The 48,811-nt window shown below is 65.4% G+C and carries 48 protein-coding genes (1 of these 48 only partly in view); 38 read left to right on the forward strand and 10 right to left on the reverse strand.

What is annotated here, in order from left to right; translation table 11 throughout:
- Both PI87_RS25950 and PI87_RS25955 read left to right on the forward strand, forming a co-directional pair.
- On the forward strand, nt 1–352 hold the 3' portion of the coding sequence (locus PI87_RS25950; RefSeq protein WP_039600620.1) for a DoxX family protein. The gene continues 53 nt to the left of window position 1, outside the view; only the last 352 of its 405 coding nucleotides appear in the window; its start codon lies off the left edge, out of view; the stop codon is at nt 350–352.
- Nucleotides 353–357: 5 nt separating this feature from the next.
- The gene (locus tag PI87_RS25955) at nt 358–1,182 is read left to right on the forward strand and encodes an aldo/keto reductase (protein ID WP_039600621.1); all 825 of its coding nucleotides are present in this window, start codon (nt 358–360) and stop codon (nt 1,180–1,182) included.
- Between the two features lie 58 nt (nt 1,183–1,240).
- Here the strand turns inward: PI87_RS25955 and PI87_RS25960 are convergent, their stop codons facing one another.
- The gene (locus PI87_RS25960) at nt 1,241–1,873 is read right to left on the reverse strand and encodes a malonic semialdehyde reductase (protein ID WP_039600622.1); all 633 of its coding nucleotides are present in this window, start codon (nt 1,871–1,873) and stop codon (nt 1,241–1,243) included.
- A 317-nt stretch (nt 1,874–2,190) separates the two neighbouring features.
- On the opposite strand from PI87_RS25960, the gene PI87_RS25965 reads away from it, so the two are divergent.
- The 4 genes from PI87_RS25965 to PI87_RS25980 are packed head-to-tail and all read left to right on the forward strand — an operon-like array spanning nt 2,191 to nt 5,023.
- Nucleotides 2,191–2,796, forward strand: a complete 606-nt coding sequence (locus tag PI87_RS25965; protein ID WP_039600623.1) for an FMN-dependent NADH-azoreductase — start codon at nt 2,191–2,193, stop codon at nt 2,794–2,796.
- 41 nt (nt 2,797–2,837) lie between these two features.
- Nucleotides 2,838–3,743 (forward strand): NmrA/HSCARG family protein, encoded by a 906-nt coding sequence (locus PI87_RS25970; protein WP_039600624.1) that lies wholly within the window; start codon nt 2,838–2,840, stop codon nt 3,741–3,743.
- A 42-nt stretch (nt 3,744–3,785) separates the two neighbouring features.
- The gene (locus tag PI87_RS25975) at nt 3,786–4,148 is read left to right on the forward strand and encodes a nuclear transport factor 2 family protein (protein WP_039600625.1); all 363 of its coding nucleotides are present in this window, start codon (nt 3,786–3,788) and stop codon (nt 4,146–4,148) included.
- 20 nt (nt 4,149–4,168) lie between these two features.
- The gene (locus tag PI87_RS25980) at nt 4,169–5,023 is read left to right on the forward strand and encodes a pirin family protein (RefSeq protein ID WP_039600626.1); all 855 of its coding nucleotides are present in this window, start codon (nt 4,169–4,171) and stop codon (nt 5,021–5,023) included.
- Between the two features lie 65 nt (nt 5,024–5,088).
- Here the strand turns inward: PI87_RS25980 and PI87_RS25985 are convergent, their stop codons facing one another.
- From PI87_RS25985 to PI87_RS26005, 5 genes are all read right to left on the reverse strand, one after another.
- Nucleotides 5,089–6,297 (reverse strand): acyl-CoA dehydrogenase family protein, encoded by a 1,209-nt coding sequence (locus PI87_RS25985; protein ID WP_039600627.1) that lies wholly within the window; start codon nt 6,295–6,297, stop codon nt 5,089–5,091.
- Nucleotides 6,298–6,305: 8 nt separating this feature from the next.
- Nucleotides 6,306–7,496, reverse strand: a complete 1,191-nt coding sequence (locus tag PI87_RS25990; RefSeq protein WP_039600628.1) for an acyl-CoA dehydrogenase family protein — start codon at nt 7,494–7,496, stop codon at nt 6,306–6,308.
- Between the two features lie 52 nt (nt 7,497–7,548).
- On the reverse strand, nt 7,549–8,706 hold the full coding sequence (locus PI87_RS25995) for a 3,4-dihydroxy-2-butanone-4-phosphate synthase (protein ID WP_039600629.1): 1,158 nt from the start codon (nt 8,704–8,706) through the stop codon (nt 7,549–7,551).
- On the reverse strand, nt 8,703–9,650 hold the full coding sequence (locus PI87_RS26000) for an alpha/beta hydrolase (RefSeq protein ID WP_039600630.1): 948 nt from the start codon (nt 9,648–9,650) through the stop codon (nt 8,703–8,705). Before PI87_RS26000 ends, PI87_RS25995 begins: the two co-directional genes overlap by 4 nt.
- 72 nt (nt 9,651–9,722) lie before the next feature.
- Nucleotides 9,723–10,541, reverse strand: a complete 819-nt coding sequence (locus PI87_RS26005; protein WP_052321779.1) for an SDR family NAD(P)-dependent oxidoreductase — start codon at nt 10,539–10,541, stop codon at nt 9,723–9,725.
- 363 nt (nt 10,542–10,904) lie between these two features.
- Between PI87_RS26005 and PI87_RS26010 the strand changes: the two genes are divergently transcribed.
- The gene (locus tag PI87_RS26010; protein ID WP_039600631.1) at nt 10,905–12,092 is read left to right on the forward strand and encodes a helix-turn-helix transcriptional regulator; all 1,188 of its coding nucleotides are present in this window, start codon (nt 10,905–10,907) and stop codon (nt 12,090–12,092) included.
- Nucleotides 12,093–12,161: 69 nt separating this feature from the next.
- Here the strand turns inward: PI87_RS26010 and PI87_RS26015 are convergent, their stop codons facing one another.
- A complete protein-coding gene (locus tag PI87_RS26015; RefSeq protein ID WP_039600632.1) occupies nt 12,162–12,521 on the reverse strand; it encodes a VOC family protein in 360 nt (119 codons plus the stop codon).
- Nucleotides 12,522–12,823: 302 nt separating this feature from the next.
- On the opposite strand from PI87_RS26015, the gene PI87_RS26020 reads away from it, so the two are divergent.
- The 28 genes from PI87_RS26020 to PI87_RS26155 all read left to right on the forward strand — a co-directional run bounded on the left by PI87_RS26020 (nt 12,824) and on the right by PI87_RS26155 (nt 43,746).
- Entirely contained in the window at nt 12,824–13,972 is a 1,149-nt protein-coding gene (locus PI87_RS26020; protein ID WP_039600633.1) for an LLM class flavin-dependent oxidoreductase, read from the forward strand.
- 119 nt (nt 13,973–14,091) lie between these two features.
- Complete coding sequence (locus PI87_RS26025) at nt 14,092–15,285, forward strand: flavin-dependent monooxygenase (RefSeq protein ID WP_039600634.1); 1,194 nt, start codon at nt 14,092–14,094, stop codon at nt 15,283–15,285.
- A gap of 18 nt (nt 15,286–15,303) precedes the next feature.
- Nucleotides 15,304–17,064, forward strand: a complete 1,761-nt coding sequence (locus PI87_RS26030) for an FAD-dependent oxidoreductase (protein WP_052321780.1) — start codon at nt 15,304–15,306, stop codon at nt 17,062–17,064.
- 67 nt (nt 17,065–17,131) lie between these two features.
- Complete coding sequence (locus PI87_RS26035) at nt 17,132–17,650, forward strand: flavin reductase family protein (protein ID WP_039600635.1); 519 nt, start codon at nt 17,132–17,134, stop codon at nt 17,648–17,650.
- Nucleotides 17,651–17,687: 37 nt separating this feature from the next.
- Nucleotides 17,688–18,455 (forward strand): SDR family oxidoreductase, encoded by a 768-nt coding sequence (locus tag PI87_RS26040; RefSeq protein WP_039600636.1) that lies wholly within the window; start codon nt 17,688–17,690, stop codon nt 18,453–18,455.
- A gap of 11 nt (nt 18,456–18,466) precedes the next feature.
- Nucleotides 18,467–19,519, forward strand: a complete 1,053-nt coding sequence (locus PI87_RS26045; RefSeq protein WP_039600637.1) for a ferredoxin--NADP reductase — start codon at nt 18,467–18,469, stop codon at nt 19,517–19,519.
- Nucleotide 19,520: 1 nt separating this feature from the next.
- Nucleotides 19,521–21,149, forward strand: a complete 1,629-nt coding sequence (locus PI87_RS26050) for a FadD3 family acyl-CoA ligase (RefSeq protein ID WP_039600638.1) — start codon at nt 19,521–19,523, stop codon at nt 21,147–21,149.
- A gap of 28 nt (nt 21,150–21,177) precedes the next feature.
- On the forward strand, nt 21,178–21,765 hold the full coding sequence (locus PI87_RS26055) for a transferase hexapeptide repeat family protein (RefSeq protein ID WP_039600639.1): 588 nt from the start codon (nt 21,178–21,180) through the stop codon (nt 21,763–21,765).
- A 140-nt stretch (nt 21,766–21,905) separates the two neighbouring features.
- On the forward strand, nt 21,906–22,799 hold the full coding sequence (locus tag PI87_RS26060; RefSeq protein ID WP_039600640.1) for a VOC family protein: 894 nt from the start codon (nt 21,906–21,908) through the stop codon (nt 22,797–22,799).
- A 15-nt stretch (nt 22,800–22,814) separates the two neighbouring features.
- A complete protein-coding gene (locus tag PI87_RS26065; RefSeq protein ID WP_039600641.1) occupies nt 22,815–23,705 on the forward strand; it encodes a CoA transferase subunit A in 891 nt (296 codons plus the stop codon).
- Between the two features lie 34 nt (nt 23,706–23,739).
- Complete coding sequence (locus PI87_RS26070; protein ID WP_039600642.1) at nt 23,740–24,570, forward strand: CoA-transferase subunit beta; 831 nt, start codon at nt 23,740–23,742, stop codon at nt 24,568–24,570.
- 55 nt (nt 24,571–24,625) lie between these two features.
- Nucleotides 24,626–25,534: an enoyl-CoA hydratase gene (locus PI87_RS26075; RefSeq protein WP_039600643.1), complete on the forward strand. Its 909-nt coding sequence runs from the start codon at nt 24,626–24,628 to the stop codon at nt 25,532–25,534.
- A complete protein-coding gene (locus tag PI87_RS26080; RefSeq protein WP_039600644.1) occupies nt 25,531–26,652 on the forward strand; it encodes an NAD(P)H-dependent flavin oxidoreductase in 1,122 nt (373 codons plus the stop codon). The genes PI87_RS26075 and PI87_RS26080 overlap by 4 nt, the downstream gene beginning before the upstream one ends.
- A 13-nt stretch (nt 26,653–26,665) precedes the next feature.
- Entirely contained in the window at nt 26,666–27,490 is an 825-nt protein-coding gene (locus PI87_RS26085; protein ID WP_039600645.1) for an enoyl-CoA hydratase family protein, read from the forward strand.
- A 22-nt stretch (nt 27,491–27,512) separates the two neighbouring features.
- Entirely contained in the window at nt 27,513–28,664 is a 1,152-nt protein-coding gene (locus PI87_RS26090) for an acetyl-CoA C-acetyltransferase (RefSeq protein ID WP_039600646.1), read from the forward strand.
- A gap of 28 nt (nt 28,665–28,692) precedes the next feature.
- Nucleotides 28,693–29,568, forward strand: coding sequence for an SDR family oxidoreductase (locus PI87_RS26095; protein ID WP_039600647.1), 876 nt, complete (start codon nt 28,693–28,695; stop codon nt 29,566–29,568).
- A 13-nt stretch (nt 29,569–29,581) separates the two neighbouring features.
- Nucleotides 29,582–30,796, forward strand: coding sequence for an acyl-CoA dehydrogenase family protein (locus PI87_RS26100; protein WP_039600648.1), 1,215 nt, complete (start codon nt 29,582–29,584; stop codon nt 30,794–30,796).
- Between the two features lie 27 nt (nt 30,797–30,823).
- On the forward strand, nt 30,824–32,038 hold the full coding sequence (locus tag PI87_RS26105) for an acyl-CoA dehydrogenase family protein (protein WP_039600649.1): 1,215 nt from the start codon (nt 30,824–30,826) through the stop codon (nt 32,036–32,038).
- Between the two features lie 47 nt (nt 32,039–32,085).
- The gene (locus PI87_RS26110; protein WP_039600677.1) at nt 32,086–32,871 is read left to right on the forward strand and encodes an SDR family oxidoreductase; all 786 of its coding nucleotides are present in this window, start codon (nt 32,086–32,088) and stop codon (nt 32,869–32,871) included.
- 25 nt (nt 32,872–32,896) lie between these two features.
- Nucleotides 32,897–33,352 (forward strand): MaoC family dehydratase, encoded by a 456-nt coding sequence (locus PI87_RS26115; RefSeq protein ID WP_039600650.1) that lies wholly within the window; start codon nt 32,897–32,899, stop codon nt 33,350–33,352.
- A gap of 22 nt (nt 33,353–33,374) precedes the next feature.
- On the forward strand, nt 33,375–34,580 hold the full coding sequence (locus PI87_RS26120; RefSeq protein WP_039600651.1) for an acetyl-CoA C-acyltransferase: 1,206 nt from the start codon (nt 33,375–33,377) through the stop codon (nt 34,578–34,580).
- A gap of 88 nt (nt 34,581–34,668) precedes the next feature.
- On the forward strand, nt 34,669–35,646 hold the full coding sequence (locus PI87_RS26125; RefSeq protein WP_039600652.1) for a WD40/YVTN/BNR-like repeat-containing protein: 978 nt from the start codon (nt 34,669–34,671) through the stop codon (nt 35,644–35,646).
- Nucleotides 35,647–35,677: 31 nt separating this feature from the next.
- Nucleotides 35,678–38,143, forward strand: a complete 2,466-nt coding sequence (locus tag PI87_RS26130; protein ID WP_039600653.1) for an efflux RND transporter permease subunit — start codon at nt 35,678–35,680, stop codon at nt 38,141–38,143.
- On the forward strand, nt 38,140–39,324 hold the full coding sequence (locus PI87_RS26135) for an NADH:flavin oxidoreductase (RefSeq protein ID WP_039600654.1): 1,185 nt from the start codon (nt 38,140–38,142) through the stop codon (nt 39,322–39,324). Before PI87_RS26130 ends, PI87_RS26135 begins: the two co-directional genes overlap by 4 nt.
- A gap of 131 nt (nt 39,325–39,455) precedes the next feature.
- Nucleotides 39,456–40,532 carry a Rieske 2Fe-2S domain-containing protein gene (locus PI87_RS26140; RefSeq protein ID WP_039600655.1) on the forward strand — a complete coding sequence of 359 codons (1,077 nt, stop codon included), beginning with the start codon at nt 39,456–39,458 and terminating at the stop codon, nt 40,530–40,532.
- 30 nt (nt 40,533–40,562) lie between these two features.
- A complete protein-coding gene (locus tag PI87_RS26145; protein ID WP_039600656.1) occupies nt 40,563–41,429 on the forward strand; it encodes an SDR family NAD(P)-dependent oxidoreductase in 867 nt (288 codons plus the stop codon).
- Nucleotides 41,430–41,460: 31 nt separating this feature from the next.
- Complete coding sequence (locus PI87_RS26150) at nt 41,461–42,942, forward strand: FAD-dependent oxidoreductase (RefSeq protein ID WP_039600657.1); 1,482 nt, start codon at nt 41,461–41,463, stop codon at nt 42,940–42,942.
- Nucleotides 42,943–42,984: 42 nt separating this feature from the next.
- Complete coding sequence (locus PI87_RS26155) at nt 42,985–43,746, forward strand: SDR family NAD(P)-dependent oxidoreductase (protein WP_039600658.1); 762 nt, start codon at nt 42,985–42,987, stop codon at nt 43,744–43,746.
- 25 nt (nt 43,747–43,771) lie between these two features.
- Here the strand turns inward: PI87_RS26155 and PI87_RS29505 are convergent, their stop codons facing one another.
- The 3 genes from PI87_RS29505 to PI87_RS26170 form a co-directional block, all read right to left on the reverse strand.
- On the reverse strand, nt 43,772–44,026 hold the full coding sequence (locus PI87_RS29505) for a hypothetical protein (protein WP_198139631.1): 255 nt from the start codon (nt 44,024–44,026) through the stop codon (nt 43,772–43,774).
- Nucleotides 44,027–44,104: 78 nt separating this feature from the next.
- A complete protein-coding gene (locus PI87_RS26165) occupies nt 44,105–44,737 on the reverse strand; it encodes a class I SAM-dependent methyltransferase (RefSeq protein ID WP_039600660.1) in 633 nt (210 codons plus the stop codon).
- Nucleotides 44,734–45,216 carry a YaiI/YqxD family protein gene (locus PI87_RS26170; RefSeq protein ID WP_039600661.1) on the reverse strand — a complete coding sequence of 161 codons (483 nt, stop codon included), beginning with the start codon at nt 45,214–45,216 and terminating at the stop codon, nt 44,734–44,736. Before PI87_RS26170 ends, PI87_RS26165 begins: the two co-directional genes overlap by 4 nt.
- Nucleotides 45,217–45,545: 329 nt before the next feature.
- Between PI87_RS26170 and PI87_RS26175 the strand changes: the two genes are divergently transcribed.
- The 3 genes from PI87_RS26175 to PI87_RS26185 all read left to right on the forward strand — a co-directional run bounded on the left by PI87_RS26175 (nt 45,546) and on the right by PI87_RS26185 (nt 48,590).
- Nucleotides 45,546–46,301: an SDR family NAD(P)-dependent oxidoreductase gene (locus tag PI87_RS26175; RefSeq protein WP_039600662.1), complete on the forward strand. Its 756-nt coding sequence runs from the start codon at nt 45,546–45,548 to the stop codon at nt 46,299–46,301.
- 50 nt (nt 46,302–46,351) lie between these two features.
- Entirely contained in the window at nt 46,352–47,128 is a 777-nt protein-coding gene (locus PI87_RS26180) for a glucose 1-dehydrogenase (protein ID WP_039600663.1), read from the forward strand.
- 73 nt (nt 47,129–47,201) lie between these two features.
- Nucleotides 47,202–48,590: a DUF1254 domain-containing protein gene (locus PI87_RS26185; RefSeq protein WP_039600664.1), complete on the forward strand. Its 1,389-nt coding sequence runs from the start codon at nt 47,202–47,204 to the stop codon at nt 48,588–48,590.
- Nucleotides 48,591–48,811 lie beyond the last annotated feature (221 nt).

Here is a 48,811-nt window from a genome sequence, read left to right on the forward strand (position 1 = left end):
CATTTTCATCATGAGCGGTCTGGGCAAGCTTGGCGCGCCGGACGCCACCAAGGGCTACATCGAAGCCGTCGGGTTGCCGCTGCCCACGCTTGGTTACTTGATCGCGGTGGCCACTGAAGTTGGCGGCGGCCTGCTGCTGCTGATCGGTTATCGCACGCAGCTTGTTGCCGCCGGGCTGGCAGCCTTCTCGGTGGCCACTGCGCTCTTCTTCCACCACAACCTGGCGGATCAGAACCAGATGATCCACTTCCTGAAGAACTTCATGCTGGCGGGCGGCCTGCTGCAGATCGTGGCGTTTGGCGCGACCAAGCTCAGCCTGGATGCACGCCGCGTGATGGCTCAGGCGGTCTGAGCATCATGCGCATCGTCTCCGTGAATGGCGCGCGCATTCCGTCGCTGGGGCTCGGCACATACGGCATGCGCGGCACTGAGCTTTCCACCATCGTGGCGGGTGCCCTGCGCGCCGGCTTCCGCCACATCGATACCGCACAGATCTACGGCAACGAAGCGGATGTCGGGGTGGGCATGGCTGAATCCGGTGTGCCGCGCGCGGACCTCTTCATTACCACCAAGCTGTGGGTCGACAACTACGCGCCAGAACGATTGGCGCCGTCGGTTGACGACAGCTTGCGCAGGCTTGGCACCGACACCATCGATCTGCTGTTGCTCCATTGGCCCAGCAAAGCCGTTCCGCTGGCCGAGCAGATCGGTGGGCTCAATGACCTGGTGCGCGCAGGCAAGGTGCGGCACATCGGCGTGAGCAATTTCAATCGGGCGCTGATGGCGCAGGCGATTGCGCTGTCCGAACAACCCCTGGTCACCAACCAGTTTGAGTACCACCCGTATCTCGATCAACGTCAGCTGGTTGCAGCAACACGAGAGGCTGGTCTTGCCGTCACCGCCTATTGCGGCATGGCGGTCGGGCGCGTGTTCTCTGACCCGATGCTCAAGGCGATTGCCCGCCGTCAGCATCGTGAAGTGGCGCAGGTGGTGCTGCGCTGGCTGGTACAGCAAGAGGGCGTGATTGCGCTGTCACGCACGACCAAGCTCGAACGCCTGCGCGACAACGCCGCGATCTTCGATTTCGAGTTGACGGAAGACGAGATGGCCGCCATCGCAACGCTGGTAAGGCCCGGCAGCCGCATCGTCAATCCGCCGGGCCTGGCGCCAGCCTGGGACTAAAAAGCAAAGCGGGCGCATGAAAGCCGCACTCATCCTCAGGAGCGATCTCGCGTTCTACTCAGAGCAGCTTGCACGCCTCATCAAAATCCAGGCGCGGGCTGCGTGGGAACAGGCCCGCCGGATCGCCATAGCCGAGATTGCAGAGGAAGTTCGTCTTGATATGGCTGTCGGGAAAGTACTCCTGCTCGAAGCCCTGCGCCTGCGCGGTTGACGGAAAGAACTCGTGATCGACCTTGGCCTGATCGAACCCGGACATCGGCCCGCAATCCAGCCCGAGTGAGCGGGCCGCCAGCATGAAGTACGCGCCCTGCAGCGAGCTGTTGCGCCGCGCCGTGACCTCAGCCAGCTCTGGCGTATTGGCAAACCACGACCGCGCATCTGCATGCGGAAAGAGCTTGGGCAGCTTGTCGTAGAACTTCCCGTCGTACGCGATGATGGCCGTGACCGGTGCATTCATCGTCTTCTCAAGATTGCCCGGCGCCAGCGCTGGGCGCAGGCGTTCCTTCGCTTCCTTGGTACGCAGGAAAAGAATGCGCGCCGGGCTGCAGTTGGCGCTGGTCGGGCACCACTTCATCAGTTCGTAGAGCTCCCGCAACGTGTCGTCACTGACGGGCCTGGCCTGCCAGGCGTTGTGCGTACGCGCCTCGCGAAACAGCAGATCCATGCCTTCGTTGTTCAATCGCTTGTCCATCGTGGTCTCCTGGGGGAAGCGGAGATTGCGCGTGCGAAGTTTGCACAACTCGTCACGCCACTCGCCGGTGGAGCGTCGAGCGCAACCTGTCCAGACGTTATAGGTTCGTTGGCTGCATCCGGGGGAAAAGTTTGATGTGCGAGCGTCGCGTGCGGCGCCCGCAAAACGTGATCACTGCCTAGCCAATGGCAATGGGCATCCATCAGTCATCAAGATGGGTTCCATCAAAAAATAGCGTCTATTCAGATAGCAGAGCCGAGCCTATCTTCCAGTCATCGGGCAGATACACCGTCTGCCGCTTGATGGAGATCACTCTCATGAAACTGCTACACGTCGATTCCAGCATCCTCGGCCAAGGCTCTGTCAGCCGCGATCTTTCCGCTGATGTCGTCACGACCTTGCGGGCCGTCCACTCCAACCTTGACGTGATTCGCCTCGACCTTGCCGAGACACCGATCGGGCATCTGACCGCAGCGCACCTTGCTGCTGCACAAGGGGCTCCCGTCGGCGCCGCATTGCAGGCCGACGTTGCCATCGGTCAGGTCGCGCTCGAAGACTTTCTGGCGGCCGACATCGTGGTCGTCGGTGCGCCGATGTACAACCTCGGCATCCCCTCGCAACTGAAGGCCTGGATCGACCGCATCTCGGTTGCCGGCAAGACGTTCCGCTACACCGAGAACGGCCCGCTTGGCTTGTGCGCCGGCAAGAAACTGGTCATCGCCTCGTCGCGTGGTGGCGTCTACAGCGCAGGCTCGCCCGCGGCGGCGTACGACCATCAGGAAACCTATCTGAAGGCAGCGTTCGGCTTCCTGGGCATCACCGACATCACGTTCATCCGCGCGGAAGGTGTGGCGATGGGGCCGGACGCCCGCAATGACGCGATCGCCTCGGCCAAGGAAGAAACGGCCGCGCTGGCTGCGTAAGACACGCATTGCCCCAATCAGAACTTCGCTGGAGAGCGATCATGTCGAACCCAAAGAAAGTCATCGCCGTTGTTGGCGCAACCGGTCACCAAGGTGGCGCCGTCGTGCGCGCGCTGCAGGCGAGCGGTCAATTCAAGGTGCGCGCGTTGACGCGCCATCCGGACCGCCATCCGACACTAGGCGATGAAGTCGTGCTGGCGGATTTCAACCGCCCGGAAACGCTCAAGGCCGCATTTGCCGGCGCACACGGCGCATTTCTCGTGACCAACGCGTGGGAAGCCGGTGCAGATGAAACCAGGCAGGCGCTGGCCGCCATCAACGCGGCGAAAGACGCTGGCGTGCAGCACGTTGTCTGGTCGACGCTACCGAACGTGGCGGCGATCAGCGGCGGCGCCATCAACGTGCCGCATTTCACAGCCAAGGCGAACATCGAGCGCATCGTGCGGGAAGCCAAATTCGCGCACCACACGTTCGTGATCGCGCCGTTCTATTACCAGAACCTGATCGGCGTGATGGCCGCGCAGAAGCAACCGGATGGCACTGCAGGTTGGGCACTACCGCTGGACCCGGATCGACGCGTCATCCACATGGGTGACATCAACGAGCTGGGCCGTGTGGTGGCCGGTGCATTCGCGCATCCGGAGCTTGCCGGGCATGGCGAACATCTGCCGCTCGTGGGCGATTTCCTGAGCTTCAACGAGATCATCACGACCCTGAACCAGCAGGGCCACCAGGTTGCGTTCCAACGTGTGCCGCGTGAGGTGTTCGCCAGCTGGTTCCCAGGCGCGGATGACGTTGCAGCCATGCTCGCGTACTTCGAAGCCCACACGTATCTCGGTGCGGACAAGCGCGACGCGATTGCGCTGGCCAACAAGGTGGCCGGCCAGCAGCCGACCAACTTTGCAGCGTGGGCCAAGGCCAACTTCAAGATTCCGGTGGCTGCCTGAAAGCGCCAGGCGGAGACCACGACTTGCCTTAAGGATGCAGCCATGTCCACCAGCATTCTGACCCTGCTTCAACGCAATCTCGACGTTTTTGGTGAAAACGACCCGGCGCGCCGACGCGCGCTCATCGACACGTTCTACACCGAGGACTGCGTGTTCTATGACCCCAACAACGGCGTTCATCGCGGCCGTGAAGAGATCGATCGGGTCGCCGGGGTGATCAAGGCCACGCACCCTGACTTTCAGTACCAGCCCATCGCCGAGCCCGAGGTGGCCGGCGATGGCGGCCGGATCCGGTGGGTCTCGGGCAAGCCCGGTGAGGCGCCCGCTTATGCGGGCACTGATTTCATCGTCGCCAGGGACGGCCGTATCGCGGCCATCTATCTCTTCTTCGACACGCTGCCTTGAACGCGACTGGAGCGTTCCCCATGAATGACATTCTCGAAACGTCGCCCACCTCAGTTGTTGAGGATGGGCGCCACATCATCTTCCGCACGCGCGGCCGTGCCCACGGGCCAGTCGTCCGCATGGTCAGCCCGTCGGACGTCGGCCAGATGATCAAGCCCTTTGTGTTTCTCGATCTCATCGATACGCAAGAAGCGCTGGGTCAGAAGGGTTTCGGCTGGCATCCGCATTCAGGCATCGCCACGTTGACGCTGGCGATCGAAGGTGAGGGCCGCTATGCCGAATCCACCGGCCACGAAGGCACGATGGTGGCCGGTGATATCGAATGGATGAGCGCCGGCCGTGGTGTCTGGCACTCAGGCTTCGTCAAGCCGCCGGTCAAGGCGTTCCAACTGTGGGTTGCCTTGCCGCCGGAGCGCGAGCTGGCGCCGCCCGTCAGCCATCACCTGCCGGTCAATGACATTCCGTCGGACGGCCGGGCGCGCGTGCTGCTTGGCCGTAGCGGCAAGGCCGTCAGCCCGATTGATGCGCCGGCGGGCCTCAACTACTTCGTCGTGCAACTCAAGGCGGGGCAGCGTTGGACTTACCAGCCGCCGCAGGGCCATCTGGTCGGCTGGATTGCGGTGATGGATGGCAGCCTGCGCACGCCCGAGGCGGTCGACAGAGGCGAACTCGCGGTCTTTGACGCATCCGATGCCGCCATCGCATTCGAAGCGGTGACCGATACGCGCTTCGTGCTCGGCACGGCTATCCCGCATCCGCATGACCTGCATCTGGGCTACTACTCGGTGCACACCAGCCGCGTTGCCTTGATCGAAGGCGAGCGCGAGATTGAGCGCATCGGTCAGGAACTGCGTGCCAAGGGTGTGCTGAGTTGACGCCCTCGGCCTGGCCAATCCCGACGCCGCAGCCGGAAACGCCGCAGCGACGGAGCAGTACTGACTCAGAGCCCGAGCGCGGTCTTGGCGATGATGCCCAGTTGCACTTCGGCCGCGCCGCCAAAGATCGTATAGGCACGGCTGTTCAGGTACTCCGGTAGCAGGGTGCCAACCAACGCGCCGTCCGCATGGCCGGCATACGGCGTCACGCTGGCCTCGTCGCGCCAACGTAGGCCTTCCAGGCCGAGCAGTTCCACACCGAGCTCTGCAACGGCCTGCTTGAGCCGGCTGGCACGCAGCTTGAGGATGGAAGAAACGGGGCCAGGGCTCTGGCCGGGCGTCAGCCTGCCGAAGGTCTTCAACTCGAGCATCTCGAAGGCATCCAGGTCCGCGCAGACCTCGCCGAACCGTGCTTCCAGATGCGGATCAAGGGGCGCTTGCGCATCGCACGTGTTACCGGCACGGACCGCGGCCATGGCATCACCCACGCGCTTCAACTGGCTGCGCAGGCGGGGGCTGAAGATGCCGGCGCCGCGCTCGAATTCCAGCAGATATTTGGCGCAGTTCCAGCCCGCGTTTTCTGCGCCGATGCGATTGGCTTGCGGCACGCGCACGTTGTCGAAGAAGACCTCGTTGACGTCGTGATCGCCGCCAATGGTGTCGATGGGCCGTACCGTGATGCCGGGGCTGTCCATGTCGATCAGCAGGAAGCTGATGCCGTCCTGTCGCTTGCCCTCGGTGCTGGTGCGCACCAGGGCGAACATGCGGTTGGCATGGTGCGCGTGCGTGGTCCAGAGTTTGGAGCCGTTGAGCACGTAGTCATCGCCGTCGGCCACCGCGCGCATCTTGAGCGAAGCCAGATCGGAACCGGCGCCGGGTTCAGAGAAGCCCTGGCACCAATAGTCCTCACCCGAAAGAATGCGGGGCAGGTGCTGCTGCTTCTGCGCCTCGGTGCCGAACTTGAGGATGACGGGCCCGACCAGGCGCACGCCCATCGGGTGTACGAGCGGCGCGCCGGCCAGTGCGCATTCCGTTTCGAAGATGAAGCGCTGCACGGGGCTCCAGCCAGTGCCGCCCCATTCCTTCGGCCAGAGCGGGACGAGCCAGCCGTGCCGTTGCAATGCCTGCTGCCAAGGGCCGGAGATTTCCGGCTCGGGGTACATGGAGCTGGTCAGGCGCTGGCCGAGCCGAAAATCGGGCGTCAGTTGCGCGTTCAGGAAGGCGCGGACTTCGTCACGGAAGGCGGCCAGATCGGGCGTGAGTTCTAGATTCATGGCAAGCCTTACGCGGTAACAGGGGCGGCAGAAGAGACGGGTACGGAGCGGGCAGACAAGAGCGTCTGGCTGTCGCGCCACGCGTCGCTTTCCAGCAGACGTCGGCCGAGCTGCGCGCTGTGCCACGCCGTGGCGCCGCCTTGCTGCTGGAATGCGGTCAGCTTGCGGAACAGGCCGGCCACCGGCATTTCCTCAGACACGCCCATGGCGCCATGCAACTGCACGGCTTCCTGGGCGACGTAGCGGGCGGCACGGCCGACCTTGGACTTCGCCATGGAGGCCGCGGCCAGCACGTCAGCGGCACCACCGTCTGCCCGCAGCGCGGCCAGTTCGCTGGCGGCCAGCGCCTCTTCACAGCACACCGCCATTTCCGCCAGACGGTGCTGCACGACTTGGAAACGCGAGATGGATTGCCCGAACTGTTCGCGCTGGCTGGTATAGGTCACGGTTTGCTCCAGCGCTGCCTGCATGGCGCCGCAGGCTTCCCAGCACAGGGCGATCAGGCCCTCGGCCAGAATCCGGTGCAGCACGGGCGTGGCATCGTCTGCCGTGCCAAGCCGCGCGTCGTCGCTCACGTGCACACCCTCGAGGTAGAGGTCGGCCGCCGATCCACCGTCGGCGGTGCGGCAGGCGTGCGAGCTGACGCCGAGACTTGTCGGGGAGACCAGAAACACGGCATGCGTCGGCTGCGATGCATCGGTGTCCGGCAATCGGGCAGAGACCAGCAGCGCGTCGGCGCCATCTGCGCCCGCGGCCAGCACCTTGACGCCAGTCAGGCGCCAGCCATCGCCCTCGCGCACGGCGCATGTTTGTCGGGGTGCCCAGGGGGCGTGGCGATGCGGCTCGTCATGCGCGAGCGCGATGCGCTTCTCGCCCGCCATCAGTGCAGGCAGCCATGCCTCACGTTGGTCAGCGGTGCCAAGCTCGGCCAACAAACGTGCCGCCAGCAGGATGCAGCCGTAGTAGGGCGCGATGACTTGATGGCGGCCGAATGCACGCATCAGCACGCCGGTCTCCACTGCGCCACCGTCAAAGCCGCCATCGGCTTCCGGCAGCGGGAGCGCGAGCCAGCCCATGTCGGCAAAGTGTTGCCAGAGTTCGGGGGCAGCCACAGGGGCTTGCGGGTCATATTCCTTCGCCAGGAAGGCGAGGGCGCTACTTTCCAGGAGCTGTTGCTCCTCGGTCAGGGAAAAATGCATGGTCTCTTCCTCATCTGCCTGCGTGCCGGCGCGTAACCAGCGGCAAGCGTGATCATTCCGTTGGTGTCGCGGGCTGCCTGGTTCCGTCCGGTGGCAGGAACTCCGCCACCTCCAGATCGAAGCCGGCGATGTTGCGATAGGCCACCGGCGTGCTCAGCAGGCGCAGCTTGCGTGCGCCCACGTCGCGCAGGATCTGCGCACCCACGCCCAGCGCACGCTGCGCAAAGGCGGGCGGTGTTGGCGGGGCAGCCGTCTCCAGCCGCGTGAGTTGCGCCAGCACATGCGCGGGTGTTTCGCGCTCGGCCAGCAGCACGACAACGCCGCGGCCCTCTGCGCCAATGCGCGCCAGAGAACGGCTCAGGTTCCAGTTCGGTGCCGGGCTGCCGGTTGAGGCGTCGGCTGTATTGCCGCCGGCCAGAATCACGTCGCGCAAGACTTCTACGGACTGCACCCTGGTCAACACCGGCTCACCTGGATCGATCTCACCCATGACGAGGGCCAGATGCATCGCATCGAGCGGTGCGTCGTAGTAGGCATGGAGCGCGAAGCGCCCGTGGGGCGTGACCAGCTCGCTGCTGTGCGTGCGCCGCAACGCGCTCTCAGCCAGCAGACGGTGGTGGATCAGGCTGCTGATGGTGGCGACGCGCAGCCCGTGTTGATGCGCAAACGCCAGCAGGTTCGGGCCGCGCAGCAACTCGCCGGCATCGTCGAGCAACATGGCGTAGGCACCTGCTGCCTCGCGGCCAGCCAGTCGGGGCAGGTCTGAGCAGGCCTCGGCAAAGCCTGCGCGGCGGAGCACGCCGTCCGGTTGCGCCACGACCGGGAAGACGTGGCCCGGCTGCACCAGATCTTCCGGGCGGCAATGGCGCGCGCTTGCCATGCGCATCGTCACGGCACGGTCCGCAGCGGAGATGCCGGTGGTGACGCCTTCGAAGGCTTCGATGGAAACGGTATAGGCCTCGCGCTCACGCTTGCCGTTCGCCATCCATGGCAGCTTGAGGTACTGGCGCCGGTCTTCGGTGATGGCCATGCACACCAGCCCGCGTGCCTGCGTGGCCATGAAATTAACATCGGCTTCCGACACCTGGTCTGCCGCCACCAGGATGCAGCCGGTTGCCGCATCGCTGTCGTCTTCGATCACGACCACGCGCTGGCCGGTGCCCAGCGCGTGCAGCACCGCCTCGATCGGTGCGGCCGGTGCCGGTTTCATGCGTACACCCGCGGCTTGGAGAATGCATTGCGCAGGGCGGCAGCAGCGGTATTGACGGCGGCTTCTGCGCCATCGAGCAGCCCCAGCATGCTCATGAAACCATGGATCTGCCCCGGCCAGCGGTACACCGTGGCGGCCGCGCCGGCGTGCGTCAGGCGCTCGCCATAGCGTTCGCCCTGGTCGCGCAGCGGGTCGTATTCCGCCGTGATGATGGTGGCCGGCGCAATGCCCGCCAGGTCCGCGTTGCGCAGCGGGCTCGCACGCACGTCAGTGGCGTCGTGCGCGTTACGGAGGTAGTGGCGGCTGTACCAGCGCAGTTGCTCCAGCGTGAGGAAACAGCCTTGCGCAAACGCTTGCACGCTGCCGGATTCGTCCGCGCAGTCCAGGTATGGATAGAGCAGAAGCTGGTGGCACAGCGCAACCTTGCCGCGCAATTGCTGTGCAGCCACGGCGGCCAGGTTGGCGCCCGCACTGTCGCCGGCAACCGCCAGGGCGCCCGTATGCCCCCCCAGCGCGCCCAGTTCTTCCGCATGGCTGGCGGCCCAGCGGACTGCCGCGCAGGCATCCTCGGCAGCAGCGGGGAACGGCGCTTCGGGCGCCAGACGGTACGCCACGGACAGCACGATCGTGCCGGCGCGCTGTGCCAACGAGCGGCAGAGGTTGTGGTGCGTTTCGATGCCACAGGTGACAAAGCCGCCACCATGGAAGAAGACCGTCAGCGGCCACGGGCCCTCTCCGCGTGGAACGTAGAGATGCGCGGGCAGTGGGCCGGCCGCGCCGGGTATGGTCAGCGCGCGCTCGTGCGCCATGGCGTCGCCCGGCGCAAACGGCGGCATCTGCGCCAGGATGGCCCGGTAGACCTCGGGCGACAGCGTGTCGAAGTCGGGTTGCGGCATGTGCGCCAGGTTGTCGAGCAGCGCGCGGACTTGCGGATCGAACGTCATCGTCGGTTCCTGATGAAAGTGAGGGCGGCAACAAGCCGTCGTTGTCGACGTGCCTGTTTGCCTGTGGTCGGGTCAGAACGCGAAGCTCGGCGCTTCGCCAAGCGCGATGCGCTCGCCGCGTACCTTCGCGGCGGCACGCGCCTCGTCGTGCGGCATGATCCAGAAGTCGCCGGCGGCAATGCCTGCGAGGATGTGCTGCGCCATCTCTTCTGCAGTCATCCCTGCGGCAATACCAGTGCGCAGAGCGTGGTTCATGTGGCTCACGTTGCCTGGCGTGCTGGTTGGCAAGTTCTGCGCAATGCCTGTTGCGACAGGGCCGGGGCAGACCACCGAGACCTTCAGCGGCAGGCCCGACGCCTGCAGCTCCAGCGCCAGCCCTTCGCTCAAGGCAACAACACCCTGTTTAGAGATCGTGTACGGCGCCAACCAGGGCCCAACGGCAAGCCCCGCCATCGAGGCGACGTTCACGATGTGTCCGTGGCCTTGTTCTCCCATGCGTGGAACGAAGGCCCGCAGCGCATGGATGACGCTCCACAAGTTCACGTTGAGCACGCGTTCGTACACGCGCGTCTCCAGCTCCCAGCACGGACCGGTGGCCAGCACGCCGGCGTTGTTCACCAGCAGATCAACGTGCCCCAACTGCTCGAAGCTGAACGCGCAGAGCTGTTCCACCTGCAAGGCATCGGCGACGTCCGTGCGCAGGATCGCCACGCGCTGGCCATAGGTCTCGATCTCTGCCTGCACGCGCTCGAGTGCCGTGGCATCCACGTCGGCCAGTACCAGCGCACGCCCTTGCTGTGCAAGTGCGTGCGCCAATGCACGCCCGATACCGCCGGCCGCCCCGGTGATGACCGCTGTCGGGTGCGCTGTGTTGACTGGGCTGGGTGGCATGCGAGTCTCCTTTGTGATGTACCGATCATGAGGTTGAGCCGGTGCTGCGCCGAAGTTGCGATGCGCGGCGCGCATGGCGTCTTTCTATCGGGTGGTCACATGCCGGACATCGTCCATTTGAACGAGGTGAACGCCGCTGCGCTGGACCACATTAGGGGTACGTCGCATGCGGAACGCGCACACGTTCCACGGGTGAAAAGTACGGGTATTGGAGTGGTGAAGATTCGGGCAAACCACTAGCTTTCCGGTACTGGCCCAGACAAGCGCGGCTCCTATAATTGGCCGACCAAAAATGGGGGAGTGTGCCCCGGAAAAAACGACGCCTTGCCACGTAGCACGGCGCGGATATTGGAGACGACAAGTATGTTGATGGAGGCCACCCAGACCGATGGGCGGAGCGTACGCGCTCAGTCTGTGCCGCTGTCCCTGACGGAGTTCGGTGCATTGCTGGGTTCGGTCTATCAGGGCGCCATGGACCCTGTGCCCTGGAGCCGTGCCCTGGAGCTGATCCGCACGCATCTGTGCGCGAACTTTGTATCGCTGATCCTGCGCCCGCCCGGCGCTGATCGCCTCTCACTGATGGTGCATGCCTCACACCATGGTCATTCCACCATGGAGGGGGACGCGATCTACAACAGCTACTACTACGCGCTCGATCCGTTCGTCGGATTGCCTTCGGATCGCCTGGTCACCGTGGACGAGCACCTTGGCGGAAGCCACTGGTGCAACAGCGAGTTCTACCAGCAGTTCCTCAAACCGGCGGACGTGCGCTACATCCTCGGTGCCGACATCACGACCGACGATGGCGCGGAGTGCCGCTTCCGCATTTGCCGCGGGCACGACGGCCCCGACTTCAGCACCGAAGACAAGCTCTTCTGCAGCATGCTGCTGCCGCATCTGCGGCGCGCGGTCGATCTGCATTCGCGCATGGATGTGGTGGAGACGGAGCGCACGCTGTATGCCTCGGCCATTGATCGCATGCTGGTTGGCATGGCGATTCTCGACCAGCACGGCGCGATCATCCGCACCAACTCGGCGGCGGACGAAATCCTGGCCGAGAAGGACGGCATCAGCCTGGTCAAGGGCGCGCTTGAAGTGAACTACGCGCAGGAGAATCGGCGCTTCCAGCGTGTCTTGCGCGATGCCGTGTCTGGCTACTGCAGCGCAACGCCGCCCGTGATGGAAGCCATGTCGATCACGCGGCCTTCGGGCAAGGCGCGCTTTGGTGTGCTGATCCGCTCGATTCCGCTCGGCGAGTGGTCGGAGGACAGCAAGCACCGGCCAGCCTGCGTGATTTTCATTCGTGATCCGGAGCGCAAGTCGCAGGCCTCGCAAGAGGTCGTGCGCAAGCTCTTCGATTTCACGCCGGCTGAAACGCAACTCGCGCTGCAGCTGGCAGATGGCCTCACGCTTGAAGAAGCCGCCGACGAGCTTTGCATTGCCAAGAACACGGCACGCGCGCATCTGCGGGCGATCTTTGCCAAGACCGGCGTGACCCGGCAAGCCACCCTGGTGCGCATGCTGTTGAGCAGCGTGGTGTCGCTGGGCTAGATCGCTTCGTTCTGCTTTCTTCCGAAAGGCCACAGGCGCAGTCAGCCTGTGGCCTGTTTCTTTGCGTGTCTACTTCACGTTCACATCGCGTTTTGCGCTGACCACGATCGGGAAACCCTCCGGTGTGGTCACCACGGCACGCCACTCGTGCGGCCCTTCGGATAGCGGCTCGGCCAACTGCGCACCCTGCGCGAGCAGGCGGTCAAGCGCTGCGCGAATGTCTTCTCCGGGCGCTACCGCAAAGGCTGGCGCGGGCTGCGTATGCAGCCGTTCCTCGCCCGCCACGAGCGCAATCGTCAACGGGCCCGCGTCCAGCGCGCAGTAGCGCTCGCCATCCCTGAACTTCATGGTCAAGCCCAGGCCCTGCTCAAAGAACGGCAACGCGGCCGAGATGCTGTCAACCGGGTACAGCAGAAGCTTGCACTGCATTTGAGTCTTCCCCACAGGTCAGGCGCACGGGCGCCACGATGGCGCGTGTGCAACGGCGGCGCGCCGCACATGGCGTGGGCCAGCGCCGACGTACCACGGCACATCTTAGGCATCGCACACCGCTTCGCATAATCCAATCAGACGATGTTGTGAGGCTGTCGCCCGAACACACTGCCTACACGCGGACAAAAATCGCGCGAACCAAAATCGCGCGGGCCAATGTCACCACACCACCGCGGGCGCCGCATGAGGCAGCGCCACAGACGACGGCCTGGCCACGCACATTCATCGGAGACACTGCAATGCGTTTTTCACTGATCTACGAAGCCCAAACCGTTGAGAATTCGCGCGAGGGCGACCAAAAAATCTTCGACGAGATCATCGAGCAGGTTGATCTTGCAGAGAAAGTGGGCTTCGACGTGATCTGGGCCGTGGAGCACACCGCCCTGACCAACTACGCGCACATGAGCGCACCTGAGACGTTCCTGGCCTTCGTGGCCGGCCGCACGAAGCGCATTGGCGTTGGCCACGGCGTGGTTTGCCTGCCGCCGGCCATGAACCACCCCGTCAAGGTGGCGGAGCGTATCGCTACGCTCGACATCCTGTCCCAGGGTCGCGTGCACTTTGGCATGGGCAAGGGCGGTACGCAGCAGGAAGCCGGCACCTTCGGCTACGACATGAATCAGCTGCACCCGATGATCGACGAGTCGATGTACCTGATTCCGAAGATCCTCACGCAGGACGAGATCGAGCACGACGGCGAGTTCATCAAGATCCCGCGCCGCCCGATCCACCCGAAGCCGCGCCAGGACCCGCATCCGCTGATGTACCTCGCGTGCACCAACACCGACACGCTGCAGCGCGCAGGTGCCCGCGGTATCGGCGCACTGGTGCTGGGCTTTGGCGGCCCGGAAGACGTGGCCAAGAAGAACGCCATCTACCGTGAAGCCTGGAACGCGCGCAAGCCGGAAGACCAGGTGGGCTTCCGCCCGCATCAGCATCTGGCCGCACTGTGCCCGACGATCGTGCTGGAAGACGGCTTGGCCGCTCGCAAGATCGGCATCAAGGGTCAGCGTTACTTCATGGAATCGCTCGCCTATTGGTATGCCGGCGGCGAGCGTCCGAACCCGGATTCGTGGGACATCGAGCACGGCCTGGCCGAAGACGCGCAAGGCAAGGCCGTCATCAAGACAAGCTTCGCCTCCGAGAAGGTGGCGGTCGACTTCAGCGACCCGAGCATGATGATGCTCAACCCCAACCACGCCTACGGCACGGTCACAGACTGCATCAACTACGTGCAGCGCCTGATCGACTCGGGCGCCGATGAAATCCTCTTCATCTGCCAGATGGGCACGGTGCCGCAATGGGCGCAGCTGGAGACCATCCGCAATATCGGTGAGCACGTGATCCCGTACTTCCGCGAGAAAGGCCACACGCTGCGCGTCGCCTGAGGTGCCTGTCGGCCGCTGGTTTGCCTAGTCCCGTCAGACGATGGCAGCCGGCGGCGGCAGTGCGAGCATCAACTCACGATAAGACATGCCGACGCGGCATCAGCAAGAGGAGACAAGCGGTGCACCGAGACTTCGATTCCCAGGCCCTGGCAGCAGAACTGATCGGGCGCGCCCACGCTCTGGCGCCCACCTTGGCGCAACGCGCTGAGCAAGCTGAGCAAGGGGTGCGCGTGCCCGCGCAAACCGTGGCCGACATGCAGGCCGCGGGCTTCTTCAAGGTGTTGCAGCCGCGCCGCTACGGCGGTTACGAGCTGGAGCCGCAGGCCTTCTTCGACATCCAGATGGCGCTGGCCAAAGGCTGCATGTCCACCGCCTGGGTCTATGGCGTGATCGGGGTGCACAACTGGCAATTGGCGCTGTTTGACGAGCGTGCACAGCAGGACGTCTGGGGCGACGATCCCACGACGCTCATCGCGTCTTCCTACATGCCGGTGGCCAAGGTCACGCCGGTCGAAGGCGGTTTCCGCGTGTCGGGGCACTGGAAGTTCTCCAGCGGCAGCGAGCTGTGCGACTGGATTTTCCTCGGTGGCCTGGTGCCGCCGTCCGCGCCGGGCAACCCACCGGAATACCGCACGTTCCTGCTGCCGCGTGCGGACTACACCATCGCCCGCAACTGGGATGTGATGGGCCTGCGTGGCACCGGTAGCCACGACATCGTGGTGGATGACGTGTTCGTGCCCGAGTACCGCACGCACCGCGCCACCGACGGCGCCATGGGTACCAGCCCCGGGCTGGCACTGAACGATGCGCCGCTGTACCGCCTGCCGTTTGCGCAGATCTTCGTGCGCGCCGTCTGCACGGCTTGCATTGGTGCGCTGGAGGGCGGTCTGGAAGACTTCCTTGGCTATGCACATGGGCGCGTTAGTGCCAACAGCGGCGGCAAGACGGCCGATGACGGCGGCGCGCAGCTCGCCTGTGCGGAGGCGGCCGTGGGCATCGACGAGATGCGCATCGTCCTGCAGCGCAATTTCAATGAACTGATGGACGCCGCCAAGACCGGCAAGCAGATCGAGCTCGAGCGTCGGCTGCATTTCCGCTACCAGTCTTCGCAGGTGGCGGAGCGCTGTGCCCGGCTGGCCAACGGCCTGCTGCGCTATGCCGGCGGCAATGGCATCTACAACACCAATCCGCTGGTCCGCCGCTTCCTGGACTTGCACGCCGCACGCGGGCACTACGCGAACAACGTGGACCGCTTCGGCCAGAACTTTGGCGGCGTGATGATGGGTCGTACCAACACCGACTTCTTCATCTGACGCGGCCAGGAGCGAAGCATGAGCAAGAGCGGGGTGCTGACTTCTGGGCAGATTGCCGAGTTCGACGTGGTGGTGGTCGGCTCGGGTGGTGGCGGCATGCTGGCGGCGTGCCGTGCGGCAGATCAGGGGCTGTCGGTGGTGGTGCTGGAGAAGAGCGGCCAATACGGCGGTACCACGGCGGTGTCGGGCGGCGGCATCTGGATTCCGCTCAACCACCACATTGAAGAGGCGGGCGGCAAGGACAACTACGACGAGGCACTGACTTACCTCGAAGCGTGTACGCAGGGGCAATCGTCTCCGCAGCGCCTGCGGGCCTATCTTGAGCACGCGCCGCGCATGCTGCGTTACCTGGAGGAACGCACGCGCGTGCGTTACTACGCGCTGTCGCGCTATGCCGATTACTTCCAGCGCCTGCCCGGCGCCATGCCGGGTTATCGCGCGCTGGACCCGATGCCGTTCGACGGCACCGCGCTGGGTGACGAATTTGCGCGTCTGCGCCCGCCATCGCCCGGCACCTTGGTCGGTGGCCGCGTGGCGGTGACCTCCGGCGAGGCCCACACCATGTGGACCCGTTCGCGCGGCTGGCTGGGTGTGACGGTGCGGCAGTTCGCTCGTTACTGGCTTGACCTGGGCTGGCGCCGCAAGACGCAGCGTGACCGGCGGCTGACGTTGGGCAACGCGCTTGCCGGGGGGCTACGCCACGCCATGCTGGAACGTGGGATTCCGCTCTGGTTGAACACGTCGCTGGGCGATCTGATGGTGGAAGACAGCCCAGGCGGGCAGCGCGTGACGGGTGTGCAAGTCATGCGAGAAGGTCGCCCCTTCAGCGTGCGAGCGCGGCGCGGCGTGATCCTGGCCGCTGGTGGCTTTGAGCGCAATCAGGCGATGCGCGAGGCGTATCTACCGCACCCGACGCAAGCCACATGGAGTGCGACACCGCCCAACAACACGGGCGATGCGATTCGCGCCGCGCAGCGTCTTGGGGCCGCGCTCGATCTGATGGAGCATGTCTGGGGCGCACCGACCATCCGCGTGGCAGACGAAGAAAAACAGCGCGCGATCTTCATCGAGCGTGCCGCGCCGGGCTGCATGGTGGTCAACGGGCAAGGCCGGCGCTTCGTCAACGAAGCCGCGCCGTACTCCGAATTCGTGCCCGCCATGTATCGCGATCACGAACAAACGGGCTGCAGCGTGCCGGCCTGGATGGTGTTTGATGCGACCTTCCGGCACAAGTTTGCGTGCGGGCCGATCATGCCCGCCTCGGTCATGCCGGATCACCGCATCCCGGCCGCGTTCCGCAGCATCCTGGTGCGCGCCGACACGCTGGAAGCGCTCGCCGCCAAGATCGGCGTTGATGCTGCCGGCCTGGTTGCCAGCGCGGCGCGCATGAACGGCTATGCGGCGACTGGCGTGGATGCCGAGTTCGGCAAGGGCGACAACGTGTTCGACACCTACTACGGCGACCCGAACACGCAGCCCAACCCCTGCCTGGCGCCGATCGACCGCGCGCCGTTCTACGCGGTGCGGATCGACGCCGGTGACATCGGTACCAAGGGCGGGCTGTTGACGGACGAGCGCGCGCGCGTGTTGCGCACGGATGGTTCTTGCATCGATGGTCTGTTTGCCATCGGCAACACCGCCGCTTCGATGATGGGAGCGAGCTACCCCGGCGCGGGCTCGACGATCGGGCCGGCCATGACATTCGGTTTTATCGCGGCCGACACGCTGGCCGGCGAGGTGGTTGCACGCAGCCAGGAAAGCCCGGCGGCCGTGGCGTAGGAAGGCAAACACAGAACAAGGTTTTGGGGGCGAGCCGTTGCGGTGCCCCCGCATATGGAGACGCATCATGAGCCAAAACATTCCCACCCAGCTGCGCGAAGACATGTTGTCGGCCATGCGGCGCATGGCCCGTTCGGTCGCGGTTGTCAGTTGCCGCGACAGCGAGCGGCGCTATTCGATGTCGGTCACCGCCGTCGATTCCCTGTCCGCAGATCCGCCTTCGCTGCTGATCTGCATCAATCGCAATTCGTCGATCTATCCGCCGCTGGATGCCGGTGCGGATTTCTGCGTGAACCTGCTGGCGGTGGACCACCGCGAGATCGCCGTGGATTGCAGCGGCAGGCTCAAGGGCGAGGAACGCTTCACCAGCGGCGCGTGGGACGCCGACCTGCTGGGCGTGCCTTGCCTGCGGGATGCGCAGGCCAACCTGATCTGCGAGCAGGACGGGCGCTTCGATTACGGCACGCATGCCGTCTTCATCGGCCGGCTGCGTGAGGTACGCCTGTCAGGCGAGGTGGCACCGCTGGTGTACGTGGATGGTCAGTATTCAAAGTCGGCGCCGTTGCTGGGCATGTGCGCGGTCTGAAGTCAGTCGGAATGGGTAGCAAAGGAGGGGTACAACTATGAGCCATCGTGTTGAAGGCAAGATTGCCGTCATTACCGGAGCCGCAAGCGGCGTGGGCAAGGAAGATGCGTTGCTGCTGGCGCAGCATGGCGCGCGGGTGGTGCTGACCGACCGCAACGAAGAGGAAGGCAGGGCGGTGGCACGCGAGATTGGCGAAGCCGCCATCTTCGTGCCGCACGACATCAGCAGCGAGGCCGGCTGGCAACACGTGATGGCCACCACGCAAACGCAATTCGGCACGCCGGACGTGCTGGTCAACAACGCCGGCATCCTCGCCCTGGGTACGGTGGAGGACACCACGGTCGACCTGTGGCAACGCATCATGCGTGTGAATGCCGAGGGCTACTTCCTGGGCTGCAAGTACGGTGTGGCAGCCATGAAGGCACGTGGCGGCACGATCATCAACATGTCGTCGGTCGCGGCGATTGGCGGGATGGCGGCCTTCTGCGCCTATAGCGCCAGCAAGGGCGCGGTGACGGCGCTCACGCGCAGCGTGGCTGCTCACTGCAAGCAGCAGGGCTACCAGATCCGCTGCAACTCGATCCACCCAGACGGCATCCTGACGCCGATGACCGCGGCATTGATGCCGGCTGGCGGCGGTGCCGACCTGGCAGAGATGAAGGTCGGGGAAGGCGCGCTGCAGCGGATGGCCCACCCGCGCGACATTGCCAATTTCGTGCTGTTCCTGGCGTCCGATGAATCGCGCTTCATCAACGGTGCCGAACTGCGCATCGACAACGCGCAAACCATCATGGGTTTGGCCTGAGGCTGAGCATCATGGCGCTCCCGCAATTTCATCGGCTCCAGATTGCCGAGGTCGTGGCAGAGACCGACGATGCACGGTCGCTGGTGTTTGACCTACCCGAACCGCTGCGCGACGTTTTTGCGTATCGGCCGGGCCAGTTTCTGACACTCAGGGTGCCCGTCAACGGCGCCGTGCAGCAGCGCTGCTATTCGCTCTCCAGCACGCCGCAGGTGGACGACGCGCTGCGGGTGACCATCAAGCGTGTGCGCAGCGGGCAGGTCTCGAACTGGATTTGCGACCACCTCGGGCCGGGCGATACGGTGGAGGTCATGCCGCCGGCGGGCGTCTTCACGCCACCTGCACTGCATGGCGACTTCCTGCTCCTGGCCGGCGGCAGCGGCATCACGCCGGTGCTGTCGATCGCCAAGGCTGTGCTGCGGCATGGGCGCGGCAACATCACGCTCGTGTACGCCAACCGCGATGAGCACGCCATCATCTTCCGGGATGCGTTGCGCGAACTGTCGGCAAAGCATCCGGGGCGGCTGCGTGTGATCCACTGGCTCGACAGCGTGCTGGGGCCGCCGTCCTCACGCCAACTGGAAGAGCTGGTGCGCCCGTGGAGCCTGGCCGAATGCTTCATCTGCGGGCCCGCGCCGTTCATGGATTGCGCGCAGGCGGCGTTGCAGGCGCTTGGTGTACCACCGGGCCAGGTTCATCTGGAGCGGTTTGGCCTGCCACAGACCGTGCCACAGGCCGCATCGGAAACGCCACGCGCCGCGCCGGAGGGCGAAGCCATTGCATCGTGCGCACCCGTGCCGATGACGGTGGAGCTGGATGGCACCGCGCACCGTGTCACCGCGCAGGCGGGCGAAACCGCGCTCGATGCTCTGCTGCGCGCAGGCGTTGCCGCGCCCAACTCGTGCCGCACCGGCTTGTGCGGCGCCTGCATGTGCCGTGTTGAAGGCGGCACCGTCAGGCTGGGCGAAAACCATGTACTCGATGCAGCCGACCTGGAGGCCGGCTGGACCCTGGCCTGCCAGGCCGTGCCTGTCGGCGATGACGTTCACTTGAGATTTCCGGACTGACATGATCACTTCCGACACCATCGAAAGCGCGGCCACGCCGTGCGATTCTGAACTGCAGGGCGCGCAGCCTGCGCTCACCATTCCCGAGTTGCTGCGCCGTGCCGCCAAGCAGTACGACCAGCGCGTCGCCATCCAGGAAGACGGCTTGCGGCTCACCTACGCCGCGCTCGACACGCAGCGTGTCGAAGTTGCCAAGGCGATGCTCGCGCTGGGCGTGGAACCCGGCGATCGCGTGGCCGTGTGGGCACCAAACCTGTCCGAGTGGATTCTGGTCACGTTGGCCGCGCAGAGCATTGGCGCTGTGATGGTGCCGATCAACACCCGCATGAAGGGGTTGGAGGTGGCTGCCATCCTGGCGGACAGCGGCGCCCGCGTGCTGTTCTGCATCGACCACTTCCTCGGCGAGTCCTACCCCGATATGCTGGCGCCGCACCGGCCGGCCTGCGTTGAACGCACGGTCGTGCTGCGTCCGCGTGCGGAGCGGCCGATGGCCGAGGGCGAGCTGCTCTGGCCGGCGTTTCTTGTGCAGGCGGAGCAGGTGAGCGACGAACGCTTCCAAGCCAGTGAGCAACGCGTGACCGGCGACACGGTGATGGACATCATGTTCACCTCGGGCACGACCGGCCGCCCGAAGGGCGTGATGACATCACAGGCACAGAACCTGCGCGCCGTCGACGGCTGGGCGTCGATCACGGGGCTCGAAACCGGCGATCGCTACCTCATCGTCAACCCGTTCTTCCATACCTTCGGTTACAAGGCCGGCTGGCTCGCGGCGCTCACCCGCGGCGCCACCATCCTGCCGCACCTGGTGTTCGATGCCGATGCGGTGATGACGCGCATCGAGAACGAGCGCGTAACTGTGCTGCCCGGGCCGCCGACGTTGTATCAATCGCTGCTGAACAGCCCGCGCCTGCGTGAATTTGACCTGTCGTCGTTGCGCATGGCTGTGACGGGGGCGTCGGCGATTCCGCCCGTGCTGATCGAGCGCATGCGCAGCGAGCTGGGCTTTCGCGACGTCCACACCGGTTACGGCCTGACGGAATCCTGCGGTTTTGCCACGCTCACGCGCACCGGCGACGATGCCGAGACGGTGGCGTTGAGTTCCGGCTGTGCCATGCCAGGCGTTGAACTGCGCTGCGTGGATGACAAAGGCCAACCGGTGACGCCGGGCCAACCGGGGGAAGTGCTGGTGCGCGGCTACAACGTCATGCGCGGCTACTTCAATCAGCCCGACGCCACCGCAAAGGCCGTGGATGCCGATGGCTGGCTGCACACGGGTGACATTGGCGTGCTGGATAGCCGTGGCTATCTGCGCATCACCGACCGCATCAAGGACATGTTCATCGTCGGGGGCTTCAACTGCTATCCGGCGGAGATCGAGAAGCTGCTGGCCTCGCATCCGGCCATCGCGCAGTGCGCCGTGGTGGGCGTGCCGCATGAGCGGCTGGGTGAGGTGGGCAAGGCGTATGTCGTGCTGCGCCATGGTGCCCGCGTCACCGCGGACGACCTGATCGGCTGGGCCCGGCGCTGCATGTCCAACTACAAGGTGCCGCGCGAGATCACCTTCGTGCAGACGCTGCCGATCAGTGCTGCAGGAAAGATCCTCAAGTACCGCTTGCGCGAGTCCTGAACGTCGCCTGAAGGAGCCCCAGCAGCAGATGGCGAAAGTCTATGCATTCGACGGGATCACGCCCGTCGTGCATCCGGGTGCGTTCGTGCATCCGGATGCCGTCCTGATTGGTGATGTGATCGTGGGGCCGGACTGTTATGTCGGCCCCTGTGCCTGTTTGCGCGGCGATTTCGGGCGTATCCGCCTGGAGCGCGGTGCAAACATTCAGGACACCTGTGTCGCGCATTCGTATCCCGGCGTTGAAGTCCTGGTCGAAGAAGACGGGCATGTCGGTCACGGCGCGATCCTGCACGGCTGCCGGGTGGGACGCAACGCCCTGGTTGGCATGAACGCGATCGTCATGGACGGTGCCGTGGTGGGCGCTGATGCCATGGTCGCGGCAGGCGCCTTCGTCAAGGCCGGTATGGCTGTCCCGCCGGGCGCGCTGGTGGCAGGCGTGCCTGCACGCGTGGTGCGCACACGGAGCCCCGACGAGATCGCGAAGAAACTGGCCGGTACGCGCATGTATCAGGACCTCGCGCGCCGCTCGCTGGCCAGCATGCACCTGGTTGAACCGCTGACGAGCGAAGAAGCCCGCCACGCCAGAAAGGGCGCGCCTGCGCACACGCAGGACTGAGCACCGCGCGCTCGCGGTTAGTCTCAATAGACGATGTAGGAAGCTGTCTTCAGCCGAACAATGGCTCCATCGAAGTCGCATTGCCGCCTGTTCCAGGCGGTGCGGCAGATGAAGAACCAGACCTGCCAGGAGACAGCAAGATGGATATCCGCGCGCTCGGCTACATCGTCGTCGAGTCCACCGACATTGAACAATGGCGCCACTATGCCGAGCAGGTACTCGGCATGGCTTGCAGCAACGCGCCGGGCGAAGCGCTCTACATCAAGATGGACGAGCGCGATTTTCGCTACCTGATCGTGCCCGGCAAGGAAGACCGTTATGGCGCATCGGGCTGGGAGCTGGCCGACGAGGCTGCGTTCCAGCAAGCGCTGCAGGCATTGCGCGACGCCAAGGTCGAGGTGGTGCAGGCAAGCGCCCAGGAGCTGGCGCAGCGCCGTGTACAAGCGGCCGCGTGGTTCCGCGATCCGTCCGGCAACCGCCACGAAATCTACTGGGGCCCGCGCGCAGATTTCCTGCGCTTTGTCTCGCCGGTGGGCGTGCCGCGTTTCATCACCGATCCGATGGGCCTGGGGCATGCCGTGTTGCCGGCACCGGCCTTTGACGAGACCTACGCCTTCCTGCGCGACGTGATGGGCTTTGGCCTGTCCGACATCTTCCGCGTGCGCTTTACGCCGGACCCTGCGGAACCCGAGAAGCGCATCCACTTCCTGCATTGCGGTAACGCACGCCACCACAGCCTCGCGATCTTCGAGATGGCGATTCCGTCGGGCTGCGTGCACATCATGGCCGAAGTGCCGGACATGACCGAAGTGGGCCGCGCACTCGATCGCGCGCAGCAACACAACACGCCCATGTCGGCCACGCTCGGCCAGCACTGCAACGACCGCATGGTCTCGTTCTATATGCGCACGCCGGGCGGCTTCGACCTCGAATACGGCTTTGGCGGCCTGGAGGTCGACTGGCAACAGCACAACGCCTACGAAGCCACACGGGTCAGCCTGTGGGGCCACGATTTCAGCATTGGACGCCGCTAATCCGGAATGCATTCCATGATCAAGACACTCGACAAAAGCATGAGCCCCGCCGACGTTGTGGCGCGGCTGACCGATGGCATGACGATCGGTATTGGTGGCTGGGGCCCGCGCCGCAAGCCGATGGCACTGGTGCGCGAAATCCTGCGCTCGCCGTTGAAGGACCTGACGATCGTGTCCTACGGCGGTCCGGACGTCGGCATGCTGTGCGCGGCGGCCAAGGTGCGCAAGGTGATCTACGGCTTCGTGTCGCTCGACGTGATTCCGCTGGAGCCGCATTTCCGCAACGCCCGCGAGAGCGGTTCGATCGACGTGTGGGAAGTCGACGAGGGGATGCTGCAACTCGGCCTGCGCGCCGCGGCCGCTCGCCTGCCGTTCCTGCCGACGCGCGTTGGCCTGGGCACCGATCTGCTCACGCACAACCCGCAGCTCAAGACGATCCGCTCGCCGTATGACGATGGTGAGGTGCTGCTGGCCATGCCGGCCATTGCGTTGGACGTTGCGCTGCTGCACGTGAACGAAAGCGACGCGCGGGGCAACACGCGCATTGATGGTCCCGATCCGTTCTTTGACGAATGGTTCGCGCGGGCCGCGAAGCAGTGCTACGTCAGCTGCGAAACGCTGAGCCCGTCGCTGGAGGAAGAAGACCTCACGCGTGCGCGCAACAACCCGTTCGAGCGCTCGCTGGTGACCGGTGTGGTGCATGCACCGGCTGGTGCACATCCGACCTCGTGCGGGCCGCAATACGGCTTTGACGTGCCGCACCTGAAAACCTACTGCGCCAGCGCGGATGAGGCGGCGGGCTTCGCCACCTACCGCCACGACGTGATCGGGCAGAGCGAAGCCGATTACCTCGCCAAGATCGGCGGCACCGGCCACGTGCTGGGCCTGCCGCTGCCCGTTCTTTGACACCGTCCGTTTGACACCGAATTCAGGAGCCACTGTGAGCGTCAATCAAGAATTCACTCTTGCCGAACTGATGATCGCGGCCGCCGCCCGTGTCTGGAATGACGACGGCGAGGTCCTGGCCACCGGCATCGGCACCGGCCCGCGCCTTGCCGCAGGCGTGTCGCGCCTGCTGCACAACCCGGGCCTGCTGATGACCGACGGCGAAGCCTACCTGGTGGAGCAACCCGTGCCGCTGGGCCGGCGAGAGCCGGGCTTCAAGGTGCGCGCCAGCGGCTGGATGGGCTACTCGCGCGTGTTTGACTGCCTGTGGGGCGGCCGTCGCCATGCCATGGTCATGCCCACGCAGATCGACCGCTTCGGCCAGGCCAATATCTCCCGCCTGGGCGGCACGCAGACGCAGCCGAAAAAGCAATTGCTGGGCGCGCGCGGCTTTCCCGGCAACAGCATCAACCACGCCAACTCGTTCTTCGTGCCCGCGCACAGCGCACGCACGTTCGTGAAGGACGAAGTCGATATGGTCTGCAGCGTGGGCTACAACCCGGCGCGCCATATCGAAGGCATGCGCAGCTTCGCGGACCTGCGGGTCATCGTGACCAACCTGTGCGTGATGGACTTCACCGGACCCGACCACGCCATCCGCGTGCGTTCGCTGCACCCAGGCGTGAGCCTGGAAGAGGTGCGCGCGGCCACCGGTTTCGCACTGGCCAACGCGGCGGATGAAGCGCTGCCGGAAACGCCGGCGCCGAGCGCGGAAGAACTGGCTGTGATCGCCAAGCTCGATCCGCACAACCAGCGCGCCGCCATCGTGCGCGACAACCCGCCCGGCCGCCGCGCTGCAGTGCAAGAGGCCACGGCCGCCGCATAACGTCCCATACGCGCGCATCACGCCACCGCACCGGCAGCCACGACGAGAACACACCATGTCAACAGAAGCCATCACCCCCGAAGCACTCGGCCCGAACGCCGAGGTGCTGTATCAAGTCGCTGACGGTGTGGCCACGGTCACGATGAACCGGCCGCAGTACCACAACGCGCAGAACTCCAAGATGACGTACGCGCTGGATGAAGCCTTCCGGCGCGCATCGTCTGACGATGCCGTCAAGGCCATCATCCTGCGCGGCGCGGGCAAGCACTTCTCAGCTGGCCACGACATCGGCACGCCGGGCCGCGACATCGACGAAACGTTCGAGCGCGCCTCGCTCTGGTACGACCACGTCAACAAACCGGGCGGGGAACTGCTCTACGCGCGTGAACAGGAGGTCTACCTGGGCATGTGCCGCCGCTGGCGCGATCTGCCCAAGCCGACCATCGCCATGGTGCACGGCGCGTGCATTGCCGGCGGGCTGATGCTGGCGTGGGTGTGCGACCTGATCGTTGCCTCGGACGATGCGTTCTTCTCGGACCCCGTGGTGCGCATGGGCATTCCGGGCGTGGAGTATTTCGCCCACGCGTATGAACTGAACCCGCGCATCGCCAAGGAATTCCTCTTCACGGGCGACCGCATGGACGCCGCGCGCGCCTACCAGATGGGCATGGTCAATCGCGTGACCACACGCGATGCGCTGGAGAGCACCACGCTGGCGCTGGCGCAGAAGGTTGCCACCATGCCGCGCCTGGGCCTGACCCTGACCAAGCAGGCCATCAACCATGTTGAAGAGTTGCAGGGCAAGCGCGCGGCCATGGATGCTGCCTTTGCCTGGCACCACTTCGCCCACGCGCATAACGAGTTGACCAGCGGCGACCGCCTCGGCGGCTATGACGCTCGCGCCATGGCGGCTTCGCAGCGCAACGGTGGAGACGGTGGTGAAGGCAAGGAGTGTGCAGCATGAGCGCCGCAGTGAGCAATTCAGGCCTGCACACCGTGCTGTGCGATCTGCTCGGTTGCCGTTACCCGATCGTCCAGACCGCGATGGGCTGGGTGGCCGATGCGCGCCTGGTGGCCGCCACCGGCAATGCCGGCGGTTTCGGTTTCCTGGCCGGTGCCACGCTGCTGCCCGGCGAGGTCGAGCGCGAGATCCTGGCCGTTAAGGCGCTGAGCGGGCAACCGTTCGGCATCAACTTCCATATGTTCCAGCCGAACGCCGACGAGGTGGTCGAGATGGCGATCCGCCACCGCCTGCGTGCCGTCAGCTACGGCCGTGGGCCAGACGCCCGCATGATCGGACGCCTCAAAGCAGCCGGCATCGTCTGTATGCCCACCGTGGGTGCGGCCAAGCATGCCGCCAAGGCGGTCGAACTGGGCGCCGATGTGGTGACCGTGCAGGGCGGCGAAGGCGGCGGCCATACCGGCGGCACCCCGACCACGCTGCTGCTGCCGCAAGTGCTGGATTCCGTGCGCGTGCCCGTGGTGGCGGCGGGCGGCTTCTTCGATGGGCGTGGCCTGGCGGCCGCGCTCGCTTACGGCGCGGCCGGCATCGCCATGGGCACGCGCTTCCTGATGTCGAGCGATTCGCCCGTGCCGGCCAGCACGCTGCAGCGCTACGTGGCCGTCAAGGACGCCGGCAAGATCCGCGTGTCGCTCGCCATCGACGGCCTGCCGCAACGCATGATCGACAACCCGCTGCTGCTGGAGCTGGAAGCCGCCGGGCCGCTGCGCCGCACATGGCTGGCACTGGCCGCGGCCTATAAATGGCGCCAGCGCACCGGCATGCGTACCTCGCAGATGCTGGCAACCGGCTGGCGCGCGATGCGCCAGCACGACTACAGCGCCGCGCAGGCCATGATGGCCGCCAACGCCCCGGTGCTGATCCAGCGCGCGATGGTGGAGGGCCATCCGGACGAAGGCGTGCTGCCCAGCGGGCAGGCCGCAGCGGCCATCGGCGCGCTCGACTCCTGCGAACAGATCATCACGCGCATTGCCGCCCAGGCGCAGGCACGCCTCGACGCATTGCACGCAACGGCGCAATCGGTGCAAACCACACCGGCCGCCACCGCCGCCACTCTCTAACGAGCCCGTTTCCATGACGACACAACAAGCCAAAAGCGCACGCGCATCCGGTGCGGCGCCTTTCAAGATCGACTTGCAGGACGGCGTGGCCGAACTGGTGATCGACCACCCACCCGTCAACGCGCTGAACAGCGCCGGTTGGCATGCGCTGGCCAAGGCCATCGAGCAGCTCGGACAAGACCCCGAAGTTCGCGTGATCGTGCTGCGTGGCGAAGGGCGCGGTTTCTGCGCGGGCGTGGACATCAAAGAACTGGCCGCGTATCCGCAGCGCATCGTTGACGTGAATGCAGGCAACTACGAAACGTTCCGCGCGGTGCACCGCAATCCGGTGCCGGTCATCGCTGCCGTGCACGGCTTCGTGCTGGGCGGAGGTATCGGTATCTGCGGTGCGGCCGACGTCATCGTCGCGTCGGAATGCGCCACCTTTGGCGTGCCCGAGATCGACCGTGGCGCCATGGGCGGCGGCGCACACCTGCAGCGCATGTTTGGCGTGCAGAAGGTGCGGACCATGTACTTCACCGGTGATCCGATCGACGCGGCCGAAGCCTATCGCCTGGGCGCCGTGGAGAAGGTCGTGACGCGCGCCGAACTGCGCGACACCGCGCTCGGGATTGCCCGCAAGATCGCCGCGAAGAGCCCCGCCATGGTGCGCCTGGCCAAGGAAGCGCTCAACGGCGTGGAAGACGGCAACCTCGAAGACAAATACCGCTGGGAGCAGGGTTTCACCCTGCAGGCCTACATGACCGCCGATTCCACCGAAGCGCGCGACGCGTTCGTGGAACGCCGCGAGGCGCGCTTCGACGGCGACGCAGCAACGTCGACCCAAGCCGCCGCTTGAGCATTCAGAGAGGGAAATCGAAATGAGAGAAGCCTATATCGTCGACGCGTTGCGCACGCCCGTCGGGCGCCGCAAGGGCGGACTGTCGCACGTGCACGGTGCTGATCTGGGTGCCTTCGTGCTGAAGGAGCTGGTCGCGCGCAATGCCATTCCGGCTGAGGACTACGACGACGTGGTGTTCGGCTGCTGCGACACCATCGGGCCGCTGGCCGGCAATATCGGCCGCAGTTCCTGGCTGGCTGCCGGGCTGCCGCTGCAAGTGCCCGGCGTGACGGTGGACCGCCAGTGCGGTTCGTCGCAGCAGGCTGTGCACTTCGCTGCGCAAGCCGTGATGAGCGGCAACCAGGACGTGGTGATTGCCGGCGGCGTGCAGACCATGACGCAGATCCCGATCTCGTCGGCCATGCTGGCCGGTCAGGCGCTGGGCTTCACTGATCCGTTCTCGGGCAGCGAGGGCTGGCGCGCGCGTTTTGGCGATGCGCCGGTGTCGCAGTTCCACGCAGCGCAGAGGATTGCCGACCACTGGAACCTGTCGCGCGAGGCCATGGAAGCCTTCGCGCTGGAGAGTCACCGCCGCGCCGTGGTGGCCATCGAAGAAGGCCGCTTCAAGCGCGAGATCGTGCCGTTCCAGGGTGTCTCGCGAGACGAGACGCCGCGTCCGGATACCACCCTGGCCAAGATGGCCACGCTGGAGCCGCTGATGCCGGGCGGCAAGCTGACCGCCGCCGTGTCGAGCCAGACCGCCGACGCTGCTGCTGCGCTGCTGGTGGTGTCCGAAGACGCCCTCAAGCGCTACAAGCTCACGCCGCGCGCCCGCATCGTGCACATGAGCGTGATGGGCGACGACCCAGTCTGGATGCTGACCGCACCCATTCCCGCCACCAAGCGCGCGCTGGAACGCAGCGGCTTGAGCCTGAATGACATCGATGCGGTGGAAATCAACGAAGCCTTCGCCTCGGTGGTCATGGCCTGGCTGGCCGAGACCGGCTATTCCGCAGAGAAGACCAACCCGAACGGTGGCGCCATCGCGCTGGGCCATCCGCTGGGCGCCACCGGCGCGCGGCTGATGACCACGCTGCTGCACGAGCTGGAGCGCACCGGCGGCCGCTACGGGCTGCAGACCATGTGCGAAGGCGGCGGTGTCGCCAACGTGACGATCATCGAGCGCCTGTAAGGCGGTCGCGCAAAACAAGGAGCAAGCAATGGGAATCTGCGACGGACGGACCGTCATCATCACCGGTGCAGGCGGCGGCCTGGGGCGTGCGTATGCACTGGCCTTCGGTGCCGAAGGCGCCAACGTGGTGGTCAATGATATTCGGCGTGAAGCCGCTGAGGCGGTGAGCGAAGCCATTCGCGCAGCCGGCGGCAAGGCCATTGCCAACGACGACGACATCACCAAGCTGGCCACGTCACAGCGCATCATCGATGCCGCCGTGGCGGCGTTTGGTGACGTGCACGTGCTGGTGAACAACGCCGGCATCTGCCGTGACCGCATGTTCGTCAGCCTGTCGGAAGAGGACTGGGACGAGGTGATGCGCGTGCACCTGCGCGGCCACTTCTGCCTGGCCAACCTGCTCGCTAAGCGTTGGCGCGATGCATCCAAGGCGGGTGCCGCCGTGGACGCGCGCATCATCAACACCAGCTCTGGCGCGGGGCTGCAGGGCTCGGTCGGGCAGTCCAACTACGCGGCGGCCAAGGGCGGCATTGCGAGCCTCACGCTGGTGCAGGCTGCCGAGCTGGCGCGCTACGGCATTACCGCCAATGCGCTGGCGCCGGCCGCACGCACCGGCATGACCGAAGGCGTGTTCGGCGAAATGATGAAGGCGCCCGAAGACGGCTTTGACGCCTTCGACCCCGCCAACGTCGCACCGCTGGTGGTGTGGCTGGGCAGCGCGGAATCGCGCCACGTGACCGGTCAGATGTTCGAGGCGGCCGGCGGCAAGATCTCCATTGCAGACGGCTGGCGCACGGGCCCGGAGCAAGACAAGGGCGCGCGCTGGGAACCGCACGAGCTGGGCGCGGCGGTCGGTGCCTTGTTGGCCCAGGCCCAGCCGGCACAGAAGGTCTACGGCACCTGAAGCGAGCACGACGATGGAACTTTCGCTTTCGCTCGAGCAGGAAATGATTCGCGACACCGCGCGAGAGTTTCTCGACGCGCGCAGCGATTCTGCCGCGGTGCGTCGGGTGGTGGATGCCGAAGCACTGTCCGCGCGGCACGACCCCGAACTCTGGGGTGAGGTGGCCGAACTCGGTTGGTGTGGCATCGCACTGCCAGAAGAGGCAGGCGGCGCAGGGCTGGGCGCCCCTGAGCTGGTGTTGCTGATGGAACAGATGGGCCGGCGCCTCGCGTGCGTGCCGTATTGGTCGAGCGTGTGTCTGGCCACTCCGGCTCTGCAGTGGAGTCTGTCGCAGGCACAGGCACAAGCCCGGCTGGAACCGCTGGCGCTGGGCACCACGCGTGCCGCGCTGGTGCTGCCTGCCTGGACTGCACCGGATGCAGCAGGGCGGCTCTCGCCGGAAGCGCTACCGGTGTGGGCCGAAGCCGGTGAAGGCGGCTTTGTGCTGCACGGCCGCGTCGATCAGGTCTTTGATGCGGTGGGCGCTGATTGGCTGCTGGTGCCTGCACGCCTTCATGACGGCGCGGGTGGGTTGGCGCTGTTTCTGCTGGATACAGCGGCACTGGCCGACAGCCCGCATGTTTCCGTACAGCCGCTCGACACGCTGGACCGCACCCGTGCGATTGCCTCGGTCGTGTTCGATGCACTGCCGGTCGACGCAGGTGGGTGCCTGGCGCGCGGCCCCGAGGTGGCATGCGGCATTGGCGCGGCTTTGTGGCACGGCGCCCTGATGCTGGCAGCCGAGCAGTTGGGCGGGGCGCAGCAGTGTCTGGATCTGACGGTGGCGTACGCGGCGGAGCGTATCCAGTTCGGCCGGGCGATCGCCTCCTTCCAGGCGGTCAAACATCGCTGCGCACAGATGATGGTGATGACCGAAGCCGCGCGCTCTGCCATTCACGGCGCCGCGCACGCGTGGCAAGCCGCCGTTGCTGCGGGCGACGAAGCTGCCATGAACGCAGCGCGTCTGGACATTGCCGCCGCACGTCTTGCCGCCGACGAGGCCTTCGCCTTCTGCACACAAGAGGCGATCCAGCTGCACGGCGGCGTCGGCTTTACCTGGGAATACGACCCGCAGCTGTATTTCAAGCGCGCACAGGCCGCTGCGAGTTGGCTGGGCGGCACGGCGGCAGCACTCGATTGCATTGCCGAAGCGCTGGTCGCAGACGCGCAGCACGCATCAGCGCACTAACACGCGCATCAACGGTAGAGAACGAGCATGACTTCAGTGGATTGCTGCGCCCCGGAAACGAACGAAGCCGCGCTGCGCGCATCCGTGGCCGCGTGGATGGCGGAACACCTGACAGGTGAATTTGCCTGTCTGAAACACCGCGGCGGACCGGGTGACGAAGAAGCGTTTCCCGAACTGCGCAAGGCGTGGGAACGCAAGCTGGCCGAAGGCGGCTGGACCTGCGTGGGCTGGCCCGAGGCGTACGGCGGACGCAATCTGTCGGTGATGGATCAGGTGGCGTTCCAGGAGGAATATGCGCGCGCCGGCGGCCCCGGCCGCATGGGCCACATCGGCGAAGGTCTGATCGGCCCCACGCTGATCGCCTACGGCACAGAAGATCAGAAGGCGCGCTTCCTGCCCGGCATCCGCAACGGCACCGAGCTTTGGTGCCAGGGCTATTCGGAACCTGGCGCCGGCTCTGACCTAGCTAACGTGCGCACGCGCGCCGAACGCGATCCTGCTACTGGCGACTGGATCGTGACGGGCCAGAAGGTCTGGACCTCGCTCGCGCATGAATCGGAATGGATCTTCGTGCTGGCGCGCAGTGAGGCCGGCTCACAGGGCAACCGCGGGCTGATCTTCCTGCTCATGCCGCTGGACCAGCCGGGCGTCGAAATCCGGCCGATCCGCCAGATGGGCGGTGGCGCGGAGTTCAACGAGGTGTTCTTCGACGGCGCGCGCGCCAAGGCGGCGGACGTTGTTGGCGCACCCGGTGAGGGCTGGCGTATTGCGATGGCCCTGCTGGGCTTTGAGCGCGGCATCTCCACGCTCGGCCAGCAGATGCAGTTTGCGCATGAACTCGGCTGGATCGTGGACGCCGCACGCGAGAACGGCGCCTGGAATGCGCCGACGTTGCGCCAACGGATTGCGCGTGCGTGGGCTGGCCTGCGGGTCATGCGCTACAACGCGCTGCGCATGCTGGCCGGTGCGCAGGGCGCAGACAGCGGCGCATTACAGCGCGAAGCACTGATCTACAAGTACTACTGGTCCAACTGGCATCGCGACCTGGGGCAGCTTGCACTCGACGTGCTCGGCCCCGCCGCCAACCTCATCGACGAAACCGACACGCGCCGCACCCGCCTGCAAGGCATGGCGCTGTTCTCTCGTGCCGACACCATCTACGCCGGCACCAACGAAATCCAGCTCAACATCATTGCGGAGCGCGGCCTCGGTATGCCGCGCGAAGCACGGGGACAAACATGAACACCATTTCCGACACCGCGCTTTCCAACGGCGCCGCAGTCCAGGGCATGCGCGCGGCGCCCGCCTATGTCCAGGGTCACGGCCTGCTGAAGGGGCGCAGCGTACTGATCACGGCCGCAGCGGGCGTCGGCATCGGCTTTGCGGCGGCGCGCCGGTGTGCCGAGGAAGGCGCACGCGCGCTGATGATCTCCGACATCCACCCCCGGCGCCTGGAAGAGGCCGTCGCCAAGCTGCGTGCCGAGACCGGGCTGGAAGCCATCTACGGCCAACTGTGCGACGTCTCCAACGAAGAGCAGGTGCAGGCACTGGTTGCCGCGGCAGAGGAAGCGCTGGGCGGCACGGATGTCCTGATCAACAACGCGGGCCTGGGCGGGTCGCGCCGCATAGTCGAGATGGACGATGCCGAATGGCTCCGGGTGCTCGACATTACCCTCACGGGCACGTTCCGGATGACGCGGGCGATGTTGCCGCACATGCAGGCACGCGGGCGTGGCGCCATTGTCAACAACGCCTCGGTGCTGGGTTGGCGGGCGCAGAAGGAGCAGGCGCACTACGCAGCGGCCAAGGCCGGCGTGATGGCGCTGACCCGCTGCAGTGCGATGGAGGCCGCGGAGTTTGGCGTGCGCATCAACGCAGTGGCACCCAGCATCGCCTTGCACGATTTCCTGAAGAAATCGGCACCGGCGGAGTTGCTGGAACAACTGGCCGCGCGTGAAGCGTTTGGGCGTGCCGCGGAGGTGTGGGAAGTGGCCAATGTGATGGTGTTCCTGGCCAGCGACTACGCCTCGTACATGACAGGTGAAGTGCTTCCGGTGAGCAGCCAGCAGGCATAGCGCACGGGGCAGTAAGGAGACAGGCATGGCAAGGGTGTTTGATTCGGCGCAGGCAATCCTGGACGCAGTCGGGCAGCGGCTTGGTGAAAGCGCCTGGACGGAAGTCACGCAGGCGCAGATCAACGGCTTTGCCGATGCCACGGGCGACCACCAGTGGCTGCATGTGGACCCTGAGCGTGCGGCCAACGGCCCGTTCGGTGCCTGCATCGCGCACGGCTATCTGACGCTGGCGCTGGTCAATCAATTCCTGCCCGAAATCCTGACCGTGGACAACATGAAGATGGGCGTGAACTACGGCTGCGACAAGGTGCGGTTTCCTGCGCCGGTGCGCGTCGGTTCGCGCCTGCGCGGCGTGGGCGAGCTGGTGAAGGCCGAGCCACTACAAGGTGGCGTGCAGGCCGTGGTGCGCATGACCGTCGAGGTCGAGGGGCAGGACAAGCCTGGTTGCGTGGCCGACACCATCAGTCGTTACTACTTCTGAATCCGAACTTTCGAGGACAAGCATGAAAGAAGCCGTCATCGTCGCTGTGGCGCGCACGCCCATCGGCAAGGCATTCCGTGGCGCATTCAACGATACCGAGGCGCCGGTACTGGGCGGGCACGTGGTCCGCACGGTGGTGGAGCGCGCGGGCATCGACCCGGCTGAAGTGGATGACGTGCTCATCGGCGCCGCCGCGCAGCAGGGCACGCAGGGCTACAACCTGGGGCGCCTGTGCGCCACCGCTGCCGGGCTGCCCGACAGCGTGCCGGGCATGACGATGGACCGCATGTGCTCGTCGGGCCTGATGACTATCGCCACGGCCGCCAAGAGCATCCAGTGCGGCGAGGCCGACATCATCGTGGCGGGCGGCGTGGAGTCGATCTCGCTCACGCAGAACAAGCACAAGAACGCCTATCGCGCGCAGTCCGAAGCCGTGCTGGCGCGCCAGCCGGCCGCCTACATGGCAATGATCGAGACGGCGGAAGTCGTGGCGCAGCGCTACGGCATCACGCGTGCCCAGCAGGACGCCTACGCCCTGCGCAGCCAGCAACGCACTGCCGAAGCGCAGCGCGACGGCCGCTTCGACGACGAAATCGTGTCGCTCGAAACCACGCGCGCACTGTTCGACAAGACCGGCGCGCAGACCGGCACCGAGCTCGTGCGCCTGACGCGCGACGAATGCAACCGCGCGGACACCACCGCTGAAAGCCTGGCTGGGCTCAAGCCGGTCTGGAGCGGCGGCCGCGTGATCGCGCAAGGCGAACACATCACCGCGGGCAACGCCTCGCAACTGTCGGATGGCGCGGCCGCCGTGCTGCTGATGAGCGCCGACGGGGCCAAGCGCCGCGGGTTGCGTCCGCTCGGGCGCTATCGCGGCATGGCTGTGGCCGGCTGCGCGCCGGACGAAATGGGCATCGGGCCGGTGTTTGCCGTGCCCAAGCTGCTGGCACGCCACGGCATGACGGTGAACGACATTGGCCTGTGGGAGCTGAACGAAGCCTTCGCGTGCCAGGTGCTGTATTGCCGCGACAAGCTCGGGATTCCGGACGACCGTCTCAACGTCAATGGCGGCGCAATCGCCATCGGCCATCCGTTCGGTATGTCGGGCGCGCGCATGAGCATGCACGCGCTGATCGAGGGCCGCCGGCGTGGCGTTGCACACGCCGTGGTGACCATGTGCATTGGCGGCGGGATGGGCGCTGCCGCGCTGTTTGACGTGCTGCCTTAACAACGCACACGGCCGGACACCGGAGGCACACGCGCCCGTCAGAGGCCGCCCCGGTTGTCCTGCACAGCACCGCTAGGAGGAGACAACGATGAAGCAATGGATTGGCGTGGCTATGTCGGCAACCGTGCTGGCAACGGCCGCCTGGGCATTCTCGCCCCGGCCCCTACCGGCGTTTGCGGCCACCACGCTGCGGCCGGATCAACTGCAGATCAACGGGCTCGCCCATGCGGGCAAGCGTCTGGTGGCCGTGGGCGAGCGCGGCAAGATCCTGCTCAGCGACGACCAAGGCGCCACCTGGCGCACCGCCGCCGTCAGCAATGACCAGGGCGCAACGCTCACCCAGCTCGCTTTTGCCGATGACAAGAAGGGCGTGGCCGTGGGCCACAGCGGCTGGATCCTGCGCACCGAAGATGGCGGCGCGCATTGGCAGCAGGCCGCGTTCGACGACAAGCAGTCAGACCCCTTGCTGGGCGTGTGGCTGCAGCCGGGCGGCGCGTGGTTTGCCTTCGGCAGCTTCGGGCGCTTTCTGGCGTCAAAGGATCAGGGTGCTAGTTGGCAAGACGCAGCAACACCCGCCATGCGCGACCGGCACCTCAACGGTATGACAGGCGATACCAAGGGACATCTGATGCTGGTGGGTGAGTCCGGCCTCGTGCTGCGTTCCGCAGACGGCGGCGCCAACTGGGAAACGATGCAGGTGCCGTACAAGGGCTCGCTGTATGGCGTGCTGGCACTGCACGACGGTGCATGGCTGGCCTACGGCATGCTGGGCAACGTTCTGCGCTGTGAAGACTTTGGCGCGACCTGGCAGGCTGTGGATGCCCAGGTCAAGACGTCCTTCTTCGGTGGCAAGCAACTGCCGGATGGTCGCATCGCGCTGGTGGGGCAGGGCGGCATGCTGGCCGTGTCGGCGGACGATGGCCGCACCTTCAAGCCGCAGGTTGCGGGTTCACGCTCGCTCACGGCGGTGGCCGACGCGGGCAAGGCGAACCTCGTCATCGGGGGCGACGGCGGTATCGGCACGTTCGCACTCCCAACCGGCTCAAGCGGCGGCATCCGCCGCTGACATTCCCTGATTCATTGCAAGCGAGCACGCCATGATCCGCTCCACCGTGAACCCCTCCCGCATTGGCCGACTGGTCGCCTTCTGCGCGCACCTGCTGATCCAGCGCCGCCGGCTGCTGCTGGCGCTGTGTCTGGCCATGACCGTGGCGATGGGCCTGTCTGCCACGCGCCTGAAGCTCGACCCGGGCTTCAACAAGATGGTCCCGCTGCAGCACCCCTACATGCAGATCTTCACCAAGTACGCCAGCGCCTTCTCGGGGGCCAACACCGTACTGGTCAGCCTGCGCTGGAAGGGTGAAGGCGACATCTACAACCGCACCTTCATGGACAAGCTGCGGCACGCTACCGATGACGTGTTCTTCATCCAGGGCGTGGAGCGCCCGCGCGTGTACTCGCTGTTCACGCCCAACGTGCGCTACACCGAGGTGACGGAGGACGGCTTCCGGGGCGATGTGGTGCTGCCGGGCCGGTTCTCCGGCACGCCGGAAGAGCTGGACCAGGTACGCAGCAACGTGGCCCGCTCGGGCCAGATCGGCCGGCTGGTCAGCAACGATCTGAAGTCCGCCCTGATCCGCGCGGAGCTGAGCGAGGTGGACCCCGCTACCGGCAAGGCCATCGACTATTCGCGCGTGGCGCACGAGCTGGAGAACATCCGCGCCAAGTACTCCGGTCAGGACGTCGAGGTCAACATCGTCGGCTTTGCCAAACTGGTGGGCGACGTGGAAGAAGGCATCACCAGCGTGCTGATCTTCTTCGCGGTGGCGTTCCTGATCACTACGCTGATGCTGTACTTCTACACGCGCTCGGGCAAGACGACCCTGCTGGCGCTGCTGGTGGCCATGCTGCCGGTGGGCTGGCTGCTCGGCCTGTTGCCGCTGCTGGGGTACGGCATTGATCCGATGTCGATCCTGGTGCCGTTCCTGATCTTCTCGATCGGCGTGTCGCACGCTGTGCAGATGACCAACGCCTGGCGCCAGGAGGTGGTGCGCGGGCATGACTCGGTGGAAAGCGCACGCACGGCATTCAGCAAGCTGTTCGTGCCCGGCACGGTGGCGCTGCTGACCAATGCCCTGGGCTTCATGGTCATCATGCAGATCAAGATCGACATCGTGCGCGAGCTTGGCATCACCGCGTGCCTGGGCGTGCTGCTGATGATCGTGACCAACAAGATCTTCCTGCCGATCCTGCTTTCCTACACGCAGCTTGAACCGAGGGTGATTGAAGCGGGCAAGCGCCAGGCCGAGCGTGGGGCGGCCGGCACGTCGATGTGGTCCGGGTTCGGGCGTCTGGCGCGGCGTGGTCCGGCGATCGGCGTGTTTGTTGTTTCGCTGGCGTTGTTGGTGGTCGGCGCGGTGCAATCGCGTGCGCTCAAGGTGGGGGACATCGGCAACGGCGCCCCCGAGCTGCGTGCCACGTCCCGCTACAACCAGGACAGCGAAGCCATCGTGCGCCAGTACAACATCGGCGTGGATGCGCTGACGGTGATGGTCGAGCCCACGGGCTTTGACGACGGCTGCCTGCACTACCCGGTGATGAGCGCGGTCGAACGCTTCGAGATGCACATGCGCGGCGTGGCCGGCGTGCAATCGGTGGTGAGTGTGGCGTCGCTCGGCAAGGTGGTGATCGGGGCCTTCAACGAGGGCAACCCGCGCTGGGAGGCCCTGCCGCGCAGCAGCGACGGCCTGAGCCAGGGTGCCAAGGCGTTCGACCCGGACAACGGCATGAACACCTCGAACTGCCAGGCGATCCAGGTGCTGATCTATACCGCCAACCACGAGGGCGCGACCATCGCGCACATCGTCAAGGAGATCAAGGCGTTCACCGCCGCAGACCAGACGCCGAACGTGGCCTTCCGCCTGGCCGGGGGCAACGTGGGCGTCATGGCCGCCACCAACGAGGCTGTGGAAGAGGCCGAGGTGACGATGCTGCTGGCCATCTTCGGCGCCATCACGCTGCTGTGCCTGGTGACCTTCCGCTCGTGGCGTGCGGTGTTGTGCATCATCGTGCCGCTGACGCTGGTATCGATCCTGTGCAATGCATTGATGGCGCGTCTTGGCATCGGCCTGAAGGTTTCGACGTTGCCGGTCATCACGCTGGGTGTGGGGGTGGGCGTGGACTACGGCATCTACCTGTACGAGCGTCTTCAGCATCAACTGCGCGAAACGGATCAGACGCTGCCGCAAGCCTTTGCGGAGGCCATGCGCCAGCGTGGAACGGCTGCACTGTTCACCGCTGTGACGATGTGCATTGGCGTGGGCACCTGGGCGTTTGCCGCGCTTAAGTTCCAGGCGGACATGGGCATCCTGCTGGCGTTCATGTTCCTGGTGAACCTGTTTGGCGCGGCGCTGCTGCTGCCGGCGCTGGCGGCTTGGCTTGGAGTGGAGCAGGAGGAGCACGCACGCGCTGCCCGCGCGTCTGCATCGCCAGCGGGCGGCAATTTGCAGGGCAACATCAGCCCGGAACCCAAGGCTGGAAAGCTCAAATCGGAAGTGGCATGAGTGCCCGGGCGTTTACCGCGTGGCAACTTGCTGGCCTGACGCTGCCCAATCGCTTCGTCAAGGCGGCGACCTTCGAGGGGCGCACGCGTGGCGGCGTGCCGGGTGAGGCATTGGCAGCGTTCCATGCCGGCATCGCTCAGGGCGGCACCGCGCTGACGACGGTGGCGTACTGCGCCGTGGCGCCCGGCGCCCGCACGTTTGAAGACCAGATCTGCGTAGACGAGGCGGTCATGCCCGGCCTGCGGCGGCTGGCCGGTGCCGTGCATGACGCTGGCGGGTTGGTATCGGCGCAGTTGGCTCACGCTGGGGCGTTCTCGCGCCTCAAGCGCCCGCTCGGGCAACGCTCGCGCGGGCCCTCCGTCACGCTCAACGATTACGGGGTGCTGGCGGGTGAGCCGATTGCCGGGGCGATGCGGCCACGCGATCTTGACGCGGTGGTGGCGCAGTACGCGGCCGCAGCAGTGCGGCTCAAGTTCGCCGGTTTTGATGCGCTGGAACTTCACATGGGGCATGGCTACCTGCTGAGCCAGTTCATCAGCCCCGCAACCAACCGGCGCACCGATGCCTATGGCGGCAACCTGTTCAATCGCATGCGCTTGCCGTTGCGGGTGCTGAATGCAGTGCGTGCAGCCGTGGGTGATGACATGCCGCTCATCGCCAAGCTCAATATCGAGGACGGACTGCCCGGGGGCGTCTGCGTCAACAACAGCATCGAGGCTTGCCGGATGCTGGCTGCCGGCGGTATCAACGCCATCGAGCTGAGCGGTGGCTTTGTCAGCCGTTCGCCCATGTTTCTCTTCCGCGGCGAGAGCCCATTGCCCGAAATGATCCGCAATGAACGCAGCGCGATCTTCCGGTGCTTCTTCCGCCTGGCCGGCCCCAGGTTGTTCCCTTCACTTCCGTTTGCGCCGCTGTACTTCCTGGAGCAAGCCCGCCGCGTGCGGCAGGCTGTAGACGTGCCGCTGATCTACCTGGGCGGTGTCAGTAGCGGCAATGATGTGCAGCGTGTGCTGGACGAAGAAGGCTTCGATGCCGTGGCGCTGGGCCGGCCACTGCTGCACGACCCGGGCTTCGTCCACCGGCTGCGCGAGAACGCACAACACGCCAGTGGCTGCACTCATTGCAACCGCTGCGTGGGCTTGCTGGATGCGCCGGGCGGGGTCCGCTGCACGCTCACGTAGATCGGGAATGCCCCTAGTCCAACGGGACGATGAATGCGGGGCACAGCACAAGTAAGGTCGGTGTGGGCTGCCTAGATTGGCTTCCAAGAAAAAGGCGGCATAGCGCCAACACTTAGGACTCAGGAGACAACATGTCCACAGCAGGCTATAGGATCGAGGTCAAACCGCTCGGCGACCGTTTTGCGCGCGGTTGGCACTGTCTGGGCCTGGCGGCTGACTATCGCGATGGCAAGCCGCACACGCTCAATATTTTCGGCCGCCGCCTGGCTGCCTTTGCCGATTCCACAGGCCAGATCCGCATCGTCGATTCGTTCTGCCCGCACATGGGCGCAGACCTCAGCACGGGCACCGTGCAAGGCGACGAACTGGTTTGCCCGTTCCACGGTTGGAAGTGGGGTGGTGATGGGGTGTGCAAGGAGATCCCCTACTGCAAGCGCGTGCCGCCCAAGGCCCGCATCGGCAGCTGGACCACCTGCGAGCAGAACCATCTGCTGTTTGTCTGGCATGACCCCCAAGGCAAGGCGCCGACGCCCGAAGTTGCCATTCCACGCATTGACGCGTGCTACTCCAGCGAGTGGCATGACTGGGCGATCGACAAGATGGTGATCAACACCAACTGCCGCGAGCTGGTCGACAACATCTCGGATGCGGCGCACTTCGACACCGTGCACGGCACCAAGGTGGACTACTTCGCCAACCTGTTCGAAGGGCACAAGGCCACGCAGTTGATGATCGGGTGTAGCAAGCGGTTGTCGGGCGACGACCGGCTCACCGCGTTGTCCACCTATTTCGGGCCGGCCTATCACATCACGCAGATGACCGGCAGCGCGAATGGCCAGCCCATCGAGTCGATCCTGCTGAACTGCCACGTGCCGATCGACCAGAACAGCTTTGAGCTGCGCTACGGCGTGCTGGTCAAGCGCATTCCTGGCATTCCGGAAGCGCAAAGCCAGGCCATTGCGCAGGCCTACATCGAGCAGGCCCGGGCGGCCTTCTATGAAGACGTAGAGATCTGGGGCAGCAAGACCCGCATCGACAACCCGGTCATGTGCGAGGCAGACGGCCCGATGTATCAAATGCGCGACTGGTACAACCAGTTCTATGTGGATGCGGAAGCCGTGACGCCCACCAGCGTGGCGCGCCGTGTGGTGGAGCTCAACCCGGGCGGCATTGCGCCGAGCGCGCTGCACCACGTGTTTGAAGCCTGAACGGCCAGATCAACCAACGAGGGAAACGTCGTGGCTTTTAGCAATCAACCACTGGTGGCAGTCGTCACCGGTGCCTCGCGTGGCGCCGGCAAGGGCATTGCCCTGGCGCTGGGCGCTGCGGGCGCCACCGTGTATGTCACCGGCCGCTCGCAACATGAAGGCGACGCCGCGCTGCCCGGCACGATCTGGGCGACCGCCGCGGAAATCGACAAGGCGGGTGGCAAGGGCATTGCCGTGCCGTGCGACCACCGCGATGACCGCGATGTCAGCACGTTGTTTGAGCGCGTTTCGCGCGAGCACGGCAGGCTGGACATCCTGGTCAACAACGCCACCTTCCTGCATGACGAGTTGACCGTGCGCGGTGGGTTCTGGCAGAAGCCGCTCGACATGGTCGACATCCTCGATGTCGGCCTGCGCTCGGCCTACGTGGCGAGCTGGTTTGCCGCGCCGTTGATGGTCAAGCAGCGCAGCGGGCTGATCGCGTTCACCTCGTCATTTGGGGCGAGCTGTTACATGCACGGGCCGGCCTACGGCGCGCAGAAGGTGGGGGTCGACAAGTTTGCCAAGGACATGGCCGTTGACCTGCGCGCGCACAACGTGGCGGCGGTGTCGATCTGGATGGGCATGCTCAAGACCGAGCGCAGCCTGCGCTCGTTGGCGCGCGCCCCTGATCAGTACGCTGAGTTTGCCGCGCTGGCAGAGACGCCGGAATTTACCGGCAAGATCATTCACGCGCTGTACCGCGATCCGCATCGCATGGACAAGACGGGGCAGGTGCTGATTGGCGCGGAAATCGCCCAGGAGTATGGCATCCAGGATGCCGAGGGCAAGCAGCCGCCGTCGCACCGCGAGATGCTGGGTGGCCCCACCCAGGCGCACCCCGCCATCGTGGATTGATCGACCTTCTGTTTGCTTGCGAGTGCGCACCATGTCTGCCGAATTTTCTGTCACGCGTCCATGCCGCCTTTCGGATGTCGAACGTTGGGACATCGAAACGGATGTCGTCGTGGTTGGCTTTGGGGCAGCCGGCGCTTGCGCTGCCATCGAAGCCGCGCAGGCCGGCGCCGCCGTCACGCTGTTTGAGGTGGCTTCCGGCAGCGGCGGTACCAGCGCGTTGTCGGGCGGAGAAATCTACCTGGGCGGCAGCGGCGGCACACCTGCCCAGCGGCAGGCCGGCTTTGTTGATGACACTGAAGACCTGTACCGCTACCTGATGATGGCAGGCGGGCCCGATGCCGATGAGGCCAAGGTCCGCCTTTATGCCGACAGCAGCTGCGCCCACCACGACTGGCTGGTCGAGCAGGGGCTGGTCTACAAGAACACCTATCTGCCCGAGCGGATGATGGAGCCCGAGACGGACGACTGTCTGATCTGGTCGGGCAGTGAGGAAGCCTGGCCGTTTTCCGCCAGCGCCAAGCCGTGCCCGCGCGGGCACACACCGCAATTTACCGGCTGGGGCGGCGGGCGCATGCTGATGGATGTACTGGCCGCACGCGTGGTCAAGCTGGGTGTGGACGTGCGTTACGACAGCCGCGTGCTGGCGGTGATTGCCGATGAGGCCAATGCCGTGCACGGTGTGGTCGTCCGGATCGATGGCAGGGTGCTCCACGTGCGTGCGCGCAAGGGTGTTGTGCTCTGTGCCGGCGGGTTCGTGATGAACCGCGACATGGTGCGGCGCCATGCCCCCACCCTGATGCGCACGAACGACCCGATCGGCAGCCCAGGCGATGACGGCTCGGGCATCCTGATGGGCATGAGCGTCGGTGCCGCCGCGATCCATATGGACCAGGCCTTCACCAGCCTGCCGTTTTACGCGCCGGAGTCGCTCATCAAGGGCGTGTTTGTCAACGAACGCGGCCAGCGCTTCATCAACGAAGACTGCTACCACGGGCGGATTGGCCACCACATCCTGCAGCAGCTTGGTGACCGCATCTACCTGCTGCTCGACAACGCGACCTACCAGCCACCCGCAGAGTTCACGCGCATCGGCATTGCCGCCGCGGGTGAAACGTGGGAGGAAGTCGAGCACGACCTGGGCCTGCCGGCAGGCACGCTCAGCGCCACGGTGGCGCTCTACAACCGGCACGCCAGCGAAGGCGCAGACCCGCTGTTCAACAAGGCCGCGAAATGGCTGCAGCCGTTGATCGAACCGCCGTTTGTCGCGCTCGATTGCCGTATTGACTACGCGTTCTATCCGCACTTCACGCTGGGCGGGCTGGACACGCTGCCCACCGGCCAGGTGCTGACGGAGAAGCGCGTGCCCGTTCCCGGCCTATATGCCGCAGGGCGCACCGCGTGCGGCTTGCCGCGCTGGGGCGGCGGGTACAGCTCCGGCCTGTCGCTGGCCGATTCCACCTTCTTTGGTCGGCAAGCGGGACGGCACGTTGCCGGCTCGGTTTCCGCCTCCTAATCTTCAATCTGACGTATCCACGCCAAGGCCCAAGAGGAAATCATGACGAAAGAATTCAGCGACAAGGTGGTGCTCATTACCGGCGCATCGACCGGCATCGGCCGCGCTGCCGCCAATGCATTCGCACGTGACGGCGCCAAGCTGGTGCTGGCCGATGTGAACACCGAGGTGGGCGAGGCCTTTGCTGCCGAGTTGCGCGAAGTGGGCAGCGAGGCCGTCTTCGTGCGCACCGATGTGTCCCGCGCGCAAGAGTGCGAAGCCATGGTGGCCCGCGCTCTGGAAAAATTCGGGCGGCTGGATGTGGCGTTCAACAACGCCGGCATTGCCGATGCGGCACAGACCGGCACGGACGAGTATCCGCTCGACCTGTGGGAGAAGGTCATTGCCGTCAACCTGTCCGGCGTCTTCTATTGCATGCGCTATGAAATTCCCGCGCTGCTCAAGTCGGGTGGCGGCGCGATCATCAACACTGCGTCGATCGCAGGGCAGATCGCGTTTCCGGGCACGCCGGGCTACACGGCCAGCAAGCACGGCGTGGTAGGCCTGACCAAGGTGGTGGCCGCGGAGTACGGCGCACGCGGCATCCGCTGCAATGCACTCGCACCGGGCATGATCGAAACGCCCATGACGAAGGCGGTGCTGGACCACGAACAGGCCCGTGCCGCGATGCTCCAGGGCATTCCTGCCAAGCGCTTCGGCAAGCCGGAGGAAATGGCCGACGTTGTCGTCTGGCTGGGCTCGTCGCGCGCCAGCTATGTCAACGGCGCCTATATCGCGGCCGACGGTGGTTACCTGGTCCAGTAGCGCCAGCCTGTCGAGCCCGATTCGCTCAAGTCGTGTCTTCAAGCATTGGCCCCGCGCGTGCGGGGCCTTTTTTATGCTTTATCGCCGAAAGAATCTTCAGCTTCATCGTCTTCCTGCACCCTGGGCCGTTGCCCCTGACCAGCTTGAAAAGTGGCTGGTGCCCCAAGCGTTTCAACCGGGCAACACCCTCGACGATCTGGTCGAGATCCTGGGTGGCGATTAGCGCAACTCGATGCATCTGGCCGCAGCAGCCTGAACGCCGTCGGTTGTCGACGCTCATCGACCGCGCGAATGCCTGTTCTATGGGATGGCCCGACGGGCAACAATTGGCCGCATTGGGCCTAGTCGCCCGATCGCTTCAGACGGCCGGCTTTCGCCACACGCTGGCGAGCCAAGGCTGTTGCTCGCGTGGTAAGCCGGGCGGCCGGTAGTAGTGCTCAAGTTCGAGAAATCCCGCATCCGCCATGTATTGGCGCCATGTTTCGAGATCGTGGAAAGCGCCGTAGCGGCCGTGGCTCCAGCCTTCCTGATTCGCTCCGCGCGGATTGGAGCTGAATAGCACGCCGCCGGGCTTCAGCGTCGCGTGCAATTGCTGCAGCACGCGCGCCAAATCCTGACTTGGGACATGGAACAGGGAGGCGTTGGCGAAAACGCCGTCAAAGCGTGCGGCTGGCAAATCGAGGTGGTGAAAATCCTGTTGCCACACCTCGCAGCCGGCTTCGTCGCGCGCCATCGCGACGAAGCGCTCTGCACCATCGAGACCGACCGCGCGATGGCCCAGCTTGGTAAAGGCCTTGAGATCTCGTCCCGGCCCGCAACCAAAATCGAGGATCGCAAAAGGCGGCTCGACAGCGATATGACGCAGTAGCGCGTCGATGTTCTGCGTGACGTCGTGGTCGCGCGTGCCCTCCCGGAAATCTTCCGCATGCGCGTTGTAGTGCTGCAGCGTAACGGTGCTGATTCGTTCGAGCTCGCCAGGGGTGAGTTTCATGGGGACGGGTCTCCAACAGCTGCGCTGGGCAGCGCGCGATGGCGCGCGAGAAACTGGTCCAACTGTCCCGCGAACGCCTTGCTGTCGCGTGGACTGTATGGCGCCGGCCCGCCTGTGTCGATGCCCGTGCTTCGCAGTTGGTCCATCACCGCACGCATCGTCAGGCGTTCCTCGATATTCTCGCGGCTGAACCAGTTTCCACGCGGGTCGAGCGCATACGCGCCCTTGTCGAGCGTCGCGGCGGCAAGCGGTATGTCCGCGGTAATCACCAAGTCGCCGGCCTCGACCAGTTCGACGATGCGGGCATCGGCGGCGTCGAAGCCCGCCGGCACTTGCAGTGCCTTGATATAGGGCGAAGGCGGCGTGCGCAAATGCTGGTTCGCGATGAGCGTCACGCACACTTCGGTGCGACGTGCGGCCCGAAATAGCATGTCCTTGATGACAGCCGGGCAGGCGTCTGCGTCAACCAGCACTTGCATCTTGGTATTTCCATTGGGTAGGCGGGGCGGTCATATATTACCGCCAGCGCTTGCCCTGCAGCGGACCCGGAGCTAGCAGGGCGAGTCGTCCATTGCCGTCACACGCTCCGGTGACAGCCCCCGGGCCGACGGGAGCTGGTGCATCGCTCGCACCCATCTCGCTTCGCTTCCTCGCCCCTTTTTGTCTCCCGTGCCTGCCGCGTCTGCATCTATGAGCGACTTGCCCAACAACACGGCTTCGTAGTCTGTAAAGACGATTCGCCGCGCGCGCGCAGGCCGTAGCGTAGCGAGCACGCTGGTTGGTGGCGATCAGCGAACAGGAGGCAGACATGACCCGGCTGACGGGAAAGGTTGCATTGATTACCGGAGCGGGCCAGGGCGTTGGGCAAGGCATTGCGTATGCCCTGGCAGCCGAGGGCGCGCGCATTGCTGTGGTTGGCCGTACGGCGGGCAAGCTGGACGACACCTGCGCAGAGATTCGTCGCCGTGGTGGTGAGGCCCGGCCCTTCGTGGCTGACGTGATGGTGAAAGAAGACATCGAACGATGCGTTGAGCAGGTCGCCGCGCATTTCGGCGCGATCAACGTCCTCATCAACAACGCGCAGGTGGTGCCGCTGGGCCGCCTGCTGGACGTGACGGACGAGGCATTCATGCAAGGCATCGATTCGGGCCCGCTGGCGACGATGCGGATGATGCGCGCGTGTTATCCGCATCTGCGCGGTGACGGCGCGGTGGTGAACTGCGTGTCATCCGCAGCCGTGCGCTGGGATGCCTCGGGCTATGGCCACTACGCCGCGGTCAAGGAAGCGATCCGTTCGCTCACCCGCGCTGCCGCATGTGAATGGGGCGTCGACGGCATCCGCGTCAACGCCATTGCGCCGCACGCCATGTCGCCCGGCATGGCCGGCTGGGTGGCCGCGCGACCGGAGGAGGCTGCGGAGTTTTTCAAGACCATTCCGCTTCGCCGCGTGGGGGATTGCGAGAAAGACATCGGCCGCGCCGTTGCAATGATCGTCAGCGCCGACGCAAGTTACCTGACCGGCGCGACGATTCCGCTCGATGGCGGTCAGGCGTACTGGGGATAAGTGCCTGCCATTGCGCGGCGCTTCACGAATTGAGATCAGAGGGTTGAAACATGAGTCGATTGCTCAACAAGGTTGCGATTGTGACGGGCGGCGCCCGTGGTATGGGCGCGCAGACGTGCCGCCTGTTCGTGCAGGAAGGCGCGCGCGTCGTGATTACGGATGTGCTGGAAGCCGAGGGCGAAGCGCTGGCACGCGAGCTGGGTGACGCCGCGCGTTTTCGCCGGCTGGACGTGAGTGATGAATCCGCGTGGGCCAGCCTGGTGGCGGAAACGGTTGAGGAATTCGGCCGTATCGACGTGCTGGTAAACAACGCGGCAGTACTGGCGTTCGGCAGCATCACCGAATTGTCCAAGGCCGATTTCGAGCGCGTGGTCGCTATCAACCTGGTCGGCACGTTCCTCGGCATCCGCGCGGTGGCGCCGTTCATGAAGCAGCAGCATGCAGGCTCCATCGTCAACATTTCGTCGGTCGACGGGCTGCGCGGCGTCAATGCGCTCGCCGCCTATGTGTCGAGCAAGTGGGGTGTGCGCGGGCTGACCAAGGCTGCTGCGCTGGAGCTGGGCCACCATGGTGTGCGCGTCAATTCGATCCACCCCGGCGGCGTGAATACGGTCATGTCCAATCCGACGGGCGCGCCGGTGGACGAGGTCAACAAGGGCTACCGCAACGTGCCCGCGCAACGCGTGGGCGATCCGGACGAAGTCGCCCGCGCCACGCTGTTCCTCGCCAGCGACGAGGCGTCGTACTGCCACGGCAGCGAGCTGGCTGTCGATGGCGGCATGGCGGCCGGCAGCTACTACCCGGGCTTGCCGGGTTCGCCGATCTGAACACGCTGCCGTATCTGCTAAGCGACCGGTGGGCCTGCGCAGCACGGCCGCGCCATTCACATCCGAGGGCGGAATGCACACATTGAATGGCGTGGCGCGTATTGCGCGCGCAGCGTTTGGGCTGGCGATGATGCCGGTATTGGCTGTGGTCGCACCGGCTGCGTACAGCCAGACGACGGATGAGGCAATGCAGATTCGCGACGCTTTCCACTTTGCCTATCCGCTCTACAAGCTGTCGGAATACCGCTGGACCGCGCTGCAGACGCGCGATGCCAAAACCAGCACCACGTTGAACCGCTTCGCGCACTCGCGCGCGATTGCCACGCCGGACGATCAATGGGCCGATGCGCCGATTGTCGACGCGCTGTACTCCACGGCCTGGGTTGATCTGGCCAACGGGCCGGTCTTTGTGGACACGCCGGAAACGCACGGGCGCTACACCGTGCTCACGCTGATCGATTTCTACTCCAACACGTTCTTCTATGCCGGGCACCGTGCCACCGGCACACAGGCGCAGCGCTATCTGCTGGCGGGGCCTGGCTGGCATGGGCAGGTTCCGCATGGCACGACGCTGGTGCGATCGCCCACGAACGACGTGTACGTGAACCTGCGTGTGCTTGTGGATGGACCAAAGGATCAGGTGGCCGCCAACGCAGTGCAGGACGGCTTCCGCGTCACACCGGCTGCCAAGGCACCCACGTCCGCAGCGGCGCGAGTTCAGCCTGTGCCGGGCGATGCCAAGCGCTTTGTCGACGTCGTCAACCAGATGATGGCGTTGGACCCGCCACCCGAGCGGGATCACGCTCTCGTTGAACGCTACCGCGCAGTTGGCATCTGCGGTGCCGGGTGCAGTTGGGAAACGTTGCCCGACAGCGCAAAGGCCGCGTGGACTGCGGTCTACCCGAAGCTCGAAGGCGAGTTCCTTGCAGGCTACCGCGCTGCGGGGCTTGCACAGGGATGGATCGAGTACAACCCGGCGGCCTCGAAGCTCGGCTCCACCGGTATGCGCGACTACACGCTGCGCGCGGCTGCGCTCTCTTTAGGCAAGGGCATGCTCGGTGTCGCACCGCTTGAAGCCAACTACTGGATCACCTTCCGCGATGCGGCAGGCCAGCCGTTGGCCGGCTCGCAGAAATACCACCTGCACCTTCCGCCAGGCGGCATTCCGTCGAACGCGTTCTGGTCGGTCGCGCTGTACGCCGTGCAGAAGGACGGGCAGTTCCTGTCAGCCAACCCGCTCAACCGCTATCACGTAGGCAGCCGCACCGGGCTCAAGCCGAATGCGGACGGCAGTTTTGATATCTGGATTCAGGCGGAACCGCCGGCCGGTGACAAGCGCGCGAACTGGCTGCCGGCGCCGGCCAACGGTGCGCGATTCGAACTGTTTGCGCGCGCCTACGAACCCAAGCCAGCGGTGCTCAAGGGCGAGTTCAAGATGCCGGAAGTTTCCGTCGTGCAGTGAGAGCCCGTTCACGATCTAACGGAACTCGCCATGGTGCCAACACCTGTACACAGGCGGTTTGGCGGTTGATGCCCTATGCGGCGCCTTGAATTTCTGTTGCAGGGAGGAAAAAGAGAGGAGGCTGTCTGAGCGCGGCGAGTTTGCCTCCTCTCCCTCCCTGCGACAGAAATTCAAGGAGGCTGTCGCCTCATCGGGCGGGCCTTTCTTTGCTTACTTTCTTT

Source organism: Ralstonia sp. A12, assembly GCF_000801955.1.
Taxonomy (GTDB): Bacteria; Pseudomonadota; Gammaproteobacteria; order Burkholderiales; family Burkholderiaceae; genus Ralstonia.

What these genes read in the sequence shown, in the direction of transcription:
- PI87_RS26020 (WP_039600633.1), top strand. Translation starts at nt 12,824, where the DNA reads ATGCGTTTTTCACTGATCTACGAAGCCCAAACCGTTGAGAATTCGCGC.
- PI87_RS26175 (WP_039600662.1), top strand. Translation starts at nt 45,546, where the DNA reads ATGACCCGGCTGACGGGAAAGGTTGCATTGATTACCGGAGCGGGCCAG.
- PI87_RS26140 (WP_039600655.1), top strand. Translation starts at nt 39,456, where the DNA reads ATGTCCACAGCAGGCTATAGGATCGAGGTCAAACCGCTCGGCGACCGT.
- PI87_RS26180 (WP_039600663.1), top strand. Translation starts at nt 46,352, where the DNA reads ATGAGTCGATTGCTCAACAAGGTTGCGATTGTGACGGGCGGCGCCCGT.
- PI87_RS25970 (WP_039600624.1), top strand. Translation starts at nt 2,838, where the DNA reads ATGTCGAACCCAAAGAAAGTCATCGCCGTTGTTGGCGCAACCGGTCAC.
- PI87_RS26010 (WP_039600631.1), top strand. Translation starts at nt 10,905, where the DNA reads ATGTTGATGGAGGCCACCCAGACCGATGGGCGGAGCGTACGCGCTCAG.
- PI87_RS25965 (WP_039600623.1), top strand. Translation starts at nt 2,191, where the DNA reads ATGAAACTGCTACACGTCGATTCCAGCATCCTCGGCCAAGGCTCTGTC.
- PI87_RS26030 (WP_052321780.1), top strand. Translation starts at nt 15,304, where the DNA reads ATGAGCAAGAGCGGGGTGCTGACTTCTGGGCAGATTGCCGAGTTCGAC.
- PI87_RS26005 (WP_052321779.1), bottom strand. Translation starts at nt 10,541, where the DNA reads ATGCCACCCAGCCCAGTCAACACAGCGCACCCGACAGCGGTCATCACC.
- PI87_RS26080 (WP_039600644.1), top strand. Translation starts at nt 25,531, where the DNA reads ATGAGCGCCGCAGTGAGCAATTCAGGCCTGCACACCGTGCTGTGCGAT.
- PI87_RS25995 (WP_039600629.1), bottom strand. Translation starts at nt 8,706, where the DNA reads ATGAAACCGGCACCGGCCGCACCGATCGAGGCGGTGCTGCACGCGCTG.
- PI87_RS26040 (WP_039600636.1), top strand. Translation starts at nt 17,688, where the DNA reads ATGAGCCATCGTGTTGAAGGCAAGATTGCCGTCATTACCGGAGCCGCA.
- PI87_RS26170 (WP_039600661.1), bottom strand. Translation starts at nt 45,216, where the DNA reads ATGCAAGTGCTGGTTGACGCAGACGCCTGCCCGGCTGTCATCAAGGAC.
- PI87_RS26015 (WP_039600632.1), bottom strand. Translation starts at nt 12,521, where the DNA reads ATGCAGTGCAAGCTTCTGCTGTACCCGGTTGACAGCATCTCGGCCGCG.
- PI87_RS26100 (WP_039600648.1), top strand. Translation starts at nt 29,582, where the DNA reads ATGGAACTTTCGCTTTCGCTCGAGCAGGAAATGATTCGCGACACCGCG.
- PI87_RS26060 (WP_039600640.1), top strand. Translation starts at nt 21,906, where the DNA reads ATGGATATCCGCGCGCTCGGCTACATCGTCGTCGAGTCCACCGACATT.
- PI87_RS25960 (WP_039600622.1), bottom strand. Translation starts at nt 1,873, where the DNA reads ATGGACAAGCGATTGAACAACGAAGGCATGGATCTGCTGTTTCGCGAG.
- PI87_RS26135 (WP_039600654.1), top strand. Translation starts at nt 38,140, where the DNA reads ATGAGTGCCCGGGCGTTTACCGCGTGGCAACTTGCTGGCCTGACGCTG.
- PI87_RS26035 (WP_039600635.1), top strand. Translation starts at nt 17,132, where the DNA reads ATGAGCCAAAACATTCCCACCCAGCTGCGCGAAGACATGTTGTCGGCC.
- PI87_RS26130 (WP_039600653.1), top strand. Translation starts at nt 35,678, where the DNA reads ATGATCCGCTCCACCGTGAACCCCTCCCGCATTGGCCGACTGGTCGCC.
- PI87_RS26155 (WP_039600658.1), top strand. Translation starts at nt 42,985, where the DNA reads ATGACGAAAGAATTCAGCGACAAGGTGGTGCTCATTACCGGCGCATCG.
- PI87_RS26105 (WP_039600649.1), top strand. Translation starts at nt 30,824, where the DNA reads ATGACTTCAGTGGATTGCTGCGCCCCGGAAACGAACGAAGCCGCGCTG.
- PI87_RS26095 (WP_039600647.1), top strand. Translation starts at nt 28,693, where the DNA reads ATGGGAATCTGCGACGGACGGACCGTCATCATCACCGGTGCAGGCGGC.
- PI87_RS29505 (WP_198139631.1), bottom strand. Translation starts at nt 44,026, where the DNA reads ATGAGCGTCGACAACCGACGGCGTTCAGGCTGCTGCGGCCAGATGCAT.
- PI87_RS26150 (WP_039600657.1), top strand. Translation starts at nt 41,461, where the DNA reads ATGTCTGCCGAATTTTCTGTCACGCGTCCATGCCGCCTTTCGGATGTC.
- PI87_RS26065 (WP_039600641.1), top strand. Translation starts at nt 22,815, where the DNA reads ATGATCAAGACACTCGACAAAAGCATGAGCCCCGCCGACGTTGTGGCG.
- PI87_RS26090 (WP_039600646.1), top strand. Translation starts at nt 27,513, where the DNA reads ATGAGAGAAGCCTATATCGTCGACGCGTTGCGCACGCCCGTCGGGCGC.
- PI87_RS26045 (WP_039600637.1), top strand. Translation starts at nt 18,467, where the DNA reads ATGGCGCTCCCGCAATTTCATCGGCTCCAGATTGCCGAGGTCGTGGCA.
- PI87_RS26075 (WP_039600643.1), top strand. Translation starts at nt 24,626, where the DNA reads ATGTCAACAGAAGCCATCACCCCCGAAGCACTCGGCCCGAACGCCGAG.
- PI87_RS26185 (WP_039600664.1), top strand. Translation starts at nt 47,202, where the DNA reads ATGCACACATTGAATGGCGTGGCGCGTATTGCGCGCGCAGCGTTTGGG.
- PI87_RS26110 (WP_039600677.1), top strand. Translation starts at nt 32,086, where the DNA reads ATGCGCGCGGCGCCCGCCTATGTCCAGGGTCACGGCCTGCTGAAGGGG.
- PI87_RS25985 (WP_039600627.1), bottom strand. Translation starts at nt 6,297, where the DNA reads ATGAATCTAGAACTCACGCCCGATCTGGCCGCCTTCCGTGACGAAGTC.
- PI87_RS26165 (WP_039600660.1), bottom strand. Translation starts at nt 44,737, where the DNA reads ATGAAACTCACCCCTGGCGAGCTCGAACGAATCAGCACCGTTACGCTG.
- PI87_RS25990 (WP_039600628.1), bottom strand. Translation starts at nt 7,496, where the DNA reads ATGCATTTTTCCCTGACCGAGGAGCAACAGCTCCTGGAAAGTAGCGCC.
- PI87_RS26115 (WP_039600650.1), top strand. Translation starts at nt 32,897, where the DNA reads ATGGCAAGGGTGTTTGATTCGGCGCAGGCAATCCTGGACGCAGTCGGG.
- PI87_RS26050 (WP_039600638.1), top strand. Translation starts at nt 19,521, where the DNA reads ATGATCACTTCCGACACCATCGAAAGCGCGGCCACGCCGTGCGATTCT.
- PI87_RS26125 (WP_039600652.1), top strand. Translation starts at nt 34,669, where the DNA reads ATGAAGCAATGGATTGGCGTGGCTATGTCGGCAACCGTGCTGGCAACG.
- PI87_RS25955 (WP_039600621.1), top strand. Translation starts at nt 358, where the DNA reads ATGCGCATCGTCTCCGTGAATGGCGCGCGCATTCCGTCGCTGGGGCTC.
- PI87_RS26120 (WP_039600651.1), top strand. Translation starts at nt 33,375, where the DNA reads ATGAAAGAAGCCGTCATCGTCGCTGTGGCGCGCACGCCCATCGGCAAG.
- PI87_RS25975 (WP_039600625.1), top strand. Translation starts at nt 3,786, where the DNA reads ATGTCCACCAGCATTCTGACCCTGCTTCAACGCAATCTCGACGTTTTT.
- PI87_RS26000 (WP_039600630.1), bottom strand. Translation starts at nt 9,650, where the DNA reads ATGACGTTCGATCCGCAAGTCCGCGCGCTGCTCGACAACCTGGCGCAC.
- PI87_RS26055 (WP_039600639.1), top strand. Translation starts at nt 21,178, where the DNA reads ATGGCGAAAGTCTATGCATTCGACGGGATCACGCCCGTCGTGCATCCG.
- PI87_RS25980 (WP_039600626.1), top strand. Translation starts at nt 4,169, where the DNA reads ATGAATGACATTCTCGAAACGTCGCCCACCTCAGTTGTTGAGGATGGG.
- PI87_RS26085 (WP_039600645.1), top strand. Translation starts at nt 26,666, where the DNA reads ATGACGACACAACAAGCCAAAAGCGCACGCGCATCCGGTGCGGCGCCT.